This window comes from Amycolatopsis circi, from assembly GCF_003385235.1.
Classification (GTDB): Bacteria; Actinomycetota; Actinomycetes; order Mycobacteriales; family Pseudonocardiaceae; genus Amycolatopsis; species Amycolatopsis circi.
In genome coordinates this window covers 1-50254 of the sequence record NZ_PQIA01000064.1, presented here as the reverse complement: position 1 = coordinate 50254, position 50254 = coordinate 1, and the positions used below count along the sequence as shown (strand labels likewise).

The following is a 50254-nucleotide window of genomic DNA, read 5'->3' as shown; positions in this document are numbered from 1 at the left end:
GACCCGCGCGGCCCGCGACCCACGCGAGTCCGTGAAGGGGCCCCTCACGGCATCGCGTGGGTCGCGGGCCGCGCGGGTCGTGAGGGTCGTGAGGGGAACCCTGAGGGAATCAGAGTCCGTGAAGGTTCCCCTCACGGACCATCGCCGCCGCCCGAAAGCCGTGAAGGGCTCCTTGAGGGAATCAGATTCCCTCAAGGAGCCCTTCACGGACTTCGGGCAGTCAGTGGGTGGCGGTGGCGGGGGTCCAGAGGGCGTCGATTTCTCGTTCCGCTGCGGCCAGGCTTTCCTTGGCGTGCGAGCGGAAGTCGGCCAACGCGGGGTTGACGTCTGCCATGGTGAATTCCGCCGTGATGAAGCGCGGCTCAAGGCCAGTCAGGGAGAGGCCGTGCGGCAGCCAGCCTTCTGCGTGGTCCCAACCGTGCCGCGGGGCGCCTTCTCCGTAGCCTCCGCCGCGGCTGGCCAGGACCAGGAGTTCCCGGCCGGCGCCCAGTGCTGACGGGTCGTCTCCTGCGGCGGCGATCACGCGGTCTACCCAGGCTTTCACCGAACTGGGTGCGCCGTAGTTGTAGAGCGGCAGGCCCAGCAGGACGGTGTCCGCGGCCAGTACCTCCGCCGCCAAGGTCTCGCCGATTTGTGCGGCTGCGCGGTGGGCTGCGGTGCGCTCGGACGACGGGATGAAGCGGGCTTCCCAGGCCAGGGGGTCCAGGTGCGGGACTGGGTCCGCGCCGAGATCTCGGTAGGTCACCGTTCCGTCGGGGTGGGCTGCGCGCCAGGCTTGAGCAGCACGGGCGCTGAGTTTGCGGCTTACCGAGCGGTCGCCGTTGATGCTGGAGTCGAGGTGCAGCAGGTGTGCCATGTCGATGACCGTCCGTAGATAATTTGCGTTAGACAAACCATTTATAGCACGGCAGCTACCCGGATCGTCTCGTAGGATGGACAGATGGCTCCGCTGCCGCTCGTCGCCCAGGCTCCGCGCAGGTCTGGTGCGTTGCTCGAGCACTTCGCGCGCCGGATCCGCATGCGCGCGGAATCCGTGCTCGCGCCGTTCGGGCTGCGGCCTCGGCATTTGATCGCGCTGACCGTCCTTCAGACCCGCGGGTCCAGTACTCAGCAGTCCCTCGCGCACATCCTCGAGATGGACAGCACCAACGTCGTCGGCCTGCTCAACGACCTCGAGGCTGACCAGTTGATCGAGCGGCGGCGTTCGCCGGAGGATCGCAGGCGGCACGTCGTCGTGTTGACCGAGCGCGGCGCGAAGGAGCTGGCCCGGGCCGAGGCGGCGCTTGCGGCGGTCGAGGACGAGGTCTTCGCGGCGCTCGACCCTGACCAGCGGGAACAGCTCTACAACTTGCTGTTGCAAGCGGCTTCCGGGACGGTCGACAGCAGCTCTTGCACGGAGGAACCTCCGGCCTGCTGACGGGGAGGGGGCAGCGAATGGACGGTGCCGCTGAGCGGCTCGCGAAGTACCGCGCGATGCGCAACTTCGCGAAGACCGACGAGCCGTCTGGTGCGAACGCTCCCAAAGAGCCTGGTTACCGGTTCGTCGTGCAGCGGCATCGGGCGCGGCGGAAGCATTACGACTTCCGGCTCGAACTGGGTGGCGTGCTGGTCAGCTGGGCGGTGCCGAAGGGGCCGACGCTCGATCCGAAGGCGCGGCGGATGGCTGTGCACGTGGAGGACCATCCGCTGGAGTACGCCGATTTCGAGGGCGTGATCCCGCACGGCGAGTACGGCGGCGGGGACGTGATCGTGTGGGACCGCGGGCGCTGGGAGCCGGTCGACACCGACGATCCTGAGCAGGCGCTCGCGGACGGGAACCTGCATTTCGATCTGTACGGCGAGAAGCTGGCTGGGCGCTTCGTGTTGATCCATCCGAAGCGCGACGGCGACGGGAAGCAGTGGTTTCTGCTGCATAAGCAGGATGACCACGCCACGGCGGGCTGGGATGCCGAGGATCATCCGAAGTCGGTGAAAAGCGGGCTCACCAATGACGAGATCGCTGCGGCGCCGCCCGCGTTGTGGCGGGGCGATTTGCCTGCGACCGAGGCGGAAGTACCGCTGCATCCGGTGTTCGAGCCGGCGTCGGAGGAGGAGCTTGCCGCGCTGCGAGACCTGGGCAAGCAAGGTGCGTGGACGGTCGCCGGGCGACAGTTGAAGGTCACCAATCTCGACAAGACGTTGATTCCCGGTCGCGAGGGCGAAGCGCCGATCACCAAACGCGAGTTGATCGAGTACTACACCCGGATCGCGCCGACGATGCTCCCCTACCTCGCCGGTCGCGCGCTCAACACCAACCGGTTCCCCGGCGGGGTCGACAAGCCCGGCTTCTGGCACAAGGAAGTACCCGACCACGCGCCGGAGTGGCTGCATCGCTGGAATTACGAAGGAGCCGACCCTGGCGACGTGCACCATTACCTCGTGCCGTCGGGCGTCGCGGATCTGGCCTGGCTGGCCAATTTCGCCGCGCTGGAACTGCACGCCTGGACGTCGCGCACGTCCGACGTCGAGCATCCGACCTGGCTGCTGTTCGACATCGACCCCGGTTCGGAGACGTCGTTCGACGACGTGCTCGCGCTCGCCCGCCTGCACCGCACCGCGCTCGACCACTTCGGGCTCGTCGGGCGGCCGAAGACGACCGGGCAGCGCGGCATTCAGATCTGGGTGCCGGTCGAGCCGCGGTATACGTACGCCGAGACCCGGGCGTGGGCGGAAACCGTGTCGAAGTCGATCGGCAAGATCGTGCCGGACCTGGTGAGCTGGGCGTGGCACAAGGATCGCCGCGGCGGGCTGGCACGGCTCGACTACACGCAGAACGTGCTGAATAAAACCCTTGTCGCGCCGTACAGCGTGCGGCCGAAGCCGGGGGCGCCGGTGTCCGTCCCGCTGGAGTGGGACGAACTCGACGACCCCGACCTCACTCCGGATCGGTGGACGATCCGGACGGTGCTCGATCGCGTGGCGAAGACGGGAGATCCGTTCGCTCAACTGCTCGACCTGCACCAACACCTGCCGCAGCTGTCGTGAAAATCCCCGCCGCGGCCACGACAGCGAAGCCGATCAGCAGGTAGCGCGCGGACGTCACCATCGACGGTGCGCCCAAGTTCACCAGCAGACCGGCGATCGAGGCACCGAACGCGGTCGCCATCGTCAGCACGGTCGCGATCGCGGCCGCTGCTTGCTGACCGCTGGCCATTGCCGCGACCGACAGGTGCGGCATGGCGATGCCGATTCCGGTGCCACCGGCGAGGAGCACGACCAGCCACGCCAGCACTGAAGCGTTTTCCTGCTGCAGCAAGGCAAGCACAATGAACGCGACCGCCAGCAGCGTTGGTCCGGCCAGACAGAGCAGCCGGACCCGACGGGCCGACGAGCTAACGATCTGCCCCGCAGACCAGCCGAACGACAGTGCGGCGGAGAAGAATCCCGCTGCGGCAGGCGGTAATCCGCCGAGGTGCTGGCCGAACAGCGGCAGGAACGATTCCACCGACACCCCGGCCGCGAGGCACATGATGGTCAGGTAGATCCACCTCAGCGACGAGCCGGACTCGTAGGTCTCCGCGGGCAGCACGCGGATCGCAGCGCGCTTCTCGACGAGCAGAAACGCCGCGATGAAAGCGAATCCCACCACGATGAACGCCGCCATCGCGACGACGTTCGTCAAAATTCCGGCGACGCTCACCGCCCCGACCGCGCCCACGACGGCCACCAGCGCGAAGGTCGGCACCGGGACCGTCTCGCCGCTTCGTTCGCTACGCGGAAGCGCACGCGGTACCAGCGCCGCGATCACGACCGCGGCGACGGCCAGCACGACGAACGCCACTCGCCACGAACCGAACTGCGCGAACAGCCCGCCGAGCGCCGGGCCGACGAGGTTGCCGACGCCGAACATCGCCGAGATCAACGCGCTCCCCCGCGCCCACAAGTGTTGCGGCAGCGCCGAATGAATCACCGCGAACCCGAGTCCGGTCAGCAATCCCGCGCCCAGTCCCTGCACCCCGCGACCGGCCAGCAGCACCGGCATCGCCGGGCTCACCGCGCAGAGCACCGAGCCCGCCGCGAAAACGCCGAACCCGAGATAGTACGCCGCCGCGTTGCCCAGCCGGGCGAGCGCCCGGCTGACGAACATCGTCGCGACGACCTGGGCGACCAGGAACGCCGTCATGTTCCACGCGTAGAGCCGTTCCCCGCCGATGTCGGCGACCGCGGTCGGCAAAAGGCTTGCCGCCACATAGATGTTGACCGCGCCGACGAGCACGCCGGCGGCCAGCACGACCGCCGTGCTGAAGTGCGCTCCCAATTCGCGCCACGAACCCACTCGCTTCTCCTCCCGGATGCGTTATGCGGTCGCATCATCTCCGGGCGGGAGACCCCCGTAATCAGACAAATCGGGAGTGAAATGCGTCACACTCAGCGCTTGGTGAGCACCACCAGATAGCGGCACGGCTGCGTCCCGGGATTCTCGTACGCGCAGTCGACCGGGCGGCCCAGCTGGAGGCAGTCGCCCTCGGCGAGTTCGTGCACCACTTCGCCTTCGTGGAACCGCAATTGGCCGGACAGCACCCAGATCTGATGGTCGGCGAAGACGTAGGACACCGCCGGGAAACCGGCTTTCGCGCCGGGCGGCAGGTCGACTTCGACGAGTTCGGTCGCCCCGCGCCCCGGCGGCGAAACCGCACGGCGCACGTAGCCGGTGACCGGGTCCTGCCAGGTCGCCTGATCGTCCCGGCGAGCGAGGCGGCGGTCGTCGTCACCCTCCGCGCGGGCCACCAGTTCGGACAGCGAGAGCCCGAGCGCGGCGGCGAGCCTGCTCAGCAGCACGGCCGTCGGCTGCGCCTCGCCGCGTTCGATTTTCCCGATCATGGCGCGGGAAACGCCGGAGCGTTCGGCGAGCGTGCCCGCCGAGAGTTCGCGGTCCTGACGGGCTTCGCGCACCGCCGCGGCGAGCGAGGCGGAGAGGGGATCGGTCACAGCTATCGACTATAGCAGCGGATCATGTCTACTATCGTGAACATGTTGATCCGACCTGCCGAAGAACGGGACGCCGAAGCCTGCGCGGCGATCTACGCGCCGTACGTCCGGGAAACCGCGATCACCTTCGAGACCGAACCCCCGACCCCGACCGAAATGGCGGCCCGCATCGCGAGGGCGACGAAGTCGTACGCGTGGCTGGTGCTGGAAATCGACGGCGCGGTGGTCGGGTATGCGTACGGCAGCCCGTACAAGGAGCGCGCCGCCTACCGCTGGTCGTGCGAGGTGAGTGTGTACCTGGCCCAGGACCGTCGCCGGGCGGGTGGCGGGAAAGCTTTGTACGAAGCCCTTTTCGCCCGACTGGCCGAACGCGGTTTGCGGACGGCGGTGGCCGGGATGACGCAGCCGAACGAGCCGAGTGTTGGGCTGCATAAAGCGATGGGCTTCGAACTCATCGGGACCTGGCGGCGGATCGGCTGGAAGCACGGCGCGTGGCGCGACGTGACCTGGATGCAGCGGGACCTCGCGCCCGCCACCGACGCCCCGCCGGAGGAGCCCTCGTGAGTGGCAATCCCGGTTAGAACCGGGATTGCCACTCACGAGCCCAAGTCGAGTTCCTCGATGTCGTGCTCGAGCCGGGCCCGCCAGGACCACTTCGGTTCCGTCCAGTCCGTGTCCGACGGCGGCGGCTCCCCCAGCGGCAGCGCGGGATCGACCACGCCGTGCGTCACCCGGTACGCCAGCGCCGACGTCGCCGCGCGAATCCACTTGTCCCCTGCCGCTCCCGAAGGCGGCGCGACGCCGAACGCGTGCGTGAACCACACCGGCAGCAGCGCGCTCGACCCGATCGCCTCGGTGATCCGCTCGCGCAGCCGGGAATGCAGCTCTTCCCAGTCCCGTTCGCACTTCTCGATCTGCGGCAGCACCCGGGTCCGCGTCACCTCGTCCGCGGCCAGAAGCTGGTGCGCCGCTTCGGCATCCTGCTGCGCGGCAGGCAACTGACGGTCCAGCACACCACGGCGGCGAGCGACCACTTCGGACAGTCGCGACTCCGCGTCGTCCCGTTCCGGCGTGTCGCGCTCGGCTTTCGCCAGCACCTCCAGCACACCGATCAACGCTACTTCGCTCTCCGCCAACGCTTTCCGCGCTTGAGGCAGCCGCGCGACGTCCTCTTCGTACGGTCGGCGCTGGCTCGGCGTGAGCAGTTGCGCGGCGAGGCTGTGCCGCCGTTCCGCCTCCGCCGCGAGCTGCCGCACTCGCGGGCCGACGTCGTCCAGGTCGACTACCGGGACCTTCTCCGACACGCGCACCGCACGTTCGAGCACCAGCAACCGCTGCCGGAGCCGTTCGAGCTGCCGGGCGGTGTGGTCCAGGCGGGTTTCGTGCCGGGAATGCGTTTCGGTGAACGATTCGACGGTCTCGCGCAATTCGGAAAGCTCGCGGCCGGTTCGGTTTTCCAGATCATCGACGGTCTCTTGCATCCCGCCGACGGTGTCGGTGAGGGCGAGCAGCTCCGGATCGGTCTCGGGGCCTTCCTCAGCCGGGTAGTACTCGGTGTCGCGGTAGTACTCGGAGTAGGTCACCGCGCCTCCCGCACCAGAAACGCCACGGTGGCCACCGTGGTGAGCGCCGCCAGGATGACCACGATCGGCTGGGCGGTCGGCCCGGCGCCGATGAGCGCGACCGCGGTGAAGATCGCGGCCAGGACCCCGCTGTACGCCGCGCGCTGCCGCCGGTTGACCATCAGCGGCGTCGGCCCGAGCGGCCCGAACGCGATCCGCAGCCCGGCACCCAGCAACGGGAACGCGAGCAGCAGGCAGACCGCGTTGAGCGCGCCGAACAGCATCATCGCGCCGCTCACCATCGCGACGGCGACCGGCGCGATCGCCAGGTACAGCGTCGTCCGCTGCACCTTGCCGCGCTTCGCTTCCAGCCGGGCGAGCCGCACCTCCTCGACGGCGGCGTCGACTTCCTTCTCGGTGCTCAGCAGCGCCTCCGCCCGTTCGACCAGGGCGTCGAGCGTCTGCGTGCGTTCGTCGTCGCCCTGGTCCGGCAGCTGCGCCAGACCCGCGCGAAGCTCACGGCGGAGCGCGGACGCGCGCGCCATCACGTGGTCGCGTTGATCCTCTGCGGGCGTAGTCACCTCGCCACTGTAGGTACGAAACGCACCGAACCCGGGGAACGACGCGACTTCGGCCGGATCCGGTCAGAGGCGCAGCAGGTCCCGGCCGACGACGACCTCGCCGTCGAACCCGGCCGCGGCGTGCTCGCGCCAGACCTCGTCGGGAATGTCCGCGTCGGTCGGGACGAAATGCGACAGCACGAGAGTCCCGACGCCCGCTTCCTTGGCCAGCGCCCCGACCTGCGCGACGCTGGTGTGGCTCGCCAGCAGATGGTCCCGCAGCGTCGTGCCGTTGTACTGGCTCACCATCGCGTCGACCGCCGGGACGTACATGACCTCGTGCACCAGCACATCCGCACCGTCAGCGAGCCGCACCAGGTTCTCGCACGGCGCGGTGTCGCCGGAAATCACGATGGACCGGTCCGCGGTGTCGATGCGGTAGGCGAAGGCGTCGACGATCGGCGGGTGGTCCACGCGAGCCGCGGTGATCCGTACGTTCTCGTCCTCGAAGACCACGCCGTCCGCCGCGATCTCGCGCGGATCGAGCAGTTGGTCCAACGGACGCAAGCCTTCGTCAGCGACCCGGGTGTCGATGTCGAAGCGGTTCATCGCCAGGAAGTGCTGGGTCATCTCCGCTAGCGGCGGCGGGCCGAACGCGGGCACCCGCCGTTCCAAGTTGGCGGCCCAGGCCAGCAGGTAGAGATTGCCGTAGTCGGCGTTGTGGTCGGAATGGTGGTGGGTGATGCCGACCGCGCGCAGCGAGTCCAGCGGGATCCCCGCGAGCACCAGCTGCCGGGCCACTCCGTTGCCGCAGTCGATCACGTAGGTGGCTCCGTTGACGACGATCGCCTGCGCCGGAGCGCTCCGGGTGCGTTTCGGAGCGGGACCGCCCGCCGTGCCGAGAAGGATCAGTTGCGTGGTCATACATACTCGCTTTCGAGGTTGACGGAAGCAGAACGGCGGGTCAGCCACACGACCAGCCCCAGCACGCTCCAGGCTGCCAGCGCGAGGAGCGCGGACAGGGTGATCTGCTTGAGCAGCAACCAAGTCTGCCCTGCCAGGATCGCGACGCCGAGCACGGACAGCACGGCCTGCGTCCTCCGGCGCATCCGGAACGGAGCCGTCGCGTGCAGGTCCGGTCGCAACCGGCGCACCCGCCACGACGCGATGATCAGCAGGGTCAGCAACGGCCCGGTGACGATCGACGTCATGGCCGCGATGTTCGCGACGCTGAACCCGGCGAGCACCGGGACCACGCCGATCAAATACAGGATCGCCAGCAGCCAGTGCGGGGTGCCGAACCTGCGGTTCACCGCGCCGAGCCCGGCAGGCAGCCAGCCGTCCCCGGTCGCGGCCAGCACGGGTTTCGTCGCGGCCAGCAGCAGCGAATTGATGTGCCCGATCACCGACGCCATCGCGCCGCCCAGGATGAAGAACGCGAAACCGCCTGGGGACAGGATGTGGCGAGCGACGTCGGACATCGGCTTGCCCGCGGACGCCTCCGCCCCGAGCACCCCCACCGACGGGATCGCCACGACCACATAGATCACCGCCGCGACGAGCGTGCCGCCGACGACGGAGAGCGGGATGTCGCGTCCCGGCCGCTTCATCTCGCCGCCGATGTCGGCGATGAGAAAGGCGCCCGTGGTAGCGAACGTGAGCATGGCCGCCGCGTTGAGCAAGCCGCCGATACCGTGCGGGGTCAGGTTCCCGAACTCGCTCCACCGCACCTGCCCGGCGCCCGCGATCCCGTACAGCAGGAAGGCGGCGAGCATGACTACCGCGAGCACGATGCCGACCCGACTGGAGAACGTCGCGCCCGCCAGGTTCGTCAGGAAGAACACCGTGATCAGGGCGATCGCCAACGGCCGGACCGGAACTCCCGGCACGAGCGCGCTGACGTAGTTGGCCCCGGCCAGCGCCATCAGGCTGAGCTGGATGACCGACACGGCGGACAACCACATCGACGCGAATCCGGCGGCGGGCGAGACCAGCCGCGCGGCGTAGGTGTAGCGGCCGCCGGTGACCGGCATCGCGCTGCCGAGGGACGCGATCGGCAGCGAATAGACGATCACCGCGAGCGCCGCGATGGCGAAGGCGATCGGCGCGCCGGCCCCAGTCAGCGCGATGGCCGTGCCCATCAATGCGACGACCCCGCCGCCGACTACCTGGTGAAAGGAGACTCCGACGGCTTGGAAGAGGGAGATGCTTCGCTTGAGGTTCGCGTCTACGGGTTCGGTCGGCATCGTGATCACTGCCTTCTGCTGGCCGTTGTCGATCGGCACAGCGTGACCCAATCCGCGGCGGTGCGGAAATACCGAATGCCCGCCGCGGCATAGCCGTCCGGGAATACCTCCGGTATAGCCGGGAAGGCATGGGAACGAGCGAATCAGGCATTGGACGGGCATGACGTCCGGCAAGAACGATGAGGAGCCCGCGTATCCGTCCGACATTGCGGAGTTCCCCATGACAACCGAGGCGGCTGCCCGCGATCTCGACGCTCAGGACCCGTTGCCGACGTCGCGGGCACAGTTCCACGTCCCGCCCGCGACCGGCGGCGGCTACGCCGAGACGGCCTACTTCGCCGGGAACTCCCTTGGCCTGCAACCGATCGCGACGCGCGCCGCGCTGGACGCGGAACTCGCCGACTGGGCCCGGCTCGGCGTCGAGGGGCACGGCGAGGCCGAGCGTCCGTGGGTTTCGTACCACCAGCAACTGCGCGATCCGGCGGCGCGGCTTGTCGGCGCGCGGCCCGCCGAGGTCGTGATGATGAACTCGCTGACGGTCAACCTGCACTTGATGATGGTCAGCTTCTACCGGCCGACCCCGGAGCGGCACGCGATCGTCATCGAGGACACCGCCTTCCCCTCCGACAGCTACGCGGTGCGCAGCCAGGTCGCGTTCCACGGTTACGACCCGGACGAAGCGGTCATCCGGCTTTCGCCGCGTCCCGGGGAATCGACGTTGCGCAGCGAGGACGTCGCCGGCTGGCTCGCCGAGCACGGGCACCGGGTCGCGCTCGTCCTGCTGGGCGGGGTCAACTACTACAGCGGGGAATTCCTCGACATCCCGGCGATCACCCGCGCTGGGCACGCCGCCGGAGCGGTCGTCGGCTGGGATCTCGCACACGCGGCGGGCAACGTGCCGCTGCGGCTGCACGACTGGGGCGTCGACTGGGCCGCCTGGTGCACCTACAAGTACCTCAACAGCGGACCGGGCGCGATCGCCGGGGCATTCGTGCACGAACGGCATCTCGCGGACCGTTCCCTGCCGAAGCTGGCGGGTTGGTGGAGCACCGACCCGGACGTGCGGTTCCGGATGCAGCCGACGGTGACGCCGGTCGATTCCGCCGACGCGTGGCAGCTGTCGAACCCGCCGATCCTCGCCATGGCCCCGGTGCGAGCCGCGTTGGAGATGTTCGACGCGGTGGGCATGGATGCCTTGCGCGCCAAGAGCATCCGACTGACCAGCTACCTAGAGACGCTCCTTGCCGAGACCTGCGCGGGTCGTCCGATGGAGGTGCTCACGCCCCGCGACCCGGACCGCCGGGGAGCGCAGCTTTCCGTCCGGCTGCACGGTTTAGACGCCGACGCCGTCAGCGCCGCGCTGCGCACCCAGCACGGAGTCATCGCGGACGCGCGCCGCCCTGACGTCATCCGCCTCGCGCCAGTGCCGATGTACTCCACCTTCCACGACTGCTGGCGCGCAGCGACCGCACTGGCGGACGTCGTTAACGCTTCTTCCGCCGGATCTTGATCGCCCGCAGATCGGTGACCGCATAGTTCAGGTCCCGATACGGCAGCCCGTGCGCGGCCAACGCGGCGACCGCACCGTCTTTCGCCGCGCGCTCGTCGTCGTCCGGGCTGGCCGGGACCTGGCAGCGGAAGGTGAACGCCGTCGCGTTGACGTCGTAGCTGAAGGTGCCTTCCTCGGTGAAGGCGACGTCGGTCTTGCCCTCCAGCGCGGCGCGCGCACTCTCGTCGAGAGCGTCGAACTTGCCGCGGATGATCACGCGGAACGCGTCCATGTCAGGTGTCCTTCCGGGTCGCATAAGTCAGTACTCGTTCGCTGAGCAGGCCTTCTACCGCGTCGAGGAGCGTCAACGCCGCCTCCGCGATGTCGTCCGGCCGCTCGCCGGCGACGGTGCGCTTGCCGATCTCGCCGTACAGCAAGCTGTGCACCCAGCCGATCTGCGCGGCGACCAGACCGGGCACCGGATCCGCTTGCGCCGCTTCGGTTTCCGCAGTCAGCAGGTCGGCGAGTTCGGCGATCATCTGCTGGCCGAGTTCCTGCAGCCGGGCGGCGAGCGTGGGCGCGGCCAGCATCATCGGCAGCACGCGGCCGAACCCCGGACTCAGCCCGATCGTCCGCGAGCGCTGCTGGATCTCGCTGCGCAGGTGGTCCAGCACCGCACGCGCCGCGGACACTCCCGCCCCACGCGCCCGAACGATCCCGGCCAGCCGCCCGGCCGAGGCTTCGGAGGGCGGCAGCACCAGGTCTTCCTTGACGCGGAAGTGGTTGTAGACCGTGTTGACCGCGACGTCGGCGGCCTCGGCCACCTCGGCGATCGTCACCGCGTCGAATCCGCGCTCGACGAACAGGCGCAGCGCGGTTTCCGCGATACGCCGCACCGTCTCCTGCTTCTTCCATTCCCGAAGTCCCACGCCGAAGAGTGAAGCAGACTCCAAACTTGGTGTCGACTCCATTTCTCTTCGCGAGGCTGCTGGATATCGGGGAGATCCCGGAGGACGGACAGCCTCGGACGCGGCATCATCGACGAGGTGCGGATCGGCTTGCTGGGCCCGCTGGAGGTCCGGAACGACGACGGTGCCGCAGTCGAGATCACCGGCGCCCGATTGCGGACGCTGCTGAGCGCCCTCGCGCTGGAGCCCGGCCGGGTCGTGTCGGCCGGGCGGCTGGTCGACGCTGTCTGGGGCACGCGTCCGCCGGCCACGGCCAACGCGCTGCAGGCGCTCGTCTCACGGCTCCGCCGGATCGGCACGCGCCTCGATTCCACGCCGTCCGGCTACCGGCTGCCCGAGGCGACCGTGGACGCGGCGCGGTTCGAGGAACTAGTCACCGTGGCCAGGACAGCACCCGACGAAAAGCGAGTCGTGCTGCTGCGCGAGGCGCTCGGCTTGTGGCGCGGCCCAGCGCTGGGCGACGTCTCCGACGCGCAGTTCTTCCAAGGCCACATCGCGCGGCTGAACGAACTGCGGCTTTCCGCCACCGAGGAGTACGCCGAAGCCGTGCTCCGGCTGGGCCACGGCGCGGATCTCGCGGAAGAGCTGTCGATCCAGCTGGCCGAACACCCGCTGCGCGAACGGCTGGCCGCGGCGCTGATGCTCTCGCTGCAAGCCGCCGGACGACCGGCCGAAGCCCTGCAGGTGTTCGCGCGGATCCGGCTGGCGCTGGCCGACGAACTCGGAGCCGATCCGGCGCCCGAACTGTCCGCCGCACACACCAGAATTCTCCGCGAAACGGTGGCCGACGAGAACGAAGCGCGCACGAACCTGCGAGCCGGGCTGACCAGTTTCGTCGGCCGGACCACCGAGGTCACCCGCGTGACGAAGCTGGTCGGCGAGTACCGGCTTACCACGCTCACCGGACCCGGCGGAGCCGGAAAGACCCGGCTGGCCACGGAAACCGGACGGCAGTTGCTGGCCGAACGCGGCGGCGTGTGGTTCGCCGAACTGGCCCCGATCGCCAACGGCGCGGACGTCCCGCAGGCCGTGCTCGACGCGTTGGGCCTGCGCGAGCAGATGCACACCGGAGCGCTCGCCAGCGGCACTCCGCGCGAGCGGGCGACAAGGGCGTTGCGCGACCGGGACGCGGTGCTGGTGCTCGACAATTGTGAGCACGTCATCGAAGCCGCCGCGGAGCTGGCCGTACACCTGCTCGGCGAATGCCCGCGGTTGCGCATTCTCGCGACCAGCCGGGAACCGCTTGCCGTGACCGGCGAGGCGCTCTGGCCAGTCGAACCGCTGAGCCTGCCCGCAGAAAGCGCGACACCCGTCGAAGCGATGTCGTGCGCCTCGGTACGGCTGTTGGCCGACCGCGCCGCTGCCGTGCGGCCAGGATTCACCGTCGACGATTCCACTGTGGACGACGTGGTGCGGATTTGCCGGGCGCTCGACGGAATGCCGCTCGCGGTCGAGCTTGCCGCGGCCCGGCTGCGGTCGCTGACCGTGTCGCAGCTGGCGGCCCGGCTCGATGACCGGTTCCGGCTGCTCACCGCGGGCAGCCGGACCGCGCTGCCGCGGCACCGCACGCTGCGCGCGGTGGTCGACTGGAGCTGGGATCTGCTGGAACCGGACGAACGGCAACTGCTGCGGCGGCTGTCGGTCTTCTCCGGCGGCGCGACCGCGGCAGCAGCGGAAACGGTCTGCGGCGGCACCTCCGAGCTGCTCAGCGCGTTAGTCGACAAATCGCTACTGACCGTCTCCGAGGACACCGAGCCGCGCTACCGGATGCTCGAGACGATCAAGGCGTACGGCCTGGAACAGCTCACCGTGGCCGACGAACGCGAGGAACTGCGTCAGGCACACACCGAATGGTTCGCCTGCTTCGCCGAAACTGGCGACAAGTACCTGCGCCGGGCCGAGCAGATCGAATGGCTGGCGCGTTTCGCCGCCGAGCACGGCAACCTGATCTCCGCGGCGCGCGGCGCCATTGCCGCTGGTGAAGCCACGACGTCGCTGCGGCTGGTGACGTCGTGCGCGTGGTTCTGGATGCTCACCGGGCACAAAACCGAGGCGCAGGAGCTGATCGAGGCGGCGCTGGCGTTGCCCGGCGAGGTGGACCGCGAACTGCGCGCGATGGGGTACGCGATGGCCGCGTTGCTGCTGACCGTCGGAATGAGTTCCGAAACTTCCGCCGACGTCTTGGGCCGCAAAGCACTCGAACTCAGCCGCGACAGCAAGAATTCCTTGCTGCGATCCATCATCCCGGTGTTCACGCAGACCGCGGACAGCAGCACGCTCAAGTCCACATTGGACGAGTTGCTGGCCGACGAGGACCCGTGGCTGCGCGCCCACGCCCGGCTCCACCGGGCGCGGACGCAGCTGAACCTCTGGCACGACCCGGCCGCGCAGGAAGCCGACATCCGCGAGGCCGTCCGGCTGTTCCGGCTGACCGGGGAACGCTGGGGAATGTCGCTGGCGCTGAACAGCCTCGCCGAGGTCGTCGGCCGGCGCGGCGAGCTGGAGGAAGCCGTTTCCTGCTACGAGGAATCGATCCAAGTCGTCTCGGAAATCGGTTCCGCCGAGGATGTTCTCTTCGCCCGGGGACGGCAAGCGCACCTGTTCTGGCAACTCGGCGACGAGGCAGCCGCAGCGGCCGCGGTAGCCGCCGCCGAACGCGACGTGCGGAGTGTGCCGTTCCCGGATTCGCTCGCGTTTCTGGCGCAGACGAAAGCGGATCTGGCGCGCTGGCGCGGTGAGCTGGCGGAATCCCGCCGGGAGCTGAACCGCGCCGAAGCGATGTTGAGCGAGTCCGACCCGCATCCGTTGTTCCGTGCGGTAATCCAGCACTCGCACGCCTACCTAGACGCCCAAACCGGCGACCTGGCCACCGCTCGGGACCGCCGCCGCGAAGCACTCGCCTTGGCCGCGGAAGCCGGTGAGGTGCTGTATCTGACGATCATCCTCGTGGGCATCGCCGATCACGCGCTGCGGGTGGGCCGCCCAGTCGCAGCCGCCGATCTTTTGGCCGCCGCACACCGCCTCCGCGGCGGCCCTCATCTGGACCTGCCGGACGCGACCGCCGTCGAAGCCGCCGTCCAAGCCGCACCGTCAGGCACGGTCGACGACCCGGTCGCCCTCGCTCACGACGTCCTCAGCTGACGAATCCTTCGGAAGCCACCGCAGCGCAAGTACTCCCAGTCCCGCACAGAGCACCGCCGCGATGCCCATCGCGACGTGCAGACCCGTCACGACAGCTTCCTCCGCGTGGCCCGGCCCCTGCCATCGGACGACGAACGCCGCGACCGAACCGAGCAACGCGATCCCGAGCCTGCACGAACTGACCGTCGCTCGGCATAACCAGCACTTCTGGATCACGGAAGAACCAGCTCTTGGACTTCTCGCCGCGCTGCTTCTAGCGTTGCGCCCATGACCACCTACGTCCTCGTCCCCGGCGCCTGCCACGGTGGCTGGTGCTTCGACCGGCTGACCGGCCAGCTGCGCGACCGCGGCCACCGCGTGCTCCCGCTGACGCTCACCGGCCTCAGCGAGCGGCAGCACCTCCTGCACTCCGGGGTCAACCTCGACACCCACATCGAGGACGTCGTCCGCGCGATGCAGGCCGAGCAGGTCGAACGCGCCGTGCTGGTCGGCCACAGCTACGGCGGCATGGTCATCACCGGTGCCGCCGACCAGGTGCCCGAACTGGTCGACTCGCTGGTGTACCTCGACGCGTTCGTCCCGGAAAACGGCGACTCCTGCTGGACGTTGACCGACGACCGGCAGCGCGAGTGGTACCTGAGCGTCGGCGAGACCGGATACTCCGTGCCGCCGCTGCCCTTCTTCGACCCGCGCGCGTCGGCGCACCCGCTGGCGTCGCTGCTGCAGTCGATCCGGCTGAACGCGGACCTGAGCCGGTTCCGCCGCCGGGACTACGTGTACGCCCGGATCTGGGACGGCGGGTCCCCGTTCGAGCCGACGTACCGGCCGCTCCTCGACGATCCACAGTGGAACGTCCACGGGCTGGAAAGCAAGCACGACCTGATGCGCGACGCGCCGGAAGAGCTGCTGCGGATCCTTCTCAGCGCGGCGAGCTGAGGGGGTCGTGAGTGCTAATCCCGGTTCTAACCGGGATTAGCACTCACGAGGCCACCCCAGGAACCCGCTCCCCCACCGGCGGCGCTCCAGGCGGCGTCCCGTCCCCGAACGGCCTCCCGCCCAGGTCCTCGCGCCCATGCGGCGTAAGCCACCCCGCCAGCTCCGGCCCCAGCGGCACGATCCCGGTCGGGTTCACGTTCCGGTGCACCACGTAGTAGTGCTCCTTGATCTGCCCGAAATCGATCGTGTCCCCGAAACCGGGCGTCTGGAACAGATCCCGCGCGTACGCCCACAGCACCGGCATCTCCGTGAGCTTCTGCCGGTTGCACTTGAAATGCCCGTGGTACACCGCGTCGAACCGGACCAGCGTCGTGAACAGCCGCACGTCCACCTCGGTGATCGTGTCTCCCACCAGGTACCGCTGGCCCGCCAGCCGCTCGGAAAGCCAGTCCAACCGGGAGAACAACGCGGCGTAAGCCTCTTCGTAAGCCTCCTGCGAAGTGGCGAAACCCGCTTTGTACACCCCGTTGTTCACGTCCCGGAACACCTTCTCCGCGACGTCCTCGATCTCGTCGCGCAGCCGCTCCGGGTACAGCTCGGGAGCACCGTCCCGGTGGTAGGCACCCCATTCCAGCGACAGGTCGACGGTGATCTGCTTGAAGTCGTTGGTCACGATCTGTCCACTGGGGACATCCACAATGGACGGAACGGTGATCCCGCGCGGATAGTCCGGGTACCGCGCGAAAAACGCCTCCTGCAGCCGTTCGATGCCGAGCACCGGGTCGCGGCCGCCGGGGTCGAGGTCGAAGGTCCAGCTGCGCTCGTCGTGCGTCGGGCCGCACAGGCCCATCGACAGCACCTCTTCGAGACCCAGCAGCCTGCGCACGATCGACGCGCGGTTCGCCCACGGGCACGCGCGCGCGATCACCAGGCGGTAGCGGTCCGGCTCCACCGGCCAGCCGTCGCGGCCGTCGGCGGTGATCCGGTCGGAGATGTAGTTCGTGTCACGCTTGAACTCACCCTGGTCGGGCATCGGAAGCCTTTCGTCGGGAGGCGGGTCTAGTCGTCCGGGCAGGCCGCGCGGTCCGGCGGCTCCAGAGCGGCAGCCAGCCGGGCGAGGATCGGGCCCGCGGCGCGGACCTCCTCGGGCGAGAGGTGGTCGAACAGGAACGAACGCACCCGTTCAAGATGCCCGGGATACGCGGCGGCTAACTTCGCCTGCCCCAGTTCGGTGAGCGTCGCGTGCGCGGCCCGGCGGTCCTGCGGGCACTTCACCTTCCGCACCAGGCCACGGCGCACCATGGCCTCCACGACCCGGCTGATCCGGCTCAGCGACAGCGCCGTGGCCTCCGCCAGATCGGTGAGCCGCAGCCTGCCTTCGGGCGCTTCCGAGAGCGACACGAGCACGGTGTAATCCGTCAGAGAGACGCCGTTGTCGTGCGCGAACTGGTCGTCGAGCGCCCTCGGCAGGATCGTGACGACGCGCATCAGCGGACGCCACACTGCCTCTTCTTCACTGGTCAGAGGGGTTCTGTTCACCACAGAGGGGGAGTATATCCGACACTTGCTCGCGCAATCAGTTATTGTGGGCTACAGTGCTAGTTGAACACTCAACCAAGGACCCGAAGGAACGGAACACATGACCAGCGCGACCACCTACGCCCACCTGACCGGCACCTACACGATCGACGGTTCGCACAGCCGGATCGGCTTCGTCGCCCGCCACGCCATGGTCACCAAGGTCCGCGGCTCCTTCAACGAGTTCGAGGGCTCGTTCACCCTGGACGGCGAGAACCCGGCGAACTCCAGCGCGAACATCACCATCCAGAGCAAGAGCGTCGACACCCGCAACGCCGACCGCGACGGCCACCTGCGCAACAACGACTTCCTGTCCTGCGACGAGTTCCCGACCATCTCCTTCACCTCCACCGGGATCGCGCAGACCGGCGAGGACACCTTCGACGTGACCGGCGACCTGACCATCAAGGACGTCACCAAGTCGGTCACCGTCCCGTTCGAGTTCGGCGGCTCCGCGAAGGACCCGTTCGGCAACGACCGCGTCGGCTTCGAGGGCTCGACCTCGATCAACCGCAGCGACTACAACGTGAAGTTCAACGCCGCGCTCGAGACCGGCGGCGTGCTGGTCTCGGACAAGATCACCCTCGAGTTCGAGATCTCCGCGATCAAGAACGCCTGAACGAACAGCCGGTGAAGGGTTCCGGAATCGGGGCCCTTCACCGTGTCGCGGAGAGGTCGCGGCGCCTCAGACGTCGAGCGCGGTGCCGTAGAGCCGCTCGACCGGGAGCCGGATCACGACTCGCCGCTCGTCGACCTGCTGCTTCAGGAAGGCCTCCGCGTCCTCGGGCCGCGCGGTTTCCGGAAGCATCGCGAGCAGCTCCTGTCCCACCGCGTCGCCGGGCACTTCGGTGACCTCGGAAACCTCCGCCTGCCCTTCAGCGACGGCGAAGGACCACACGTCCTCGCCCTGAACGTGCAGCGTCGCCCGCGGGTTGCGGCGCAGGTGACCGACCTTGCTGCGGTCGGCCGTCGTCGAGAAACGCACCGTCCGGGCGTCGGGATCCCAGCTGTACAGCATGGTCGTCAGATGCGGCTGACCACTGCGTTTGATCGTGGCGAGCGTGCCGAACCGCTGCTGACCGAGCAGGTCCGAAAGGGCTTCGTCGGACAGCTTCCGGGGTGCGGGTCCTTGACTCATGCCTTGCCCAACTCGCCGCCGGTCCGGCAAATTTCCGCGAGTACCCCTATTTTCCGGCGCGCAGCCCGGCGATCCCCACTTCGAGCGCCGCTTCGAGATGCTCCGGCTCGCCCGTGGTCAGCAGCATCAACACCCCGCCCTGCACCCCCGCCAGCAGCGCCGACGCCGCCTGCTTCGGGTCCAATCCGGGCCGGACTTCCCCCGCCGCCCGCAGGTTTCCGATCCCCGCGGTCAGTTCGCAGAGCCAGCGCTGCATCAGCTGCGCGACCACCGCCTGCGCACCCGGCGTATTGCGGCCGATCTGCGACATCACCACGTTCAGCGGACAGTGCCTGCCCTGCTCGGTGTAGTGCCCGAGCACCACCTTCTGCCAGGTCCGGAAGTCGTCCCAGGTGCGCAGCGTGCCGAGCGACGGCTGCTGCACCTCCAGCACCCGGTCCGCCTCCCAGCGCGCGACGGCCAGCAGCAGTTCTTCCTTGCCGTCCGGGAAGTAGTGGAACAGCTGGCTTTTGCTGGTCCCGGTCTGCGCGCGGACGTCGTCCAGCGTCGTTGCGAGGACTCCCCGGTCGCGGATCACCTCGGCCGTGCCTTCGACGATCCGCTGTCGCGTCGCCTCGCCCTTGCGCGTGAGCGTCATCGTCTGCCTCCCGAATGGACCTGCTAGTCCACTCTAGAACGCGGCTCCTCCGTCGGACCAGGACGTCTGGCCGAAGTCCTCGTCGTCCACCGGCGCGCGACGTGGGCGAGGCCGTTCCGGCTCCGGAGCTTCCTGGACTTCCGCGGCCTCAGGCTCGGGCTCCTCGACGACGGCCGCAGCTTCGGGAGTGCCCTTCGGCCAGACGCACGGCGACGTCGCCCCCAGGTAGAGCTTCCCGAGTTCGTTGGCCTGCAAGGACATGTCGAAGCCGTCGCGCTCGTTGCGCGCGAAGACGTACTGGTCGGTGGGCCGCCGGTCGGTCAGCACGGTGAAGCCGTGTCCCTGCCACCACTTCACGACGGCCTCGAACTGCGCCTTGAAGGTGTCCGGTTCGAGGCCGGTCACCTCGTAGGTGGCGGAGATCTCGAACCGTCCCGCCGGACCGTGGTCGGTCGAGTCGGTGCATTCGGAACGGTTGCGGGAGAACAGTTCCCGTGCGGCGGGCGCGGGCAGCACGGAGAACGCGCCGCGCACGTACGCCTCGACCTGGTCGCGGGCTTCGTTTTCGGTGATCGTGGGGTTCATGGCTTCACCTCCTGGGGAGCAGGCTACGAGAGGAAGGGCGGCGAGGCAGGCCAGCGCGGTGCGGCGCGCCGTCACGCCGGCAGCCCGGCGATGATCCGGCCGAAGCTGCGCAGCGACGGGTTGTTGTCCTCCCAGTATTGGCTGTGTGCGGCCCCGGACAGGCCACCCTCGTACCACGGGCCCTTGTCGCCCGGCGCCGATTCGAAGACCTGGCCGCCGAAGCCGCCGCCGGCCGGGCTGGGGCCGAGCGGGTCGTGTCCGGGGAGGCCGATGTTGGTGATCTTGATGAGGTCGTGCTTCGCGACCGTCGAGTGCACGTGCTGGGCGACTTGGTCCTGCGGCACGCCGTCGAGATGCAGCTGGTTCGCATGCTCGACGCCGACGCCGGGGCTGCCGACGAAGATCAGATCGTCCGCGTTCAGCCCACCGTCGCGAGCCGCGTGGCCGATCACTGTCGTGCCGTAGCTGTGGCCGAGCACGGTGTTGTGCGACGGCTGCCCCTCGTGCGTCGCCCGCAGGCCGTCTTCGAATTTCGACAACGACTCCTTGCCGCCGTCGGCGTATTTCTCGCTGGCAGCGTCCACGAGTTCGTTCGGCGCGTCGTAACCGACCCAGGTGATCACCGACGTCGACGGCGAGCCCGCCATCGTCGCCGACTGCCACATCTTGTCCGACCGGCCGAGGTCGCCGCCGATCTTGGCCAGCTCGCTGCCGGTGCCAGGAACGTACGTCGCGACATTCGCCGCGGTGTCCGGGTTCCCGGCCGCGACCACCGCGGTGCCGTCGCCGCTGACGTCGAGCGAAATCAGGAAGGCAGGCGGTTTGCCGTCGCCGGTGGCCGCGAGCCGGTCGCGGATCGCGGTGAGGCCGCGCAGCTGTGCGTCGTCGCCCTTCCGCTTGTCGATTTCCTGTTGCAGCACAACGCGATTCGCCGCGTCGCGATCGACCACCGGGATGCCGTCGAGATTGCGGATCAGGTCCGGGTTGTCGCGCAGGATCGAGGACTGCGCGGAGTCGGACAGGCTGTCCCACCACGCCCGGTTCTCCGCCGGAGTGCCATTCGGCTTCGGCTGGCTGCTGGTAGCCGTCGCCAGCGCGACGACGCCGGACCCGCCGCTTTCGCCGTTCGTCGCGCGGTCAAGCACAACAGTCAGATCAGCGTCGACATTGGTGGCGTCGCGGAGAATCTGCCCGACACGGTCGGTGACCTCGGCCTGCCGCTCAGGTTCGCCGCTGACCCCGCCGCCGTCGTCGATCCGCATTCCGTTGCGCGAGGCGAAATCGTCGACCTCGCGCACCGCGGAACTGATCCGCTCGACCGCCAGTTGCGCGTCGTGCACCCCGCGCCGGACCGCTGACACGTCTGTGGTCAGCTGCCGCAATTCCGTTGCCAGCGCAGTACCTTTGGCTGTTGCCGCGTCCGCTGCGTCGCCTCGCCAGGAGCCGAACTTCGTCATGGCGTCGGCATCGTCGTTCGCCCCGGTGAGCCGGGCAGCCCGGGTGCCGAGCGCGTCGACCGCCGACGCGAGGTCGGCGGGATTCCAGCGCCGGACGTCTCCCCAGGTGATCATCGGCCCGCCGCCGCGATCTCGCCGGTCGCGTTCCGGTCGCTGTCGCGGTAGCCGGCCGCGGCCTGGTCGAGGTTGCCCGCGTAGGCCTCGGTGTCGGCTGTCCACTTCGGAACGACTTGGCCCCAGGTGCCGGACAGGCGATCCGCCGCGGCGACGCTCGTGCCGCCGGACAGCCCGACCCCGGCGAGCGCGCCCGCAAGGTCCGCCGCCCGCACGGTCGCCGCCGCCTGACGCGCCCGTCCGGCCGCGGTCGCGACCTCCGCCGGAGCGACCTCGAAACCCGTTCCCATGCGCATCTCCCCCACCGCGGCGACCGGACGACCCGTACGACGGACGTCCTCGGCAGCCGGTTCCCCACAGTTCGACCTTCGCGGAAACTCCTGCCATGATTGCCCCGCCAAGGCTCTGACCTGCGAAAACCCTCGCCTAGCTTGTCCACATATGTGAACGCTAGTCACGTGACTGAATAGTTATCAGCCCGCGTCTTGCCCGCCGCTGACCAGCGTGTGACTGTGTACGGCGAAGTTCGAACCGGACGCGACTGGACCGGCGCGCGACGAGGAAAGGCGTTGCGCGGCGGCGGGTTCAGCCGTTCCGCAGTGCCGGACCAGTCCGGCAGTCCTTGTCCCTCGACCCCCACTCGTCCGGCCCGGACGGCGCTGGCCTTCCGGTCAGCGGACCAGGACCGGCCGGCCATCCCGGAAAGAGACGGCTCGGCAATGACACAGACAGCCGCGGCGCGACGGCCCATCGGCAGAACGACGCTGTACTTCTTCGGTGCCCTCGGCGGCATCCTGTTCGGTTACGACCTCGGCGTCATTTCCGGGGTGTTGCCGTTCATCGGCAAACTCTGGGGCCTGTCCGGCTGGGACAAGGGCGTCATCACGGCGAGCATTTCGGTCGGCGCGATCGTCGGCGCGAGTTTCTCCTCGCGGCTCAACGAACGGCTCGGCCGCCGCCGGACGATCATGGTGGCCGCGGTCATCGTCGTCATCGGCACGCTCGCGGCCACTTTCTCGCCGACGTTCGCGTTGCTGATCGTTTCCCGGCTGGTGATCGGCGTCGGAATCGGCCTTTCGTCGTCGACGGTCCCGACCTACCTGTCGGAACTGGCCCCGGCGCGGCTGCGCGGGGCGATGGGCGCGCTGAACCAGATCTTCATCGTGCTCGGCATCCTGATCGCGTTCCTGGTCAGCTACGGGCTCGGCACGTCCGGAAACTGGCGGCTGATGTTCGCCGGCGCGATCGTGCCCGCGGTGATCCTGCTGGCGGGCTTGGGATTCCTGCCCGAAACGCCGCGCTGGCTCGTCGCGAACGGCCAGGAGGAGCGGGCCCGCGCGGTCCTGCTCAGCTCGCACGGCGGCGGCGTGAACGTCGACGAGGAGATCGGCACGATCCGCGAGGTGATCCGGCTCGACTCGGAATCGGCGAAGACCCGCTTTCGCGACCTGCTGACGCCGACCGTGCGGCCGATGCTCGTGGTGGCCCTGCTGCTCGCGATGGGCCAGCAGTTCAGCGGCGTGAACGCGGTGAACGCATACTTCCCGACGATGCTGATCGGCCTCGGCTTCGCGACTCAGGCGGCGCTGCTGTCCGGCGTGCTGCTGGGCGTGACCAAGTTCCTGTTCACCGCGTGGGTCGTGTTCGTGGTCGACCGGTGGGGCCGCAAACCGCTGCTGCTGATCGGCAACGTGCTGATGGTCATCACCCTGGTCGGGGCCGGGTTCATCGTGCTGGAAGTCCACGACACGGCGACCAAGGGCATCCTGATGCTGGTCGCGATGGTGCTCTACCTGGTCGGCTACGAACTGGGCTGGGGCGCGGTCGTGTGGGTGATGATGGCCGAGGTGTTCCCGCTGAAGGTCCGCGCGGCGGGCATGGGCGTGAGCAGCGTCGTGCTGTGGGCCGCGACCGGCATCATCAGCGCCGTGTTCCCGATCATCTCCGACCCGGGCGCACTCGGCCTCGGCGGCTCGATGTTCCTGTTCGCGGGCATCAACGTGGTCCTGTTCTTCCTCACGAAGTGGCTCGTCCCGGAAACCAAGGGCCGGAGCCTGGAGGAAATCGAACTCGACCTGCGCGGGCGGACGCATTCGAAGGCACGCGCCTGAATTTCCTCTCGGGGTACGGCCGGGCGGCAGGGGACTTCCCTTGCCGCCCGGCTGTTTTATCGGCCCAGCTGTCGGTACTGCCGGGTGGCGAGCGGCAGGAAGACCGCCGTCAGCACCGCGGTCGCGACGGCCGCGACCGGACCCGCCCTTGCCGAGGTGCACGAACCCACGCACTTCCCGTAGCCGAGTCCGACTGACCATGCCACGACAGATGCGAACACAGCGATAAGAACTCAACACAAACAGTGACCAGTCTGGTTTGAAATGCTACGCTTTGCCCGAAAGCTACGCAGGGGAGGCGTACACCGTGGTTGAAGCCTGCCGTTTCGACGGTCGGGAAAATTGGCTTGTGCCAGCTGTTTCATCAGCGCAGGAGACCTTCCGCGCGGCCATCGCCGCAGCCGGCCTCAGACCGCTCTGATCGCCGGGGACGGACCGGTTCCGCACCCGGAGACCTCCCCTGCCCAGCAGCCGCTCGTCCACGGAGGGACCATGGAAATCGACATCCCCGCACTGGATTTCACCAGGCTGAAAACTCCCGACGAAGCAACCGCTCGTCGGCAAATCTACGAACTCACCCACCACAACGGCTCACCGCTGATTCCTGCGGAGACTTACCATGCAGAGGATTCCAGCGGGTCGATCCGCCTCACTGTCAACCGCGATGCGCACTTGACAGATGCCCATATTGACACCCGATGGAATCAGCGAATCCCGATCGGCCAATTCGCCGAAGTTCTGTTCCGGACCTATTTGACCGCCTTGCAGCGAGTCGCGCTGGTCGAAGCGGAACGACCCCGCCCGGAAGCGGAACCGCAGCGGCCGCCACAGGACAACGAGACAGTCCGGGAACCCCTGAACATCGAAGAGACCGTGGAACGCGCCAGTTACGAGCTCGAAAAGATCAATGAGCGGGTCGACCGGATCGAGCAGTCAGGCGGACAAGTCCGACCGGTCGAGGAACGCCAGTTCAGCAGCCCCCACGGAAGCCTGGCGCTGGTAACGCGCAACGGCCAGCCCATTGGAATAGCGGGAGCCACAGATCGCCTCGAACAACTGGCACCAGTTCAGCTCGCCCGCGAAATAGAGAAGCTCTTCGAGACGGCAGGCGTCGGCCTCCCCTCGAACGACTTCCAGCCACCCCGAGAACCGCCGGCGAGGCGACCTGGGCCGCAAGATTCCGATGACGACTACTTTGACAACTTCAACATCGAAGGGTAGTTCACCATGGCCGGATACAAGGTTGTCACCGACGCTCTCCGAGAAGAAGCGAAGTGGTGGAACATCCGCGCGGACAGCATGAGCGAAATCACCAAGAATGTGCAGGGCACGAATCTGGACACCATCGCGTTCTTTACCGGCGACCCGATCACCCTGGGCCTGTCCGCGCTGAGCGCGGTCCCGGAGAGCAAAGCCTACCGGGAATTTGGCTCCTGGACGGAAGCCACGCTTCGCCAAGGGGTCGAACAGTTCCACGATTTGGCGGCGGTCCTCGAGAAGATCGCCCGAAAGTACGACGAGGCGGAAGAAGTAGCCGAGATCGACTTGAACAAAGCCTACGAGAAATAGATTTCGAGACAGGGGTACCATGCCGCTCACCGCAGAAGAACTCATCAGTCCACTCGAAGAGGCTTTCGACACCGTTCGCCGGATCATCAAGCAGATCATCGACAAGTTCAATGCCGCAGTCGATCACATCAACGACTGGAGCTTCCTCCTCGGCCCCCTCATGGAGACGATCAAGATTGGCCTGGACAACGTCAAGGAAGGCCTTGACAAGCTCTACAAGCTTATCGAATACGCCCTTCGCCACCAAGTTCCGATCATCTCGCTCGTCTACCAGGCGTTCAGGTGGATCGACAGCGTGCAGCACCCGCTGAACGGCGTCTACTCTCAGACAAATCCCGGCTCAGCCCAAGCACCGTCGTACCACAACGAAGAACTCGCCAAATGGCAAGGCGACGCAAAAACCGTGTACGACGGAAAGGTCACCGAGCAGGTCAACGCGATTGACGCGATGGGAACCAAAGCCGATTCTATCAGCAAATGGCTGATGGACATCGCGCAAGCCAATGTGCGTTACATGTCCGAGCTTGCCGCACTGGCGAACAATTTCCTGGGCGCAATCGCCGGAGCCGCCATCGACGCGGCGACCGTGGTCGGGATCCCCTTCTCCGTCAGCAACCTGTCCAGCGCTGTCGGAGGATTGGTCACTGACGGACTCAACCTCCTAGTAGGAATCGCGAACCGGTTCATGGAAACACTCAGCCGGATTCGAGACCTGAACAGCTGGATGAACGACAAAGCGCTTCCCGCGTCTCGATGGCCGCAAGCGGTCCACTCGGCTGGAGCGTGACTGTGCGCCCGAGCCATCCGCCGACCGCACCAACGCCGCAGCAGAAGATGAAGACGAGCCACCGGGTCGCACTCTGGTCCGGGATCTGCGTAGCCGTCGTGGCGACCGCACTGGCAGTTTTCTGGGCAACGGGCTTCGGCTCGTTCCTCTGGGGCACGGACCACAAAACCTCAGACGCTACGCCGGACAAGTACCGCGATACCGACTTCGCCGCCTGCACCGACTTCACGACCCGCAGCCCCGAGCTTCCGCGGGATGCTTCCGAAGTGGCCCGCAACTGGTATCCCGAAATCAGCAAGGACGGTATTCTTCTCTGCAGCTTCACCCCCCCGGATCAACAGCGGCCACTCGTGCGGCTGCAGGCAAGCTGGTTCGCGACAACCGCCGCGCAGTCCGGCAGCGAACACGCCAACACCAATTTCACCGGTGCCTCCGCCCTAAGCAACGACGACAGTCCTGTCGGTCTGACCTTCGGAGACAAGGCTCGCTGGCTCCCGGAGAAAAGCCAGGCGGACTGCGGACTGATCTTCCTGGATCGCAACGCCGTTTTCCAGATCCATTACACCGCGGCCACTCCGGGCGGAAACCCCGAGTCCTGCCGCGGTCCGCTCCGCAAGATGGCCCAGGCGCTGTACACCGCTGCGCAACCGCGATAGCGGCCACGCAGGCAGGGCCAATCACCTGCCAAACTACGGCGACGATCGCATCGCCTGTCGCCGAATCCCGCCTGACGATGGAGTCTCGGAGCGGAAAACCTGGAGCGCGGCCGCCACACCACGGCGTCGTGCGCAAAATCCGGCCAGCGCCAGACTTGTCCCAGCACCACCTTGCCGGACACGATCGGAACGGCCCCCGCGAAACCACCGCACTCGATCAATTCGGCAAGGTAGACGTCTCCGTTCCAGATGCGGGACGTCGACCTCCGGAGCCCATCGCGCACAACCCAGCAGCACTGACGCAAGGCGCTGCGGGACCACCGCATCCGATCAATCCGGCAGCATAGGCATCTCCACCCCAGCTTCATGACTCAACAGCGCCGCACGGGTCAGCGCGGCCGCGCCGAAGCGGTTTCGCAGGGCGTCCACTGCTGAGTCCAGGGCGGTGGCTTCGGCGGACATTGCCGGGCGGGACGGTTGGTCCAGTGGCAGCGCCAACTGCACCGCACCATGGCTGTCGAGGTTCGAGAACGACAGGCCCAGCAACGTCAACCCCCGGTCGTACACCAGCGGTTGCGCCGCGGTCAGCAGACCGCGGGCAGCGCACAGCAGCGTTTCCGTGTGGTCGGTGCTGTCGGCGAGCGTGTGCGACCTTGTGGCGCGGGTGAAGTCCGCGAAGCGCATTCGCAGCACCACCGTCCGGCAGACTCGCGACGCGCCGCGCAGCCGGCGCGCTAATCGGTCCACAATGGACACCACGATCTCGTCCAGTTCGGCCGGGGAGCGGGAACGGCGGCCGAGGGCTCGTTGCGAGCCGATCGAGCGGCGGCGTTTTCCCGGCTGGACCGCGCGCGGGTCGCGGCCGTGGGCCAGTGCGTGCAGGTGGCGTCCGGAACCTGGGCCCAGCATGGAGACCAGCGCCGCCTCGGGCAGTTCGGCGACTTGACGCACGGTGCGCACTCCTCGCTCCCGCAGCTTCGCCGACGTCACCTTTCCCACTCCCCACAATCGCTCCACAGGCAGCGGGTGCAGGAACTCCAGCTCCCGGTCGGGCGGCACCACCAGCAGGCCGTCCGGTTTCGCGACGCCGCTCGCCACCTTCGCGAGGAACTTCGTGCGCGCCACCCCTACCGTGATCGGCAGCCCGACTTGCGCCAGCACCTCCGCGCGCAAGCGCACCGCGATCTCCGACGGACGCCCGGCTATCCGCCGCAGCCCGCCGACGTCCAAGAAAGCTTCGTCGATCGACACTCCTTCCACCGCCGGCGTCGTCTGCCGGAACACCTCGAACACCGCCTTGCTCGCCGCGCTGTAGACCGGCATCCGCGGCGGCACCACCACGGCATGCGGGCACAACCGCCTCGCCTGCGCCCCGCCCATCGCGGTGCGCACGCCCAACGCCTTGGCCTCGTAGCTCGCGGCCAGCACCACGCCACCGCCCACGATCACCGGCCTGCCGCGCAGCCGGGGATCGTCGCGCTGCTCGACCGAGGCGTAGAACGCGTCGAGGTCGGCGTGGAGGATCGGTCCTTCGCTCGTCACGAACATATGTTCGCATCGAACCCCGACAAAAACCGGAATCTGTTCACTCGAACGGAGTAGAAGAATCTCTCGGAGGCCTCGCGGAACGCGCTAATCTCTCCCCGTGCGGCTCGCCCTGTTCGACCTCGACACCACGCTCGTCGATCGCGCGGAAGGCTTCCGTCGCTGGGTCTGGGAGTTCTGCGCGGAACACCGGCTCGCCGACGCGGACGCCGAATGGCTCATCGCCGCCGACGACCGCGGCCGCACCGACCGGGCGACGTTCTTCAAGAACCTCCGCGAACGTTTCGACCTGCAAGAACCCGACCTCGAAGACGGCTACCGCGAACGCTGTCCCGCACTCGTCCCGGCAGCACCCGGCGTGCTGGCCGGCCTGCCCCGGCTGCGCGCGGCGGGCTGGCGGATCGGCGTCCTCGGCGAAGGCGAACCGCAGCTGTCCACGCTGCTGTGCACCGGGATCGCCGGGCTCGTGGACGGCTGGGCGCTCGCCGGTCCGGATGGACTGTCCACATCGGACCCAAAGCTGTTCGCGCTCGCCGCCGAACGCTGCGAGACCACCCTCGACAGCGCGTGGCTGGTCGGCGCGGACGTCGAAGCCGGGCGGTCCGCTGGCCTGCGCACCGTGCGAGTCGGCCCGGACCGCGACACCGCCGCTGCGATCGCGCTGCTGCTCGAGAGCTAGTTCTCAGAGTCGATCTGCCAGGCGCCGTTGTGCTGCGACATCGTGTAGTGGTGCGTCTGTTTGATCGTGCCGCTGTTCCGGGAGTTATAGGTGATCACCGCACTGAGCGTGTTGTCACCGGTGACCTGGACGTCGCTCGCAGTCACCGAACTGAACCGGCCCCACCACGCCTTGTACTCGTCGAAAGTCTGATTTTTGTGCGCGGCACGGAACTTGTCGCTGATCATCGCCCAGCCGCCCTCCAGATTGCTCGGCAGGTACGAGAAGTAAGTGCGAAGCGCGGAGGCCATCGCATCCGGCGAGTTCGCCGCGGAGCTGGATGGCGGAGCACTGCTCGACGAAGGCGGACTCGACGGTGAAGTCGACGGCGAAGGCTGCGAAGCGGACGGAGTCGCCGGAGCGCTGGAAGCCGCAGAACTCGCGGGCGGCGGCGGGTTCGCCGACGGGTTTTCCTCCCCGTGGTTGCGGGTGAGGACGACGGTGACGATCACGGCAATGACGACGAGCAGCGCGCCCGCCCCAGCGAAGATCATCCCGCGGCGTCTTCGGTCCGATCCCGCGGGCGGCACAGCAGCGGCACCCTCGGCCGGAACCGCGACCGTGGTCGGCACGACCGGCGGTTTGGCCTCGGGCAGCGTCAGCGGTTCCGGAACGGTCGCGACCGGGGTGACGCCGCCGTCGAGTTTGCGCAGTTCCGCGACGACCTCGGTCATCGACGGCCGGTCCTCCGGCTTGAGCTCCAGCAGCTTCAGCAGCAGCGGCTCCAGCTTCCCGGCCTGTTTCGGCGGGTTGATCGAACCGCTGGAAACCCGGTACAGCAAGGCGATCGCGTTGTCCGCGGTGCCGAACGGCGGGTCGCCTTCCACCGCCATGTAGAGCGTCGCGCCGAGGGCGAACACGTCGGAGGCGAAGGTCGCCTCCTCGCCGCGGGCGACCTCCGGCGCGAGGAACGCGGGAGTACCGGAGATTTCGCCGGTCGCGGTGAGCGTGACGTCGCCGACCGCGCGGGAAATGCCGAAGTCGGTCACCTTGACCGTGGTGCCGTCGTCGCCGAGCAGGACGTTGCCCGGTTTGACGTCGCGGTGCACGATGCCCGCCCGGTGCGCGGCGGCCAGCACGCCGGCCAGCTGCACCGCGAACGGGATCGCCTCGTCAACGGTCAGCGGGCCGTCCTCGCGCAGTTTCACCGCGAGGCTGCGCGAGGGCAGGTACTCCATGATCAGCCACGGCCGGTCCTCGTGCTGGACCACGTTGAACACCGAGATGGCGTTCGGATGCTGCAAGCGGGCGGCGATGCGGGCCTCGCGCATGGCGCGGTTGCGGGCTTCCTCGACCTTGTCCTCGCCCTGGTTCACGGGCATGAGGAGTTCCTTGACCGCGACGACGCGGCCGAGGATCTTGTCCTCCCCGCGCCAGACCATCCCCATCGCGCCGCTGCCGATCAGTTCGACGAGCTCGTAGCGACCGGCGACCTGCCGGCTCTCCTCGGTCAACGGAAAACCCTTCGGTGCGACATCATCCACGGACGGCGATCACCCAGTTTTCCACGGACGGCCCGAGCCGGATCCGCGACCCACCCGCGCCCGGCCGGGGTTGCTCCGGGTGGCCGAGTCACGACAGGGTGAGCACATGACCACGACGGCGCCGTCTTTCCGGAGCGTGTTCCGGATGGGCGAATTTCGTGCGCTCTGGCTCGCGCACGTGCTGTCGGTGGCAGGTGACCAATTAGCGCGAGTCGCGCTGACTGTGTTGGTATTCAACCGAACGGCGTCCGCGGGTTGGGCCGCGGGGACGTACGCGCTCACCTATTTGCCGGACCTTCTCGGCGGCGCGCTCGGCGGACTGGCCGACCGGTTCCCGCGGCGGACCGTGCTCGTGGTCGCGGATGTCGTGCGCGCACTGCTGGTCGCGTTGATGGCGATTCCCGGCATGCCCTGGCCGCTCGCCGCCGGACTGCTCGTGGTCGTGCAACTCGCGGCCGGACCGTTTCAGGCTGCGCGGCAAGCTGTCCTGCCGGACATGCTGGGCGAAGAGAAACTGGCGACCGGACAAGCGATTCTCTCCTCGACGTACCAGGCCGCGCTGGTGATCGGCTTCGGCGCAGGCGCCGCGGTCGTCGCGTGGCTCGGGGTTTCGGGCGCGCTGTGGGCGGACGCGGTGACTTTCGCGGTGTCGGCAGCCGCGCTGCGCTGGGGTTTGCGGCTGTACCCGGTTTCGAAGGTAGCCGAACACGCGCCGCAATGGGCGTCGCTGAAAGCTGGTTGCCGGCTCGTCGCACGGGACCGGAAACTGCGGTCACTGCTGGCGATCGCGTGCTGCTGCGGGTTCTACGTCGTGCCGGAAGGACTGGCGGTGCCGGTGGCCGCGCAACTCGGCGGCACCGGCGTGCTCGGCTGGCTGCTGGTGGCGAATCCGATCGGGACGCTGCTCGGCGCGCTGCTGATCAGCCGGTTGCCGCGGGCGCGGCAGGTGCGATGGCTGGGTCCGCTCGCGGTGGCGAGCAGTCTGGTGCTGCTGCCGACCGGCTGGACGCCCGCGCTGCCCGTGGTCGTGGCGGTCTGGACGGTCTCCGGGATGTTTTCCGCGCACGACCTGATCACCCAGGTGCAGTACAGCCTCGCCGCGCCGCCGGAACAGCGCGGCCAGGTGATCGGGGTCGCGATCGCGGCGCTGCGGGCGGCGCAAGGCTTGACGATCGCTGCCGCGGGCGCGCTGGCTCTGGCCTTCGCGCCGACGACAGTGGTCGCGATCGCCGCTGTCGCCGGAGCCGGATGCGCCGGTCTGGCCGGGATCGCGTGGGCGCGGGCGGTGCGAACGGACCGCGCGGTGCGGCCCCGCCGAACTCCCCTCGACGAGGCCACCCCACCTCCCGCGCCGTAATCCGCGGGACGGGTGTGCCGCGGGACTGGTTCGGATCACGTCCAGTTGTTGTCACGCATGCCCTCTCACCTCCTCGTGGGGCGGGCTGGGGAGGTGGTTCAGCGGGTCCAGTTGTTGTCACGCATGGCGGCGGTTCCTCTCATGGCTCGACGGGCGGTGGTTGGCGGGGTTCAGCGGGTCCAGTTGTTGTCACGCATCGCAGCGGCTCCTCTCGCGGCTCGACGGGCGGTGGTTGGCGGGGTTCAGCGGGTCCAGTTGTTGTCGCGCACGGCGGCGGTTCCTCTCATGGCTCGACGGTCGATGGTTGGCGGGGTTCAGCGAGTCCAGTTGTTGTCACGCATCGCAGCGGCTCCCTTCGCGAGTCGACGGGCGGTGGTCGGCGGGATTCAGCGGCTCCAGTTGTTGTCACGCATCGCGGCAGTTCCTTCCGTGGCTCGACGGTCGGCGGTCGGCGGAACTCAGCGAGCCCAGTTGTTGTCACGCATCGCAGCGGCTCCTTTCTCGAGTCGGCGGTGGTCGGCGAGGTTCAACGGGTCCAGTTGTTGTCGCGCACGGCGGCGGCTCCCTTCGTGACTCGGCGGTCGGTGATCGGTGGAACTCAGCGAGTCCAGTTGTTGTCACGCATCGCGGGCAGCTCCCTTCGCAGTTCGGCGGTCGGTGGTCAACGAGGCTCAGCGGCACCAGTTGTTGTCGCGCACGGCGGCAGTTCCTTTCGCGAGGGGCAGAAGTCAGCAATCAGCAGAACTCAGCGAGTCCAGTTGTTGTCACGCACAGCAATCCCCTTCCTTGTCGTCACTCGGCGAACAGCGGACTTCAGCGGTTCCAGTTGTTGTCGCGCATCGCGGGCAGCTCCCCTCCTCGATCAGCGGCCAGTGAGTCGGCAGGTTCAGCGAGTCCAGTTGTTGTCGCGCATGGCAGTTGCTCACCTCTTTCCACAGCAGTTCGTCCAGCGTTTTCGGCGGTTTCAGCGGGTCCAGTTGTTGTCACGCACCGCGACTCCTCCTTTCCGATCACCCGTCCCGATCAGCCAGCCGTCCTCAGCGGGTCCAGTTGTTGTCGCGCATCTCGCCGTCTCCTTTCCGCTTTCCTTCCGCGCCCCGGATTCCCGGTTCAGTCCCGTTCACCAGTTGTTGTCCCGCACTGTGGGCACCTCCTCTCAGCAGCGAGGACCGAAAGTCTCGACCTCGAGTCGAGACCGCGAAGAGACCTAGGTCACCGCGGAGCCGTCCAGTTGTTGTCGCGCACGGTTGTCACCTCCGTTTCAGAGTCGCGCCTTCGGCGGTTTTCGCACGTCATCGCCGGTAGGCCGGTCACCGAAAGTGGCCGTGGGGGCCCAAAGGGACCCTCGTGGATTCCCTGGTCCGGCCCGGATTCGGAGCAGGTGGCCACTACTCACAGTGGCCACCTCCCCTCGCCGGCCGTCTGGCGCTGGGCTGTCCGGGCGAAATCGCCCCGGTGCTTCCCAGAGTCCGGACGACAGGCAGCACACAACGCGCCTCGTCGTTTACCGTAGAAGCCAATCGGGTGAGGTGAAGAGTGCGCGCACGAGTTGCCGGGTGGTTCACAGGCTGGGGCCTATGGAGGTTGCCCTCTCACGTCCGCATGTATGTGCTGCTGGTGAACGTCGTGGCGGTGGGCGCGACCCTCGCCACCGCGTGGCTCGCGCCGGTGCACCAGATCGATCTAGTCCGCTTCGGCGTCCTCGCGGTGTGCGCGGCGCTGGCGATCGAGGCGACCCGGCACATTGAACGGCAGCGCGAGTACAGCCGCGCGCCCACCGTCGCGTACGTCGACACCAAGGCCGTGTGGAGCATCGCCGCCGTGGTGGCGCTTCCGGCGATCCTCGCGTCGGCGATGGTCGTGCTCACCTACGCCGTCGCCTGGTGGCGGGTCTGGCCGCGCGAACGGCCGGTTCTGCCGCACCGCTGGATTTTCTCCTGCGCGACCGTCCTGTGCGGCACGCAAGCCGCGGTCGCGGTGCTCGCGCTCGGCATGCACGAGTACCCCGGGGTGCTCGCCGGCGGCTTCGGCCCGGGGCTGCTCGACCTCGTCGTCTTCGTGCTGGCCGCCGGGCTGCGCTGGGCGATCAACACCGCGCTCGTCATGGTCGCGATCGCGCTGTCGAGCCCGCCGCGGTCGTTCGCCGACCTGTTCTCCGGTTTCGGCGACCAGCTGCTCGAAGCGGGCGCGATCGGGCTCGGTCTGGTCACCGCGGCGCTCCTGTTGCTGGCCAACCCGCTGCTCCTGGCGGGCGTCGTGATCGCGCTCGTGGCATTGCACCGCGGGCTGCTGCTCACCCAGTTCCAGCGCGACGCGCGCACCGACGTCACGACCGGCCTGGCCACCAAACGCTGGTGGCGCACGGTCGCCGAGCGCTACCTCGAACGCGCGCGGGCGAACCAGGCCAGCGTTGGCGTGCTGCTGCTCGACCTCGACCATTTCAAGGCGATCAACGACACCTACGGTCACCCCACCGGCGACCTGGTGCTGCGCGAGATCGCACTGTCGCTGCGTGACGAGGTCCGCGAGCAGGACGTGTGCGGCCGCTGGGGCGGCGAGGAGTTCGCGATCGCGCTGCCGGACATCCCGAGCGCCGAGCACCTCGGCCACATCGCCGACCGCATCCGGCGGCGGATCCCGCAGGTTGTCGTCGCGCTGCCGGATCAGGATTCGGTGATCAGCGACCTGACCGTCTCGATCGGCTGTGCCCTGTACCCGGCCGAGCATCTCGCCAGCGTCGACGACGTGCTGGTGGCCGCCGACGCCGCGCTGTACCGGGCCAAGAAGTCCGGCCGGAACCGGGTGGAGCTGGCGAGCGCTTGACCGGCTGCTCGGGCCACCGCTAGAACTCGTCGCATGGACTGGACTCTCGAGGTCGTCGTCGTGCCCGTCACCGAGGTGGACCGGGCGAAAGCGTTCTACGTCGACCAGGTCGGCTTCCACCTGGACCACGACATCAACCCCGGGCCGGGACAGCGGCTGGTGCAGCTGACGCCGCCGGGGTCGGGCTGTTCGATCGTCCTGGGCAAGGGCATGGTTCCGGACATGCCGCCAGGGTCGCTCAAGGGTCTGCAGCTGGTCGTCGCCGATGTGCGGAAGGCTCGCGAGGAGCTGGTGGAACGCGGCGTCGAGGTCGGAGAACTGCAGGTTTACGGCTCGGATCCGGGCACTGGTGCGCTCGAGGACCTCGACAACATCGGGTTCATTCACTTCGCCGATCCCGACGGCAACGGCTGGTCGGTACAGCAGATTTCCGCCCGCGCGAAGGGTTAACCCGCGACGGCGGCCAGTGCAGTCCGCAACACCCGGGCCGCCGGAGTCTCCCCCCTGGCCTCGCAGCAGAAACGCGAGGCCCGCGCGAAGGGTTAACCCGCGACGGCCGCGGCCAGTCCAGTCCGCAACACCCGCGCCGCCGGGGTCGTCGACTGGCCTCACGGCAGCACGAAATCGACGCGACGCTCGATGGCCGCGTCGGTCAGGGTTTTCGCCCAGACGGCGGACGCGCGGCGACGGGGTCGGGCATCGGGAGGTTGTTCAACCGGGCTTACGCAGCCGAATCCGCGGTACCCGCCTCCCGTGCGGGGTTCGCTCGGTGTTCTTCGTCGTGGCCTGCCTCGGGATGGGGCTCCTGTCTGTCGCGTTTGGACTTGTCGTCGGCAGTTTCGGCTCTACCGCGACGATCATCGTGGTGAGTGTCGTGCTCGCGGTTCTCGCGATCGCTGGTGCCGCACTGGTTTCGAAGCGATCTAGTCCACTAGTGCGCCGCAGCTGATGTTCACCGTGGCAGCGGTCATCGTGCGGGCTCGGTCGGACGCGACGAACGCCGCTACGGCACCGACATCGGCCAGCGTCGCGGTGCGGCCGAGCATGGTCGGCTCGGCGAGTTCCGCGGTGAGTTCCTCGGCACCGGGGAAATCGGCCGGGAGCGTTTCCGGGATGCCGCCGGTTCGGAGGGTCACTGTGCGCACGCCGTATCGGCCTAGTTCGGCGGCGAGTTGTCGGCGCATGGCTTCCAGCGCGGCGAATCCGACTTGCAGACCGCCGACCGCATGGTTGCGCACAGGATCGCCGTCGCCGCCGAAGAGGAGGACTACGCCGTTGCCTTGGCGCTTCATGTGACGTCCGGCCGCACGCATGGTGAGGAAAGTGGTGCGGACGCCGTTGATCACTGGTTGTTCGTAGTCGGCCAGCGACATCTCGACCATGGCAGTTCCCTGGACGTCGCCGTGGCTGATCACGTTCACCGAGATGTCGAGGCTGCCCGCGGCTTCGACTACCGCGTCGGCGTGCGCGTCCACGGATTTCTCGTCGAGCGCGTCGACTACCGCGACATCGGCGGTGCCACCCGCGGCGCGGATGTCGTCGGCGACGAGGTCCAGTTTCTCGCGGGTACGTCCGGCCAGGAAGACTCGCGCGCCTTCCTCGGCGAACGCTCGGGCGAACGCGCCGCCGATACCTCCGCCAGCGCCGTACACGACCGCGTTCTTGCCTTCCAGCAGCATCTTCAGGGCTCCCTTCTAGTGGCTGTCACTAGTGCGTCGGATGGGGAGCCGGAGAATCGACAGTGCCTAGGGTCGTTGTGCCCCCATCGGGTTGGGGACGGGGACTCCGCCGCGGTCGATGATCCGCCGGCTCAGCGGGGTTGCCAGGTCTAGCACGCGGTCGACGCCTGCTGGGCCTAGTGCTTCGAGCGGGTCGGCGGCTAGGCGGTCGGTGCTTTCTTCGATGGTGCGGCGGACTTCCGCGCCGGCCGGGGTCAGGCCGCCCGCGTCGATCAAACCGTGATCGAGCAGGTTTGCTGTTGCCTCGGACCATTCTTCGTCGGTCCAGCCCCGGGCGCGCTGGACTTGCTCGCGGGTGGTGGCTCCGGTGGCGATGTGGGTGAGGGTGGTTTCCAGACCGGTGAGTCCGGAGGCGACCGCGGCCAGGACGTGGCCGTCGCCTCGGTGTTCACGCAGCACGGCGGTCGCCAGCCACAGCCGGGCCAACGGCCGATCCGGACGAGGCACAGCGGACCAAGCCGCGGCGAGTGGCCGGGCATCGAATCGACAGGCGGCGACGGCTTGTTCCAGGAGCAGGACCAACTCGTCCACAGTGTCCGGCCCGAGCAATCGCGCCAACGCCGCTTCGACCGCTTCCACCCGAGTACGCAATACGTCCGCAGGAGAGGCGAAAGTCCACGCGTCCGGCAGTGCTCGCGCGACCATCCGCGGTGCGAACCCGAAGAACATCGACGTGACCGGTTCCGGGCCGATCGGACCGAGTGGCGCGGCCCGGCCCGCGAAGTAGCCCATCCACCAGCCGCGCAAGCCAACGTCCTTCGCCGCCGCGGCGGGTTCCGGGGCGAAGTAGACGACTGCGTGGAGGGGTTCTATTGCTGTCCATAGGTTTCGGGCCGGGTTCGGCTTCATGCGGCCAACTCTAAGCCCCGGGTACGACAAAAACCGCCGCACGCAAAGAAGCCCGCCGCCCCGAAAGAGGGACGGCGGGCCGAAAAACGGTAGAGCCTCAGGCGAGTTCGAGGCCGTAGGACTGCAGTTCCAGAGTCAGCGGGTAGAAGTAGCTGGTCTGGGTGTCGCCGCCGGAGAGGGTGCCGAGGCCCTTGTCCCCGTCGTACGCCGGGCCGCCCGAGTCGCCGTGGTCGGTGTGGGCGGTGGTGCCGAATTCGTGGTTCAGGACGCCCACGTCGAAGTTGACCGACTCGTCGACCGAGGTGACCTGGCCGCTGCCGCCGCCGGTGGTCTGGCCCATCTTCTCGATCTGCTCGCCGACGGTGGGGCTGCCGGCGCTGGAGATCTTCTGGCCGGTGTTGATCGCGCCGTCGCCGGTGCCGTTCGGGCGGGTCAGCAGACCGGAGTCGGCTCCGGGGCAGTCGCTCTGGACGACCTGGGCGCCGGAGACGTCGCCGCCGGACCAGGTGCCGCCTTCATTGGTGCAGTGGCCCGCGGTCAGCATGTACGGCTGGCCGCCCTTGGTCACGTTGAAGCCGAGCGAGCAGGTGAACTGGCCGTTGTTGATCGAGTCGCCGTCCGCGATGTAGGTGGACAGCTTGCCCGAGCGCTGCTCGACGCGCGCCGCGTCGCCCAGCTTCGCCGCCGCCGCGGCGACCTTGTCCTTCGTGGCCTGCGACGCCGAGTCGTAGATCTTCACCACGACCTGGTTGGTCTTGGTGTCGATGCCCCACGACGTCTGCGGCACGTTCTTCACCGTGTCCATCTGGTTCTTCGCGCCGGTGAGGGCGGTGAAGCTGTGCTTGACGAGCTTGGTCGCGAAGCCGGCTGCCTTCGCCTTCTCCTGCGCGGCGGTGTCGGTGACGTTCAGCACCGCCTTGCCGCGTTCGAGGTAGATACCGCCGTTTCCGGCGCCGAGCGTGTCGGCGACCTGCGTCGCCTGGGTGATCGCCTGTGCCTGCATCTGGGCGAACGCCATCGGGCTTGCCGAGGCGGCGTTCACGCACATGCCCGCGGTCAAGGCCGCGGCCGACAGTGCGGTGAATCCCGCGACGAGCGTCTTCCGGGAAGTCATGGATCTTCCTCCAGGTGGGCTGAAACCGACCGGTGGGACGCCCCACACTTTTGTTGCCCGGCAACCAACGCGAAACCGACGAAGGTTGGTTAATAACCAAAAAATACCGGCTAATCGGACACCACTGCGCCGTTCGGGCCACCTGGAATACCCCGAACGGCGCTGCTGACCTGCGTCAGTGGGATTTTCTCCGCAGTGCGGTGCGCGGCGGGTTCGGCGCGAAGTCCGTGAGGGGAACCCTGAGGGACTCAGATTCCCTCAGGGTTCCCCTCACGACCTCGGCATCGCGCGCCAGGCCAGCCGCGCGGCGCGAGAACCCCGCGCGCTGCTGAGCAAACCTCAGTGCTGTCCGGGCCACCGGACGTGCTCGGCGTAACCCTCGTTCTTGCGCAGATACCCGGCGATGAACGGGCACACCGGAACGATCACGCCGCCGCGCGCCACGACGTCGTCCAGCGCGGCCTTCGCCAGCACCTTGCCGAGGCCGCGGCCGCCGAACTCGTCATCGATCTCCGTGTGGGTGAAAACGGTTTCGGTGTCCTTCGGGGTGAATTCGGCGAAGCCGGCGAGCTTGCCGTCCGCATACACTTCGTAGCGGTTTTCGCTGTCGTTGCGGGACACGCGGGGTTCTTCTTCGCTCATTCCCGCATCCTCACACACCGCCGGAATCCTCGCGCCGCGCTCAGCCCGTGCTCTCCCTCGCGAGCAGCTTGTGCGGCGCGACGAATTCCTCGGCGGGGAGCCCCGGATCCTCGATGCGCGCGGCCAGCCGGGACACCGCGGTCCGCGCGATGAACGGAGTGTCCAGCGAAACGGTGCTCAACGAGGGCCGCGAATACCGGCCTTCCTCGATGTCGTCGATGCCGATGATCGCCACGTCCTCCGGGACGCGCAGACCGGCGTCGAACACCGCGCGGATCGCACCCATCGCCAGCAGGTCGGAATAGCAGAAAACGGCGTCCGGGCGCGGAGATTCGCGAAGCAGCGACGCGGTGGCCGCGTAACCGTCCGCCCGGCCGTAGTGGGCAGCCGTGGCCTGCAGCGCATTGACCGGTTCCAGGCCGTGCTCGTCGAGCGCTTTGCGGAATCCCTCGGTGCGCTGCAGCGGCGTCGCATACCTTTCCTTCGGCTGAGCGCCGATTGCCGCGATGCGAGTACGGCCGCGGTCGAGCAGGTGGGTCGTCGCGTCGTGGGCCGCGACGACGTTGTCGATCGCCACGTGGTCGAAGCGGCGGTCGAACACGTGCTCGCCGAGCAGGATCAGCGGCGACGAGCGGGCCGGGTCCACGTCGCGCAACTCGTCGCCCGTCGCGAGCGGCGCGAACAGCATGCCGTCGAACAGGTTGCGCCTGCCTCCGCCGCGCAGCAGCTGGCGTTCCCGCTCGTGGTCGTGCCCGGTCTGGTCAATCATCACCTGGAAGCCGAGGTCGGCCGCGGCGTCGATGACCTCGCGGGCGAGCTGGCTGAAGTACGGCACGTCGATCTCCGGCACCACCAGCGAGAGCAGCCCCGTTTTGCCGGTGCGCAGTGTGCGCGCGACCGGGTTCGGGATGTAGCCGAGTTCCTCGATGGCCCGCAGCACGCGCTGGCGCATCTTGTCGCTGACGTGCTCGTAACCGCTGACGACGTTCGACACCGTGCGCACCGAAACCTGTGCCCGATCCGCCACGTCCCGCAACGTCGCCGCCATGTAGCCCCCTTCGCCGGAAGTCATCCTACCTTTTGCAACGTGTGCAAGCATGTCGTACAGTTTGCCTACGTTGGCAAACCCACGGCGGGCCCCTCCCCGCACGCCGCGTTGCCGCCGTCCCGCACAAAGGAGTGCCATGAACCCCACTCTCCGACGGAGCGGACGGACAGCCCGCCTCCTCCCCCGCCGCGGCGCCGCCGTCGCCGCTACGGCCCTGCTCGTCGCCGGGCTGAGCGGCTGCGGCCCGGACATCAGCTCCGACGCCCCGGCCACGGACAACGCCGTGCTGCAAGCCCCGTCCGACGAGGCGCCCAAGGGCGAGATCACCGTCTGGGACCGCTCCGGCGACCTGTACAAGGTCTTCGATTCGGCGATCAAGAAGTTCACCGCGAAATACCCCGGCGTCACGGTCAAGCACGAGGCCGTCGACATCGCGGGCAAGCTCCAGAACACGCTGATCACCGGCACCGACGTGCCCGACGGCGTCTTCCTCGACGACGCCAAGGTCGGCGGCTACGTCAGCCACCTGTGGAATCTCAAGGACGTGCTCGCGCCCTACACCAAGGACATCGCGAAGCAGAAGGTCGACGTCAACACCGTCAACGGCGGCATCTACGGCGTGCCCTTCGACCTCGACCCCGGGTTGCTGTTCTACAACGCGAAGGCGCTCAGCTCGGCCGGGATCGACCCGAACGGCATTAAGACCTACGACGATTTGCTCGCCGCGGCGAAGAAGTACCAGCAGTTCAAGCCCGGCGCGAAGCCGATCCACCTGGAGCAGGACGCCTTCAACAGCCAGCTCCAGCTCGAGATGTTCGCCAGCCAGCTGGGCACCGGCCTCGCCGGTCCGGACGGCAAGCTGCGGCTGAATTCCCCGCAGTACCACCAGATCCTGACCTGGCTGGACACCGTGCGCAAAGAAGGGCTCGGCACTCGCGCGGAGTACCTCAAGCCCAGCGACGTCAGCGCGCTGGACTCGGCCGACGAGGTCTTCTACCCGTGGGCGATCTGGTTCGACTTCGCCCCGCAGCAGCAGTTGACCGCGACCAAGGGCGACTGGCGGGCGATGCCGTTGCCGGCGTGGACCGCGGGCGGCGCGCGCAGCGGCGCGATGGGCGGTTCGTCGTTCGTCATCCCCAAGGACGCCAAGAATCCCAAGCTGTCCTGGCTTTTCTACCGCTTCCTGATGTTCGACCAGGCGGGCTACACCGGCGTCTACGGCCCGAACGCGGTCTATCCGGGCGGCCTCAACACCTCGGTCCCCGCCTACCGTCCCGCCGCCGATCCGGCGAAACCGTTGTTCCGGCCGATCGACGCGATGGGCGGCCAGGACCTCTGGAAGACCGCCGTCGAAGCCGGCCAGGAAATCCCCGGCGGGGCGCCGATCCCGGCCTGGTGGTCCGGCGCGGTCGACTACCTCGGCACCGACCTGCAGAAAATGCTGGACGGCGCGCTCACCCCGCAACAGGTGATCGACAAGGCGGGCAAGGACATCCAGACCAACCTGATCGACCGCAAATGACCACTCGTTCCGTTTCTCCCGCAGCGAAGGTGTTCCGGGAACCGGCCGTCGAGCCGCGCACCCGGACACCGCGCCGTCGACGGCACACGCTTCCGTTGCGCCGCCTCCTCGCGCCGTATGTGTTCGTGCTGCCGTTTGTCTTGGTGTTCTTGGCTTTCAGCGTCTACCCGTTGTTCTTCACGCTGCGTCTGAGCTTCACCGACTGGCACGGATCCGGTGCCGCGCACTGGATCGGCCTCGACAACTACCGCTATCTGCTGACCAGCAGCGGATTCTGGTCGTCGCTCGGCAATTCCGGCGTGCTGTGGCTGTTGATCGTCCCGGCGCAGCTGGTGCTGGCGGTGCTCGTGGCGGTGCTGCTCAACGCGATCAAGCGGCTGCGCGGGTTCTACCGGGTGGCGTTCGTCGTGCCGTTCGTGACGCCGCTGGTCGCGGTCGCGCAGATCTGGATCGTGCTGTTCGACCAGAACAACGGCGCGGTGAACGCGATGCTCGGCGCGGTCGGCCTCCCGCCGGTCGGCTGGCTCGTGACGAGCGGGTGGGCGAAGCCGACGCTCGCGTTGCTGTTCCTCTGGAAGACCACCGGGTTCGTGATCCTGATCGTCCTTTCTGGACTCCAGCAGATCGACCGCGGCCTTTACGAGGCGGCCTCGCTCGACGGCGCGGGCCGGATGCGGCAGCTGTGGTCGATCACCGTTCCGCTGCTGCGCCGCTCGCTGATGTTCAGCCTCGTTTTGCAGACGCTGGCGGTGTTCCAGATGTTCGCCGAGCCGTATGTGGTGACGAAAGGCGGGCCGTACAACTCGACCACCACGGCCGGGCTCTACCTCTACAACCACATCACCCGCGCGGATCTCGGCACCGGGGCGGCGAACTCGTTCCTGCTGGTGATCGTCGTGATGGCGGTGTCGTTGCTTTTCGTCCGGCTGCTCCGAGCGGAGGATTGAGATGACCGCACTCGGCGTCCGTGAACGACGGGCCCGGCCGCTGCTCGGCTCGCACGCGTTCCTGCTCGTGCTGACCGTCGCCCTGCTCGCGCCGGTGGCGTGGGCGATCCTGTCGTCGTTCAAACCGGCGGGCGAGATCATCCGGAATCCGCTCGCGTTCGACCCGGCGACCTTCACCCTCGCCAATTTCCGCGGGATGTTCCAGGACGTCCCGATCGGCAGCGGGTTCCTCAACACCGGCATCGTGCTCGTGGCGAAGGGCGCGATCACGATGTTCTGCGCGCCGCTGGCGGCCTACGCGTTCGCGAAATACCGTTTCGCGGGCCGGAACCTGATCTTCGGCGCGGTGCTGCTCACTCTGATGCTGCCGACGATCGTGCTCGTCATCCCGCTGCTGCTGGAGATGAAGGAACTCGGCTGGGTCAACACCTACCAGGCGCTGATCCTGCCCGGTTCGGTCGACGCGTTCGCGATCTTCTGGATGCGCCAGGTGATCGCGGCGGTGCCGGACGAACTGCTCGACGCCGCCCGCGTCGACGGCTGCGGCGAGTTCGGCATCTTCCGGCGCGTGGTGGTCCCGGCGATCCGGCCGGGTCTCGCCGGGCTCGGCGTGCTGACGATCATGAACATCTACAACGATTTCGTCTGGCCGGTCGTCGCGGCCAGTTCCAGCCGGATGGCCACTCTCCAGGTGGTTCTTTCGACGCTCGCCCAGAACATCTCGGGCAACCGGGTGGGGTCCGATTACGCGACCATCACCGGCGAACTGCTCGCCGCCGCGTCGATCGCGCTCGTCCCGCTGCTGATCCTGTTCATCGTGCTGCAGAAGCACTTCATCAACGGCATCCTCGCCGGAAGCGTAAAGGGCTGACACATGACGATTGCCGAGAACGCCGCCGCTCCGATCGCTGGGGAGGCGGTCCCGCGGCCGGGGTATCCGCGTCCCGACCGGGACCGGTCCACGAGATGGCTGAGCCTCAACGGCCGCTGGCGGTTCGCCGCAGCCGACGGTGCGCCCGAGTCGATCACTGTGCCGTTCGCTTGGGAGACCGCGGCTTCCGGCGTGCATCGCACCTGGCTGGAACACGCGGTCTACACGCGAACGGTCACGGTTCCGGCGGAGTGGACAGGACGCCGGGTGGCGCTGTGCTTCGGCGCGGTGCATCACCGGGCGGTCGTCTCGATCAACGGGACGCCCCTCGGTTCACACGTCGGCGGACACAGCTCGTTCGAGTTCGACGTCACGGACGTGCTGGAGCCAGGCCAATCCGCCGAGTTGACCGTTGAGGTCGATGCGCCCGCGGACAAACGCGAAATCCCGCACGGCAAACAGCGCTCGATCCCGCGAGACGACTACGACGGCGTCTCCTTTACGCCGACGTCCGGAATCTGGCAGAGCGTCTGGCTAGAGGCACGCGGACGCACCTACGCCGCCGAGGTTTCCGTGCGCGGGGATTCGCTGACCGGCTTCGACATCGCGGGCGAACTTGCTGGGGACGCTCCGGACAGCGCCGCCGTGATTGCGCTCCTGGAGGGCCGCGAGACCGTCCTTTCGGTGCGGGACGGGCGGTTCTCCGGTCGCCTGGAGGTTCCGTCGCCGCAAGTGTGGAGCCCGGAATCGCCGCACCTGTACTCCATCGCGCTGACCGTCGGCGAAGGCGATTACGCCGACCGGCTGACCGTGACCGGTGGGCTTCGCCGGATCGAAACGCGCGGCGAAGCGTTGTATCTCAACGGAGAACGGCTGTATGTGCGCGGCGTGCTCGACCAGGGTTACTGGCCCGAGTCCGGGCTCACCGCACCGGACGACGAAGCGCTGGTCCACGACCTCGAACTCGCGCGGGAACTCGGTTTTTCGCTGGTGCGCAAGCATCTCAAGGCAGAGGAACCGCGATGGCTCGACCACGCCGACCGGATCGGGATGCTGATCTGGGCCGAACCGCCCGCTCCGAGCCGGTTCAGCCCGGCCGCCGCGGCGGCCTTTGAGGCGCAACTGCCGGACCTGGTCCGGCGCGACGGCAACCATCCGTCGATCGTGATCTGGGGTCTGTACAACGAAGAATGGGGCCTGGACTGGGACATCCCGGGCAGCCCGGAGCGCGCCGCCGCGGCCGTGCGCGCCTACGACCTCATGCGCTCGCTCGACGACACCCGGCCGATCGTGGAGAACTCCGGCTGGGCGCACGTGAAGACCGACCTGGTCGACTGGCACTACTACGACGAGAATCCGCGCAACTGGGCGGAAAACCTCGCCGCGCTCGCGTCCGGCGAGCGGGAGTCGTTCGAGGTCAAGCTCCGGCCGGATTTCCTGGTCGACAAATCGTTCTATGGTTCCGCCGATTTCCCGCGCTCCGGCGTGCCGGTGCTGAACAGCGAGTACGGCGCGGGGTTCACCAGCCTGGAGCGGGCGTGGCACGTACGCTGGCAGACCCAGGAAATCCGCAGGCACGACCGGTTTTCCGGCTATATCTACACCGAACTGACCGACGTGGAACACGAAATGGCGGGCCTGCTGGACACGCACCGGCGGCCGAAGGACTGGGGCGGGCTCAACCCGGCCGACGCCTTCGCGGCGACCACCCTGGTCGTCGACCTCGTGCCCGCGCACGCGGGTGCCGACCTGCCGGTCCCGACGGAACCGTTGACCCTCGACGTGCACGTCTCGCACACCGGCCAGGAGCCGATCGCGGGAACTCTGCACGCCGGATGGGGCGCGTCAGGTTCGCGCAATCTGCCTCCGGCCTCGGCTTCCCTTGCCGCGCAAGCGAAACCGTTCCGGCTCAGCGACGCGTTCCCGCTGACCGTCCCGGCTCCGGGCGGTCCGGCGCGACTGCACCTGTGGCTGGAAACGGACGGCAAGGTGACCGCCCGGACCTTTGTGGACGCGGCGGTCGTCGAGGAATTGAACCGGCGGGGTGCGCGAGACTGATCCGTTAAGGGGAAAGGGCGGCCAGCTGAGCTGGCCGCCCTTTCTCATCAGGCTGGGACGTGCCAGACCTGAGTGAACAAGCCGTTGCAGTCATAGATCTGCAACTGCGTGCCGTCCGCGGTCTGGGCCTGCGGATCGTCAAGGCACCGGCCGGACTGCGGGTTGTAGATCGACCCGTCCGCCCTTGCCTGCCATTGCTGCGCAGGCGTACCGAGACAGTCGCGAAGCTCCACTTTGGACGAATTCGCGGTGCCGCCGCCGACGATGTTCAGGCACTTGTCGAAAGCCCGGATCGTGCCGTCGGTTTCCAGCGACCACTGCTGACCGGTCGCGATACCGCAGGTGTAGAGCTGCACCGCGTTGCCGTTGACCGACGTGTTGGTGTTGACGTCAACGCACTTGCCGGTGGTGCCGGGACCGGTGATCTGGCCCTGTGCGTTCGGCAAGGTCGCCGTGCCGAAGTCCGTTTCGCATTTGCCGGTGGACAAATGCGTGCCCGCGAGCATCAGGAAGGTGTTGCCCGACAGCGCGCCGAGCAGCGGCGAACTGTACCCGGCGCAGGCGGTCTCGCCCGCGTCGTAACCGCCGGTCGGCGCGGTGGTCACCGGTGTGGTGATCTCTTGCCAGGCACCGGATCCGAGGTTCCGGTTCACGAAGAGCACGTGCCCGTCCTCCGGCTGGACCGCCAGCGAGCCGTCCGTGCCCGCGACGACGCGCTGTCCGGACGCGACGAGAGTCCCGTTAGCGCCGCCCGCCGGCGACCAGGTCAGGTACGGCGTGTGCAGCAGGAACCGGTGGTCGGCGGTCTCGATCCGGGTGCCGAGGCTGCCGGGATTCCACGCTTCGGCGTCCGGGGACGTCTTGAGGTAGACGTCGCAAGCCTGGTCCGGATCGAAGCCGGCTTTGCAGTCCTCGTAGGTCATCGCGTAGGTGCCGTTGGGCAACGGGACGACGGTGGCCATCCCGGGCCGCTCGACGCCGTTCTGCACCGCGACGTCGTAGACCTCGTTGCCCCACGTCAGGCCTCCGTCGGTGGAGACCGCGTGGGCGAGGACCTGGGCGTAGTTGTTCACCGACGGGCGTTCGTCGGAGAAGTAGCAGATGAGCCCGTGGTCGGTGGTGGCGAACTCCGGTTCCCAGATGCCGTGGCCGATCGTGTTGGCCATCCCGGACTCGGCCGCGCACGAACTGCGGTAAGTCCAGCTCGCGCCCTGGTTGGTGGACACGAAGACCTCGACCGCCTGCTGCGTGTAGTCGCCGTGGTTCCAGGCAGTGCCCGCGGCGAGCAGCGTGCCGGCCGGGAGCGATCCTTCGGCGCGCGGCAGTTCGTACAGCGTCGGACCGTCGAGATCCCAGCCGTGCTGGGTGTCGGTGACTGTGCTGATCGGCGAGGACGTCCAGGTGACGCCGTTGTCGGTCGAGCGGTAGACCGGGAAGTTCGCCTTCCCGACACCGGTGCCGGAGTGCGAGAAAGTGGACAGCAGGGTGCCGTTCGCACTGCCGTTGTGCGCGAGGCGGATGACGCGCGGATAGCTCGCGTCCTCAGTGGAACCACTGGCGGTGCTGGGCCGGTAAAGCACTCCGCCGGAGGTGGTGGCCGCGGTGGCGGTGCCCGCCGGAAACGCGGCCGTGAGCGCGGCGCCGAGCACGACAGCGGCGACCAGCGCGCCTCGCCGTCTCGGCCGGGAAGGGGAAGTGAGGGGACCAGGCGACATGAGCGTCACTCCTAGGACGGGACGGCGCCACAACCTCCTGGCGACCCCTCCCGCGCACCACACCGCTGGGCTTCTCGAAGAGGTGACCGTCCCGGATCCGGCCGCTTTGCCATCGTGTGAAAAACCGAGAATACTCCAATTTGCACACGTTGCAAGAAACTGTCCGGCGGACAACTACCGCTGCCGCCCGCACCCGGATGTCGGCTCGCGGTCCACCGACGAGCGACGCGACAGCACGCAGCGGCGACCCCGCGACGGGCCGCGCTGGGCCGCCCGGGCGATCCCCCGCGACGGCGGAGTGGCAGGGCTTCCGCCGCGCCGGTCGGGTCTGTTTGCCTCGTGGAGTCGGTACCCCGCGACGAGGGAGCACGCGTGCAGCCGTTCGTCCTGCCCGAGTTCTATCTGTCCTATCCGGCCCGGCTGAACCCGCACCTCGACGAGGCACGGAAGCACAGCAAGGCGTGGGCATACTCGATGGACATGATCGACGTGCCCCAGCACGGCACCGTCATCTGGAACGAACACGACCTCGACTCCCACGACTACGCCCTGCTGTGCTCCTACACCCACCCCGACGCCGCCCCGCGGGAACTGGACCTCGTCACCGACTGGTACGTCTGGGTCTTCTACTTCGACGACCATTTCCTGGAACTCTTCAAACGCACCGGCGACATCGAGCACGCCCGCGCGTACCTAGACCGCATCGCCCGCTTCATGCCCGCCGAAGGTGCGATCACCGAAACCCCGGAAAATCCGGTAGAACGCGGCCTGACCGACCTGTGGAACCGCACCGTGCCACACCGCTCAGCAGCTTGGCGGCGACGCTTCCGTGAAAGCACCCGCAACCTGCTCGACGAATCGCTGTGGGAACTCGCCAACATGAACGAGGGCCGCGTCGCGAACCCGATCGAATACGTCGCGATGCGGCGCAAAGTCGGCGGCGCACCGTGGTCGGCCAACCTGATCGAACATTCTTTGAATGCCGAAGTCCCAGACGAAATCGCGGCTAAGCGCCCGATGGAAGTCCTGCGCGACTGCTTCGCCGACGCCGTACACCTACGCAACGACCTGTTCTCCTACCAGCGCGAAGTCGAAGACGAGGGCGAACTGTCCAACAGCGTCCTGGTCTTCGAAAAGTTCCTAGGCTGCACCACCCAAGAGGCCGCCGACGCGGTAAACGACCTCCTGACCTCGCGCCTGCACCAATTCGAACACACCGCACTGACCGAAATCCCCGCCCTCTCCGACGAACACGGCGTACCACCCGCCGGACGAGCCGAAACGTTCGCCTACGTCAAAGGCTTGCAAGACTGGCAATCCGGCGGACACGAATGGCATCTGCGCTCAAGCCGCTACATGAACGAAGGCGCCCTAGCCGCCCACGGCGGCCCAGAGTTGCTAGGCGGCCCGTCCGGACTAGGCACCTCCGCTGCCCGGATCTTCCGCTCCGTCGCCGCCACCGCACCCCAACGCACGCGGGCCTTCACCCACCAGCCCTACGAGCAACTGGGCCCAGTCCCCCTGCCCGCCCTGCCTTTGCCGTTCCCTCTGCGCTTAAGCCCGCACCTAGCCGCCGAACGCAAGAAAATCGCCGATTGGCCGCAACGAATGGGCTTGCTGTCCGAACAAGTCTGGGACGCCACCCGCCTGCGCGCCTCCGACGTACCGCTGGCCGCCGCGGGCATCTGCCCCGACGCATCCGAGGAACAACTGTCCCTCACCATCGACTGGCTAACCTGGGGCACCTACGCCGACGACTACTACCCGGAAGTCTTCGCCAACGACCTGCCAGCAGCCAAACTGGCCACCGAACGACTCAAACTCTTCATGCCCACCGACGGCGCCCCTCCGCCACCACCGCTGACCGCACTGGAAACCGGCCTGGCAGACCTGTGGCAACGCACCACCGGCCCGCTGAGCGCCACCGACCGCGAAGCCTTCCGCTGCACGGTCGAGACCATGCTCGACGCCTGGGTGTGGGAACTGGCCAACCAAGCCCAAAACCGCATCTCCGACCCGATCGATTACGTCGAAATGCGCCGCCGCACCTTCGGTTCCGACCTGGTGACAAGCATCAGCCGGCTCACCAACAGCCGCACCGTGCCCCCGGAAATCCACCGGAACCGAGTCATCGAAGCACTGGAAGATTCGGCTGCCGACTACGCCTGGCTGATCAACGATTTGTTCTCCTACCGCAAGGAAATAGAATACGAAGGCGGCTTGCACAATGCCGTGCTGGTAGTACGATCTTTCCTGGACGTAGAACAAGATCAAGCCCTGCGCATAGTCGCCAACCTGGCAGAAGCAAGACTGACCGAATTCCGACACGCGGTCGACGTCGGACTGCCGGGCCTGTTCGCCGACTACAGCCTGGACGCGGCGGCTCAGGACACTCTCACCGATTACGCGGACCTGCTGAAGAACCTGATGACCGGGATCGCGAACTGGCACCACGAATCCGCCCGGTACACAGACGAAGAACTGGACCGAGTCCGAGACGCACGCTTCCCCGCAGAAGCACCCTCCGAGCCGAGCGACGCCACGAAACCACCTGCCGCCCGCCAAGCCCTGCTGCATCCAGGCTGCACCGGCACCCCTCCCGTCGCGATCGGCGCAGAACCGCGCCAACACCCCAGCGGCCCGACCGGCCTAGGCACCAAATCCCTGCGCATCCCCAGCACCACCCCCCTCTAACGCCGTGAGGGGAACCCTCACAGACCCAGAGTCCCGCAGGGTTCCCCTCACGACCCGCACCAGTCCAATGCCAGGGACTTAAGCGGCGTGGCCTCAGCCCACCTACCGTCCACAAAGGACGTCACTTCCGCCGAAACGCCCGACCTAGGCCCACCTAGCCGCTTCCGCGCGTCCGTGAGGGGAACCCTGAGGGACTCAGAGTCCCTCAGGGTTCCCCTCACGGACAGCAAACCCCGCGCCCGCCTCGCCAACCCCGACGACCAGGACAGGCACACTTCGAACCGCACCCACGGCGCCGCCTTAAGTCCCTGGCATTGCCCCGCACCAGTCCGTGAGGGACCCCTTGAGGGAATCTGATTCCCGCAAGGAGCCCTTCACGGCTTTCTGGCGGCGGCGATAGTCCGTGAGGGGCCCCTTCACGGCCTCAGATTCCCTCAAGGAGCCCTTCACGGACCACCCACCCACACCAACCGGCAGCGACGCACCCAACGAGCGAGGCACCCAGCCCCTCCCCGCACCCCGATACGAAGCCTCCCTGCGGTTCGGGGGTGCTTGTCAAGGCATCTTTCCCGCCTTGACAAGCACCCCCGAACCCTCAGCACAAACAACCTTTGGGGCTGTTCCTT

47 protein-coding genes are annotated in these 50254 nt (G+C 67.9%); 22 read left to right on the top strand and 25 right to left on the bottom strand.

The window, feature by feature from the left end:
* Positions 1 to 220 precede the first annotated feature (220 nt).
* On the bottom strand, positions 221 to 856 hold the full coding sequence (locus tag D0D37_RS25445) for an FMN-dependent NADH-azoreductase (protein ID WP_116203085.1): 636 nt from the start codon (positions 854 to 856) through the stop codon (positions 221 to 223).
* A gap of 84 nt (positions 857 to 940) precedes the next feature.
* On the opposite strand from D0D37_RS25445, the gene D0D37_RS25440 reads away from it, so the two are divergent.
* Positions 941 to 1417 carry a MarR family winged helix-turn-helix transcriptional regulator gene (locus D0D37_RS25440; protein ID WP_116203084.1) on the top strand — a complete coding sequence of 159 codons (477 nt, stop codon included), beginning with the start codon at positions 941 to 943 and terminating at the stop codon, positions 1415 to 1417.
* A 17-nt stretch (positions 1418 to 1434) separates the two neighbouring features.
* Positions 1435 to 3024 (top strand): DNA polymerase domain-containing protein, encoded by a 1590-nt coding sequence (locus D0D37_RS25435; RefSeq protein WP_116203083.1) that lies wholly within the window; start codon positions 1435 to 1437, stop codon positions 3022 to 3024.
* Here the strand turns inward: D0D37_RS25435 and D0D37_RS25430 are convergent.
* Both D0D37_RS25430 and D0D37_RS25425 read right to left on the bottom strand, forming a co-directional pair.
* Entirely contained in the window at positions 2915 to 4315 is a 1401-nt protein-coding gene (locus D0D37_RS25430) for an MFS transporter (protein ID WP_116203082.1), read from the bottom strand. The two genes, D0D37_RS25435 and D0D37_RS25430, sit on opposite strands and share 110 nt — an antisense overlap.
* 92 nt (positions 4316 to 4407) lie before the next feature.
* The gene (locus D0D37_RS25425; protein WP_116203081.1) at positions 4408 to 4968 is read right to left on the bottom strand and encodes a helix-turn-helix domain-containing protein; all 561 of its coding nucleotides are present in this window, start codon (positions 4966 to 4968) and stop codon (positions 4408 to 4410) included.
* A 42-nt stretch (positions 4969 to 5010) separates the two neighbouring features.
* Here D0D37_RS25425 and D0D37_RS25420 point away from each other — a divergent pair, with 42 nt between their 5' ends.
* Complete coding sequence (locus tag D0D37_RS25420; RefSeq protein WP_208720142.1) at positions 5011 to 5532, top strand: GNAT family N-acetyltransferase; 522 nt, start codon at positions 5011 to 5013, stop codon at positions 5530 to 5532.
* Between the two features lie 32 nt (positions 5533 to 5564).
* Here D0D37_RS25420 and D0D37_RS25415 read toward each other — a convergent pair whose 3' ends face one another.
* The 4 genes from D0D37_RS25415 to D0D37_RS25400 form a co-directional block, all read right to left on the bottom strand.
* Positions 5565 to 6551, bottom strand: coding sequence for a hypothetical protein (locus tag D0D37_RS25415; protein WP_116203080.1), 987 nt, complete (start codon positions 6549 to 6551; stop codon positions 5565 to 5567).
* Complete coding sequence (locus D0D37_RS25410; protein ID WP_162834467.1) at positions 6548 to 7111, bottom strand: hypothetical protein; 564 nt, start codon at positions 7109 to 7111, stop codon at positions 6548 to 6550. Before D0D37_RS25410 ends, D0D37_RS25415 begins: the two co-directional genes overlap by 4 nt.
* Positions 7112 to 7174: 63 nt before the next feature.
* The gene (locus D0D37_RS25405; RefSeq protein WP_116203078.1) at positions 7175 to 8014 is read right to left on the bottom strand and encodes an MBL fold metallo-hydrolase; all 840 of its coding nucleotides are present in this window, start codon (positions 8012 to 8014) and stop codon (positions 7175 to 7177) included.
* A complete protein-coding gene (locus tag D0D37_RS25400; protein WP_162834466.1) occupies positions 8011 to 9375 on the bottom strand; it encodes an APC family permease in 1365 nt (454 codons plus the stop codon). The genes D0D37_RS25405 and D0D37_RS25400 overlap by 4 nt, the downstream gene beginning before the upstream one ends.
* A 181-nt stretch (positions 9376 to 9556) precedes the next feature.
* Between D0D37_RS25400 and kynU the strand changes: the two genes are divergently transcribed.
* On the top strand, positions 9557 to 10846 hold the full coding sequence (gene kynU, locus D0D37_RS25395) for a kynureninase (RefSeq protein ID WP_116203076.1): 1290 nt from the start codon (positions 9557 to 9559) through the stop codon (positions 10844 to 10846).
* On the opposite strand, the gene D0D37_RS25390 is transcribed toward kynU, so the two are convergent.
* Both D0D37_RS25390 and D0D37_RS25385 read right to left on the bottom strand, forming a co-directional pair.
* A complete protein-coding gene (locus tag D0D37_RS25390) occupies positions 10821 to 11117 on the bottom strand; it encodes a DUF6204 family protein (RefSeq protein WP_208720141.1) in 297 nt (98 codons plus the stop codon). The genes kynU and D0D37_RS25390 overlap by 26 nt on opposite strands.
* Position 11118: 1 nt before the next feature.
* The gene (locus D0D37_RS25385) at positions 11119 to 11754 is read right to left on the bottom strand and encodes a TetR/AcrR family transcriptional regulator (protein WP_116203074.1); all 636 of its coding nucleotides are present in this window, start codon (positions 11752 to 11754) and stop codon (positions 11119 to 11121) included.
* Positions 11755 to 11871: 117 nt separating this feature from the next.
* Here D0D37_RS25385 and D0D37_RS25380 point away from each other — a divergent pair, with 117 nt between their 5' ends.
* Positions 11872 to 14934, top strand: a complete 3063-nt coding sequence (locus D0D37_RS25380) for an AfsR/SARP family transcriptional regulator (RefSeq protein WP_116203073.1) — start codon at positions 11872 to 11874, stop codon at positions 14932 to 14934.
* A gap of 267 nt (positions 14935 to 15201) precedes the next feature.
* On the top strand, positions 15202 to 15870 hold the full coding sequence (locus tag D0D37_RS25370; protein WP_116203072.1) for an alpha/beta fold hydrolase: 669 nt from the start codon (positions 15202 to 15204) through the stop codon (positions 15868 to 15870).
* 43 nt (positions 15871 to 15913) lie between these two features.
* Here the strand turns inward: D0D37_RS25370 and D0D37_RS25365 are convergent, their stop codons facing one another.
* Both D0D37_RS25365 and D0D37_RS25360 read right to left on the bottom strand, forming a co-directional pair.
* Positions 15914 to 16903 carry a glutathione S-transferase family protein gene (locus D0D37_RS25365; protein ID WP_116203071.1) on the bottom strand — a complete coding sequence of 330 codons (990 nt, stop codon included), beginning with the start codon at positions 16901 to 16903 and terminating at the stop codon, positions 15914 to 15916.
* A gap of 26 nt (positions 16904 to 16929) precedes the next feature.
* Entirely contained in the window at positions 16930 to 17409 is a 480-nt protein-coding gene (locus D0D37_RS25360; protein ID WP_244223668.1) for a MarR family winged helix-turn-helix transcriptional regulator, read from the bottom strand.
* Positions 17410 to 17509: 100 nt separating this feature from the next.
* On the opposite strand from D0D37_RS25360, the gene D0D37_RS25355 reads away from it, so the two are divergent.
* Positions 17510 to 18067 (top strand): YceI family protein, encoded by a 558-nt coding sequence (locus D0D37_RS25355; RefSeq protein ID WP_116203069.1) that lies wholly within the window; start codon positions 17510 to 17512, stop codon positions 18065 to 18067.
* A 66-nt stretch (positions 18068 to 18133) separates the two neighbouring features.
* Here the strand turns inward: D0D37_RS25355 and D0D37_RS25350 are convergent, their stop codons facing one another.
* The 5 genes from D0D37_RS25350 to D0D37_RS25330 all read right to left on the bottom strand — a co-directional run bounded on the left by D0D37_RS25350 (position 18134) and on the right by D0D37_RS25330 (position 21669).
* Positions 18134 to 18586 carry a pyridoxamine 5'-phosphate oxidase family protein gene (locus D0D37_RS25350; protein WP_116203068.1) on the bottom strand — a complete coding sequence of 151 codons (453 nt, stop codon included), beginning with the start codon at positions 18584 to 18586 and terminating at the stop codon, positions 18134 to 18136.
* Positions 18587 to 18632: 46 nt separating this feature from the next.
* A complete protein-coding gene (locus tag D0D37_RS25345) occupies positions 18633 to 19223 on the bottom strand; it encodes a TetR/AcrR family transcriptional regulator (RefSeq protein ID WP_116203067.1) in 591 nt (196 codons plus the stop codon).
* Positions 19224 to 19256: 33 nt separating this feature from the next.
* The gene (locus D0D37_RS25340; RefSeq protein ID WP_116203066.1) at positions 19257 to 19808 is read right to left on the bottom strand and encodes a hypothetical protein; all 552 of its coding nucleotides are present in this window, start codon (positions 19806 to 19808) and stop codon (positions 19257 to 19259) included.
* Between the two features lie 71 nt (positions 19809 to 19879).
* Positions 19880 to 21379, bottom strand: coding sequence for an alpha/beta hydrolase (locus tag D0D37_RS25335; RefSeq protein WP_116203065.1), 1500 nt, complete (start codon positions 21377 to 21379; stop codon positions 19880 to 19882).
* A complete protein-coding gene (locus D0D37_RS25330; RefSeq protein ID WP_116203064.1) occupies positions 21376 to 21669 on the bottom strand; it encodes a hypothetical protein in 294 nt (97 codons plus the stop codon). The genes D0D37_RS25335 and D0D37_RS25330 overlap by 4 nt, the downstream gene beginning before the upstream one ends.
* A 429-nt stretch (positions 21670 to 22098) precedes the next feature.
* Between D0D37_RS25330 and D0D37_RS25325 the strand changes: the two genes are divergently transcribed.
* Positions 22099 to 23490, top strand: coding sequence for a sugar porter family MFS transporter (locus D0D37_RS25325; protein ID WP_116203063.1), 1392 nt, complete (start codon positions 22099 to 22101; stop codon positions 23488 to 23490).
* 56 nt (positions 23491 to 23546) lie between these two features.
* On the opposite strand, the gene D0D37_RS46830 is transcribed toward D0D37_RS25325, so the two are convergent.
* Positions 23547 to 23696 (bottom strand): hypothetical protein, encoded by a 150-nt coding sequence (locus tag D0D37_RS46830; RefSeq protein WP_162834465.1) that lies wholly within the window; start codon positions 23694 to 23696, stop codon positions 23547 to 23549.
* Positions 23697 to 23982: 286 nt separating this feature from the next.
* On the opposite strand from D0D37_RS46830, the gene D0D37_RS25320 reads away from it, so the two are divergent.
* The 4 genes from D0D37_RS25320 (at position 23983) to D0D37_RS25305 (ending at position 26502) form a co-directional block, all read left to right on the top strand.
* The gene (locus D0D37_RS25320) at positions 23983 to 24711 is read left to right on the top strand and encodes a hypothetical protein (protein ID WP_116203062.1); all 729 of its coding nucleotides are present in this window, start codon (positions 23983 to 23985) and stop codon (positions 24709 to 24711) included.
* Positions 24712 to 24717: 6 nt separating this feature from the next.
* Positions 24718 to 25059 (top strand): hypothetical protein, encoded by a 342-nt coding sequence (locus D0D37_RS25315; protein ID WP_116203061.1) that lies wholly within the window; start codon positions 24718 to 24720, stop codon positions 25057 to 25059.
* A gap of 19 nt (positions 25060 to 25078) precedes the next feature.
* Complete coding sequence (locus D0D37_RS25310; protein WP_116203060.1) at positions 25079 to 25846, top strand: hypothetical protein; 768 nt, start codon at positions 25079 to 25081, stop codon at positions 25844 to 25846.
* Positions 25847 to 25944: 98 nt separating this feature from the next.
* On the top strand, positions 25945 to 26502 hold the full coding sequence (locus D0D37_RS25305) for a hypothetical protein (protein ID WP_162834464.1): 558 nt from the start codon (positions 25945 to 25947) through the stop codon (positions 26500 to 26502).
* Positions 26503 to 26832: 330 nt separating this feature from the next.
* On the opposite strand, the gene dinB is transcribed toward D0D37_RS25305, so the two are convergent.
* On the bottom strand, positions 26833 to 28050 hold the full coding sequence (gene dinB, locus D0D37_RS25300) for a DNA polymerase IV (RefSeq protein WP_116203058.1): 1218 nt from the start codon (positions 28048 to 28050) through the stop codon (positions 26833 to 26835).
* Between the two features lie 97 nt (positions 28051 to 28147).
* Between dinB and D0D37_RS25295 the strand changes: the two genes are divergently transcribed.
* Positions 28148 to 28726, top strand: coding sequence for an HAD family hydrolase (locus D0D37_RS25295; RefSeq protein WP_208720140.1), 579 nt, complete (start codon positions 28148 to 28150; stop codon positions 28724 to 28726).
* On the opposite strand, the gene D0D37_RS25290 is transcribed toward D0D37_RS25295, so the two are convergent.
* Positions 28723 to 30219, bottom strand: coding sequence for a serine/threonine-protein kinase (locus D0D37_RS25290; protein WP_116203087.1), 1497 nt, complete (start codon positions 30217 to 30219; stop codon positions 28723 to 28725). The genes D0D37_RS25295 and D0D37_RS25290 overlap by 4 nt on opposite strands.
* Before the next feature lie 136 nt (positions 30220 to 30355).
* Here D0D37_RS25290 and D0D37_RS25285 point away from each other — a divergent pair, with 136 nt between their 5' ends.
* From D0D37_RS25285 to D0D37_RS46825, 4 genes are all read left to right on the top strand, one after another.
* Positions 30356 to 31606, top strand: a complete 1251-nt coding sequence (locus D0D37_RS25285) for an MFS transporter (RefSeq protein WP_116203057.1) — start codon at positions 30356 to 30358, stop codon at positions 31604 to 31606.
* 1602 nt (positions 31607 to 33208) lie between these two features.
* Positions 33209 to 34429 carry a GGDEF domain-containing protein gene (locus tag D0D37_RS25280; RefSeq protein ID WP_116203056.1) on the top strand — a complete coding sequence of 407 codons (1221 nt, stop codon included), beginning with the start codon at positions 33209 to 33211 and terminating at the stop codon, positions 34427 to 34429.
* A 33-nt stretch (positions 34430 to 34462) separates the two neighbouring features.
* Complete coding sequence (locus D0D37_RS25275; RefSeq protein WP_116203055.1) at positions 34463 to 34879, top strand: VOC family protein; 417 nt, start codon at positions 34463 to 34465, stop codon at positions 34877 to 34879.
* A 319-nt stretch (positions 34880 to 35198) separates the two neighbouring features.
* On the top strand, positions 35199 to 35378 hold the full coding sequence (locus tag D0D37_RS46825) for a hypothetical protein (RefSeq protein ID WP_162834463.1): 180 nt from the start codon (positions 35199 to 35201) through the stop codon (positions 35376 to 35378).
* On the opposite strand, the gene D0D37_RS25270 is transcribed toward D0D37_RS46825, so the two are convergent.
* The 5 genes from D0D37_RS25270 to D0D37_RS25250 all read right to left on the bottom strand — a co-directional run bounded on the left by D0D37_RS25270 (position 35353) and on the right by D0D37_RS25250 (position 39845).
* Positions 35353 to 36108: an SDR family NAD(P)-dependent oxidoreductase gene (locus D0D37_RS25270; protein WP_116203054.1), complete on the bottom strand. Its 756-nt coding sequence runs from the start codon at positions 36106 to 36108 to the stop codon at positions 35353 to 35355. The two genes, D0D37_RS46825 and D0D37_RS25270, sit on opposite strands and share 26 nt — an antisense overlap.
* 66 nt (positions 36109 to 36174) lie before the next feature.
* Positions 36175 to 37017 (bottom strand): SCO6745 family protein, encoded by an 843-nt coding sequence (locus tag D0D37_RS25265; RefSeq protein ID WP_116203053.1) that lies wholly within the window; start codon positions 37015 to 37017, stop codon positions 36175 to 36177.
* A gap of 97 nt (positions 37018 to 37114) precedes the next feature.
* On the bottom strand, positions 37115 to 38131 hold the full coding sequence (locus tag D0D37_RS25260; protein ID WP_116203052.1) for a S1 family peptidase: 1017 nt from the start codon (positions 38129 to 38131) through the stop codon (positions 37115 to 37117).
* Between the two features lie 339 nt (positions 38132 to 38470).
* Positions 38471 to 38773, bottom strand: a complete 303-nt coding sequence (locus tag D0D37_RS25255; protein ID WP_116203051.1) for a GNAT family N-acetyltransferase — start codon at positions 38771 to 38773, stop codon at positions 38471 to 38473.
* Between the two features lie 40 nt (positions 38774 to 38813).
* A complete protein-coding gene (locus D0D37_RS25250; protein ID WP_244223667.1) occupies positions 38814 to 39845 on the bottom strand; it encodes a LacI family DNA-binding transcriptional regulator in 1032 nt (343 codons plus the stop codon).
* 112 nt (positions 39846 to 39957) lie between these two features.
* Between D0D37_RS25250 and D0D37_RS25245 the strand changes: the two genes are divergently transcribed.
* Genes D0D37_RS25245 through D0D37_RS25230 form a run of 4 tightly spaced genes read left to right on the top strand, consistent with a single transcriptional unit; the run spans position 39958 to position 45219 of the window.
* Entirely contained in the window at positions 39958 to 41343 is a 1386-nt protein-coding gene (locus D0D37_RS25245) for an ABC transporter substrate-binding protein (protein WP_116203050.1), read from the top strand.
* The gene (locus tag D0D37_RS25240) at positions 41340 to 42290 is read left to right on the top strand and encodes a carbohydrate ABC transporter permease (protein ID WP_116203049.1); all 951 of its coding nucleotides are present in this window, start codon (positions 41340 to 41342) and stop codon (positions 42288 to 42290) included. Before D0D37_RS25245 ends, D0D37_RS25240 begins: the two co-directional genes overlap by 4 nt.
* A gap of 1 nt (position 42291) precedes the next feature.
* On the top strand, positions 42292 to 43161 hold the full coding sequence (locus tag D0D37_RS25235) for a carbohydrate ABC transporter permease (protein ID WP_116203048.1): 870 nt from the start codon (positions 42292 to 42294) through the stop codon (positions 43159 to 43161).
* A gap of 3 nt (positions 43162 to 43164) precedes the next feature.
* Positions 43165 to 45219 carry a glycoside hydrolase family 2 protein gene (locus D0D37_RS25230; protein ID WP_116203047.1) on the top strand — a complete coding sequence of 685 codons (2055 nt, stop codon included), beginning with the start codon at positions 43165 to 43167 and terminating at the stop codon, positions 45217 to 45219.
* 47 nt (positions 45220 to 45266) lie between these two features.
* On the opposite strand, the gene D0D37_RS25225 is transcribed toward D0D37_RS25230, so the two are convergent.
* Positions 45267 to 46934 (bottom strand): sialidase family protein, encoded by a 1668-nt coding sequence (locus D0D37_RS25225; protein ID WP_167493570.1) that lies wholly within the window; start codon positions 46932 to 46934, stop codon positions 45267 to 45269.
* Positions 46935 to 47306: 372 nt separating this feature from the next.
* On the opposite strand from D0D37_RS25225, the gene D0D37_RS25220 reads away from it, so the two are divergent.
* Complete coding sequence (locus D0D37_RS25220; protein WP_244223666.1) at positions 47307 to 49628, top strand: terpene synthase family protein; 2322 nt, start codon at positions 47307 to 47309, stop codon at positions 49626 to 49628.
* The last annotated feature ends 626 nt before the right edge of the window (positions 49629 to 50254 follow it).

Coding starts and splice junctions, on each gene's coding strand:
- D0D37_RS25240 (WP_116203049.1), top strand. CDS start 41,340: ATGACCACTCGTTCCGTTTCTCCCGCAGCGAAGGTGTTCCGGGAACCG.
- D0D37_RS25315 (WP_116203061.1), top strand. CDS start 24,718: ATGGCCGGATACAAGGTTGTCACCGACGCTCTCCGAGAAGAAGCGAAG.
- D0D37_RS25440 (WP_116203084.1), top strand. CDS start 941: ATGGCTCCGCTGCCGCTCGTCGCCCAGGCTCCGCGCAGGTCTGGTGCG.
- D0D37_RS25265 (WP_116203053.1), bottom strand. CDS start 37,017: ATGAAGCCGAACCCGGCCCGAAACCTATGGACAGCAATAGAACCCCTC.
- D0D37_RS25245 (WP_116203050.1), top strand. CDS start 39,958: ATGAACCCCACTCTCCGACGGAGCGGACGGACAGCCCGCCTCCTCCCC.
- D0D37_RS25350 (WP_116203068.1), bottom strand. CDS start 18,586: ATGAGTCAAGGACCCGCACCCCGGAAGCTGTCCGACGAAGCCCTTTCG.
- D0D37_RS25390 (WP_208720141.1), bottom strand. CDS start 11,117: ATGGACGCGTTCCGCGTGATCATCCGCGGCAAGTTCGACGCTCTCGAC.
- D0D37_RS25230 (WP_116203047.1), top strand. CDS start 43,165: ATGACGATTGCCGAGAACGCCGCCGCTCCGATCGCTGGGGAGGCGGTC.
- kynU (WP_116203076.1), top strand. CDS start 9,557: ATGACAACCGAGGCGGCTGCCCGCGATCTCGACGCTCAGGACCCGTTG.
- D0D37_RS25285 (WP_116203057.1), top strand. CDS start 30,356: ATGACCACGACGGCGCCGTCTTTCCGGAGCGTGTTCCGGATGGGCGAA.
- D0D37_RS25365 (WP_116203071.1), bottom strand. CDS start 16,903: ATGCCCGACCAGGGTGAGTTCAAGCGTGACACGAACTACATCTCCGAC.
- dinB (WP_116203058.1), bottom strand. CDS start 28,050: ATGTTCGTGACGAGCGAAGGACCGATCCTCCACGCCGACCTCGACGCG.
- D0D37_RS25420 (WP_208720142.1), top strand. CDS start 5,011: ATGTTGATCCGACCTGCCGAAGAACGGGACGCCGAAGCCTGCGCGGCG.
- D0D37_RS25270 (WP_116203054.1), bottom strand. CDS start 36,108: ATGCTGCTGGAAGGCAAGAACGCGGTCGTGTACGGCGCTGGCGGAGGT.
- D0D37_RS25325 (WP_116203063.1), top strand. CDS start 22,099: ATGACACAGACAGCCGCGGCGCGACGGCCCATCGGCAGAACGACGCTG.
- D0D37_RS25445 (WP_116203085.1), bottom strand. CDS start 856: ATGGCACACCTGCTGCACCTCGACTCCAGCATCAACGGCGACCGCTCG.
- D0D37_RS25435 (WP_116203083.1), top strand. CDS start 1,435: ATGGACGGTGCCGCTGAGCGGCTCGCGAAGTACCGCGCGATGCGCAAC.
- D0D37_RS25250 (WP_244223667.1), bottom strand. CDS start 39,845: ATGACTTCCGGCGAAGGGGGCTACATGGCGGCGACGTTGCGGGACGTG.
- D0D37_RS25320 (WP_116203062.1), top strand. CDS start 23,983: ATGGAAATCGACATCCCCGCACTGGATTTCACCAGGCTGAAAACTCCC.
- D0D37_RS25280 (WP_116203056.1), top strand. CDS start 33,209: ATGTATGTGCTGCTGGTGAACGTCGTGGCGGTGGGCGCGACCCTCGCC.
- D0D37_RS25330 (WP_116203064.1), bottom strand. CDS start 21,669: ATGGGAACGGGTTTCGAGGTCGCTCCGGCGGAGGTCGCGACCGCGGCC.
- D0D37_RS25345 (WP_116203067.1), bottom strand. CDS start 19,223: ATGACGCTCACGCGCAAGGGCGAGGCGACGCGACAGCGGATCGTCGAA.
- D0D37_RS25355 (WP_116203069.1), top strand. CDS start 17,510: ATGACCAGCGCGACCACCTACGCCCACCTGACCGGCACCTACACGATC.
- D0D37_RS25370 (WP_116203072.1), top strand. CDS start 15,202: ATGACCACCTACGTCCTCGTCCCCGGCGCCTGCCACGGTGGCTGGTGC.
- D0D37_RS25335 (WP_116203065.1), bottom strand. CDS start 21,379: ATGATCACCTGGGGAGACGTCCGGCGCTGGAATCCCGCCGACCTCGCG.
- D0D37_RS25310 (WP_116203060.1), top strand. CDS start 25,079: ATGCCGCTCACCGCAGAAGAACTCATCAGTCCACTCGAAGAGGCTTTC.
- D0D37_RS25275 (WP_116203055.1), top strand. CDS start 34,463: ATGGACTGGACTCTCGAGGTCGTCGTCGTGCCCGTCACCGAGGTGGAC.
- D0D37_RS25235 (WP_116203048.1), top strand. CDS start 42,292: ATGACCGCACTCGGCGTCCGTGAACGACGGGCCCGGCCGCTGCTCGGC.
- D0D37_RS25225 (WP_167493570.1), bottom strand. CDS start 46,934: ATGTCGCCTGGTCCCCTCACTTCCCCTTCCCGGCCGAGACGGCGAGGC.
- D0D37_RS25405 (WP_116203078.1), bottom strand. CDS start 8,014: ATGACCACGCAACTGATCCTTCTCGGCACGGCGGGCGGTCCCGCTCCG.
- D0D37_RS25260 (WP_116203052.1), bottom strand. CDS start 38,131: ATGACTTCCCGGAAGACGCTCGTCGCGGGATTCACCGCACTGTCGGCC.
- D0D37_RS25340 (WP_116203066.1), bottom strand. CDS start 19,808: ATGAACCCCACGATCACCGAAAACGAAGCCCGCGACCAGGTCGAGGCG.
- D0D37_RS25255 (WP_116203051.1), bottom strand. CDS start 38,773: ATGAGCGAAGAAGAACCCCGCGTGTCCCGCAACGACAGCGAAAACCGC.